The following is a 54,882-nucleotide window of genomic DNA, read 5'->3' on the forward strand; positions in this document are numbered from 1 at the left end:
GGATGATCGGGATCGCCTTCGATGTTGATGGCGCGACCCGTCTTTTCGTCGGTGGTGACGATGAGCCCGCAGCCTACCGAGCAGTAGCAGCAGACCGAGGTGGTTTCCTTGCCTTTGCGCAGACTCATGAGCTGAGCGTGGGCCTTGGTCGGCGCCAGGTCAAACCCCAGGCCTCCGAAGGCCGTGACCGCGGTGGCCGCGGCAGTGAGTTTGACGAATTCTCTTCTTCCCAGTTTCATGCAGTTCCTCCTGACAATGTTTCTGGTTTTACCTGCCACGAATTTCACGGCCAAGGCTTATCAAAAGCCGACGGCCAGACGGGAACGGCGTATCGAGGCGGGGGGCGACGGCGGGCTTCTTCAAGGAGCCCACGGTCCTTACCACCGTCACGGCGGTCAGGACCGCCTGGAGATCGAAGCCCAGGCCCGAGAAGGGCAGCATGTCCCTGGTGGGGAACTGCCCGTAATTTCTCGCTCCGGATGGGCAAACTTTCGATACGGTTTCCGATTTTTCCATGATTGAGCCTATGAAGGAAAAACCGAATAAGTTGCAAGAAGATGCTTAATCCTCAAAGTCCGGCACCATGGCGCAGAGGTACTCGGCCAGGATGGGGAAAATGTCCTCGCTCTTGTGGTTGTAGCGGAATTCCAGCTCCTTGATGTACAGGGGGAAGTTGCGGGGCGAGATGCCCTTGAGGCGGCGGAACCACTCCTTGGAGAAGGACCAGAAGCCCTTGGACGAGTCGATGTGGAGGCCCTTGTCGGCATGGCGGATGTTGTAGATGGAGGACAGCTGGCTGCCGCCCGTGAGCAGGGCCGCGTATTGCTTGAAGCGGTCGGTGTAGATGATCTTGCCCAAACTCGCGGTCTTGAGGTGGAAATTCATCTTGAAGTGGACGATGCTGTCGCCGTCGAGTTCCGGGATGAGGTCGGCAAAGACGTGGGGGCCGCGTTCGACGATGCCGAACACGGGCATCCGGCCGCCCCTGGTGCTCATGTCCAGATGGAACTTGCCCGACTTGGAGAAGCCCAGTCCCTCGATGGAGCGGATGATGAGGCGCGCGTCCAGGGAGTGGGCCAGGATGGCCATGCGCAGGGTGGTCACGGCCTTGTAGGCGGTGTTGTAGGTGACGCCCAGCTGTTCGGCCATGCGCCCCGTTGGCACCTCCAGCTCGAAGAGTTTGATCAGCCTGAGCCACTGCCTGGGGGAGAGGTTTCCGTTGTTCAGGAATCGCTGGCTGAAGTCGTGGAAGGTGTAGGCGCAGCGCGCGCAGCGACGCCTGCCGCCCTGCAGGGTGTACAGTTTCCGGCTGCGGCATTTGGGGCAGATGCGCTGATGGTTTTTCCAGCAAAATTGCAACAGGTATTTTTTTGCTGAATTTTCATTTTTTATTAAATTTTCAAATGTTTGAAAATCCATTTTATAAAAATCCTGTGCAAGAGTTTGGGTAATATGGTGTTTCTGCTCTTCCGCCCGGATCTCGTTTAGTCTTGGTTTGACTGGATTTTATTATGTCCGAAAAGGCATAATCCGAGCCTTCCTTTGGGTATGAATTCATGCTTTGGCACAGATTAGTGCTTTTGGGCCCCCAGCGCAACCGTCCTTCACGCAGTGGCGCATGTCATACTTTTCGGGTAGTCGGTTTCAGGCACGAATCGTTTTTCACCAGGAGGCTCTCGTGCGACATCGGCTTCACATCGCATTGCTCGTCCTGTGCGTCCTCGTCCTCGCGTCATGCCAGGAGGCCGAGGTGCAGATCCCGCTGGCGCAGGTGGCGTCGGGCGTGACCGACACGGAGGTGTCCTTCGGCTCCTCCCTGCCGCTGCAGGGCCATGCGGCCTACCTCGGCCAGGAGACCCTGCGCGGCGCCATGAGCTACATCAAGCACGTCAACGAACAGGGCGGCGTGCACGGACGGAACATCCGCGTCATCACCCGCGATGACTCCTACGATCCCCCCAAATGCCTGGACAACACCCAGCGCTTCCTCATCGAGGACAAGGTCTTCGGCCTGTTTTGCTACGTCGGCACTCCGACGACGGTCAAAACCCTGCCCCTGGTGGAGGAGGCCCAGGTGCCGCTTTTGGGCATGTTCACCGGTGCCAACGCTCTGCGCGAGCCCTTCATGCCCTACCTCATCAACGTGCGGGCTTCGTACTACCAGGAGACCAGCGCGGCGGTGGAGCACATGGTGCAGGACCTCAAGCTCACGCGCATCGCCGTCTTCTACCAGTATGACGCCTTCGGCTTCGACGGCCTGACCGGCACGGAGCTGGCCCTGAAGCGTTTCGGACTCGAACCCGTGGCCAGGGGCAGCTACGTGCGCGGCACCCACGACATCCGCGAGGGCCTGGAGCGCATCCGCGAATCCGGGGCCGAGGCCGTGGTCATGATCGGCACGTCGGACCCGTGTGCGAATTTCATCCGCAAGTCCCTGGAGAGCGAGTTTTCCCCCATTTTCTACATGGTGTCCTTTGTCGGCGCCAAGGAGCTGTCCAGGAACCTGCTGCAGACCGAAACCAACGGCGTCAACGTGGTCATGTCGCAGGTCGTGCCGCCGCCCATCCGCCGCGACGGCACCGTGGCCGAGAGCGCCGTCGAGTTCGTGCGGCTGCTGGATGAGCACTACCCAGGCGAGGAGCCGAACTTCGTGGGCTTCGAGGGCTACATCAACGCCAAGGTGCTGGTGGAAGGGCTCAGGAGGGCGGGCCGCGACCTGACGAGGGAGTCGTTCCAGGCCGCCATCGCCTCCATGACGGACTTCTCCCTGGGCGGGGACGTGACGCTGTCCTTCGGGCCCGTTGACCATCAGGGCATGGACAAGGTCTACTTCACCCGCCTGCACGACGGCCGCTTCCTCCTGCTCGACAACTGGGCAGAGCTCCGCGGGGAGGGCCGGCCATGAAGCCCTATGCGCGCATCTCCCTGAAGAACAAGATCTTCGTCTCCATCCTGGCCGTCATCCTCATCATCAGCGTGACCATCGCCCTGCTGGCCCGCTGGATCCTCATCTCCGGGCTGACCAAGGAACTGGAGCAGCGCGGCGTGGCCGTGGCCCACTCCATCGCCGAGCGCGGCGGCGGGCTGGTCCTGGACAAGAACTACCCCGAACTGCTGAACCTCATTTTCGACGAGGCGCGTCTGCGGGAACGCCAGCACCTCATCAACTACATCTTCGTCCTGGACCGGGGCGGGCAGGTTTTGTCCCACACCTTCACCGTGCCGTTCCCGGAGCCCCTGAGCACCGCCAACCCCATCGCCGAGGGCAGCGTGCACAGCGTGCGCCTCGTGGCCGTCGGGGCCCTGACGTCCTACGACATCGCCGTGCCCATGAACGAGGGCCTGTACCGCATCGGCACCGTGCACGTGGGGCTGAGCAAGGAGCACATCGACAAGCTGGTGGCCAAGCTCCGCTTCATGTTCCTGGGCTTCATCTCGGCGGTCATCGTCATCATCTTCTACGTTAGCCACCGCATCTCGCGCTACATCACGAGCCCCATCTCGCGGCTGACCAACATCTCCGACGAACTGAGCCGCGGCAATTTCGACGTGCATCTGGATCTGGGCGAGGGCCTGGACTGGGCCGTGACCAACTGTCCGGCCTACAAGGACACGAACATGCCGTGCTGGCATTTCGACGAGCAGGGCCGCAAGTCGCGCAAGGCCGAGGGCAAGACGGGCCAGGTCTGCGCCACGTGCCTCTTCTACCGCAAGCGCGAGGGCGACGAGGTCATCCAGCTGGCCGACTCCTTCATGAGCATGGTCTGGTCCATCCGACTCTACCGCAAGCGCCTGCAGGAGTCGGAGATGAAGTACCGCTCCCTCTTCGACTCCGGCCCCGACCCCATCTTCGTCGTGGATTGCGACACGGAACTCATCCTCGACGCCAACCCGCGCACCGAGGAGCTGTACGAGTACGCCAAGGACGAGCTCCTGGGCCTGTCCTTCACCAGGCTCGGGCACGAGCAGGTCAAGGAGTGCCTGTCCTATCTGGAGGACGGCCAGTCCAACAGCGGCTGTGTCTATTACCCGAAGGTCCTGCACTACAAGAAGGGGGACCGGCCCTTCTACGTCAATATGCACGCCTGCCCCATCGGCTACGGCGGCAAGCGGGCCATGATCGTGGCCGTGACGGACATCACCGAGATGATGGAGAAGGACGCCCAACTCGTGCAGGCGGCCAAGATGAAGACCCTGGGCGAGATGAGCGCCGGCATCGCCCACGAGATCAACCAGCCCCTCAATGCCATCAAGATGGGCAGCGAGTACCTGAACCTGCTCATCGAGCAGAACCGCGAGGTCAGCGTGACCCAGATCCGGGACATGGCCACGGAGATCAGCCAGCAGGTGGACCGGGCCACGGACATCATCAACAACCTCCGCGCCTTCGGCAAGAAATCGGGCCTGGTCATGGAGCGGGTGGACATGAACGAGCCCATCCGTGGAGTGCTGTCCATCATCGGCCGCCAGTTCTCCATCCAGCGCATCACCATCCGCCTGGAACTCGGCGACGACCTGCCCGTCATCAAGGGACACAACAATCGCCTGCAGCAGGTCTTCTTCAACCTGCTCAACAACGCGCGCGACGCCATCCAGGAGAAGATGGAGTCCGAACCCGGCATGTGGGGCGACATCCTCGTGCGGACCTACGCCCGCGACGGCAGGGTCTACGCGTCCTTCTCGGACAACGGGCCGGGCATCGAGGACACGGTGCGCAACAAGATCTTCGAGCCCTTCTTCACCACCAAGCAGACCGGCAAGGGCATGGGGCTCGGGCTGGCCATCACCTACGGCATCGTCCGCGACTACGGCGGCACCATCACCATTGACAGCCGGCCGGGAGAGGGTACGACGTTCGTGCTCAGCTTCCCGTGCGCCGAGGGACTTCAGGCACCCGAATCCAACGCAGGCCGGCCGCAGCAGCTCCCGGCCCAAACCAGCAGGATACCCGAATGACCCAAGAAAAAATCCTGGTTATCGACGACGAGAAGGCGACCCTCAAAATGTTCCGGCTCTTCCTGGACGTCTACGGTTTCGACATCCTGACGGCGGAATCGGGCGAGGAGGGTCTCGATGTCTTCGAACGGGAGCGGCCGGACATTGTCCTGACGGACATCAAGATGCCGGGCATGGACGGCATCCAGGTCCTGCAGGAGATCAAGCGAAGGTCGCCGGCCACGGAGGTCATCGTCATCACGGGCCACGGCGACATGGATCTGGCCATCCAGGCCCTGAACCTCGACGCTGCGGACTTCATCAACAAGCCCATCCAGCGCCAGAGCCTGGAGCAGGGCCTGACCCGCGCCCGCGAGCGCCTCAAGCTGGCCAAGAGCCGGCAGAACGAGGTCCGTACCAGACCGCAGGGCCGGGCTCTGGTGGTCGAGATCCAGGGCAGCGTAAGTTCCCACAGCGAACCCTACCTGCGCGAGGCCTACGCCAAGGCCAGGGAGGCGGGGACCGGCCGCATGGTGCTGCATTTCGACCCCAACACCTCGGTCAACGGCGCTGGGATCGCCATCCTGACCCAGTTGGTCCTGGAGAGCGAGAAGGACGGCATGGAGATCGTCATGGCCGGGCTTTCCGAGAATTTCCGCAAGGTCTTCGGCATCGTCGGCCTGAGCCGCATGGTGCAGATCTTCGACACCCTGGACCAGGCCTGCGCCTAGCGCGCCCGGCCCCGTCAACCGAAAGGAGGGAACATGACCGTCTTCATCCGCCTGATCTTCTGCCTGCTGCTGTCCCTGACGCCTGCCGCCGCACTGGCCGCCCCGCCGGAAGCCGGTCAGACCATGCCCGCCCTGACCCTGCCCGTGCCCCAGGACCAGGCCGGCCAGGAGATGCTCGGGGTGCAGGGCAAGACCTCCTTCTCCTTGGCCGACCTGCAGGCCGACCTCGTGTTCATCGAGGTCATCGGCGTCTATTGCCCCCAGTGCGTCAAGCAGTCGCCGGGCTTCAAGTCCCTTTTCAGCCGGCTGAACAAGGGCAAGACCAAGGACCGCGTGGCCATGTTCGCCCTGGCCGCCGGCGGGACCGACGCCGAGGTCCGGCAGCTGGCAGCCACGGGCCAGTACCTGTTCCCCATCGTCAGCGACCCGGACTACGCGGCGCACAAGGTGCTGGGCGAGCCCCTGACGCCCTTCACCATCGTCTGCCGGCCCGGCGGCGAGATTCTCTACACCCATCTGGGCATCGTCGAGGACGTCGACGCCCTCTACCAGCAGATCAAGGCCCTGCTCGACAAGGGGTAGGGCATGACAGGCGCTTCCCGGCCGGAAGGCGACATTGACCGCGCCAGGTACCAGTTCAGGATCCTCTCCGACACGGCCGCGGAGCTGAGCGGGGTCAGGTATCCGCACAAGATTCTGGAAACCTTCGCGCTCTCGGCCCAGGGCGGGGTCGGGGCGCGAGGCTCCTTCGCGGCCATCCTCGGAGCGGGCGGGTTCGAGCTTCTGGCCCACTCCAGCCTTTCCAAAAATCTCACCCCCGAATACGCGGCGGTGCTGCGCAGCCATCTCGACGCCCTGGAAGGTGAGCGCAACGCGCCGTATTTCGTGCCTTCGCTGCAGGGCGAGCTCTGCCCCGGGCGCTGCGAACTGCTGCTGGTCTGCCCCCTGGACGAAGGCAAGGACGGCGTCCTGGGCCTGGAGGCAAACCTGGCCGGGCGGACATACGACGAGAACGACCGCCAGCTCGTGGCCAGCCTGGGCACCCTATTCCAGACCAGCCTGCGCTTCTCCCTCTTCGCCGCCCGCGTCGAACTGCTCAACGCCGAACTGACCAAGCGCAACGACACCCTCGACCGCCAGATCTTCCACCTGAGCGCCCTGCGCGAACTCTCCCGGGAGATCATCCGCGTGGACATGGCCGAGGTCATGGATTCCCTGCTGCTGACCATCCTCGGCCACTTCGTCCGGCCCCGGGGGGTTCTGATCCTCCATGACCGGGGGACGGGCGCCACCCTGACGAGCGCCAAAGGCGGGGGAGAGCCGCCCAGCCTGACCGGGGCGGAGGTCGATCGTCTCTTCTTCCTCTGCCTGGCCGGGGCCCGCGAGAAGCACCTCGAACCCCTTCGGGCCGAGCCCGTGGAACGGCTCGAAGCAGTGTCGGAACTGCCCCTCGGCTTTGCGCCGGACCGCGCCTTCATCTTCATGCTGCGCGAAAACCTCTACGGCCTCCTGCTGCTGGGGCGAAGCCTCGACCCGGCGACGGAAGCAGAGGACGAGCTGCTGCAGGCCTTCGTGTCCCAGGGCGTCATGCATCTCAAGAACGCCGATTCCTTCGCCACCATCAGCGCCCTGAACGAGGACCTGGCCCGCCAGAACGAGGAACTGCGCGCCACCATCGCCGAACTGACCCGCGCCCGGGACCGCATCAGCGTGCTCGAGGCCGCCGGCCGGCGCATCGCCGCGGTGGTTCACAGCAAGGCCCAAAGTCTCGAACGCGTCCGGGCCGTCGATTTTCTGCTCATCCTGCTGCTGAGCCTCGGCCTGTCCCTGGCCTTCAACACGCAGAACCCCCGCGGCATCCCGCTGGTCGAGCCTCCCGGAGTCGAGGTCGAATCCATCTCCAGGGACAGGGCCCTGGCCCTCGTGGCTGCCGAGGACGCCCTTCTGGTGGACGCGCGGCCGCGCGAGTTCTTCGAGCGGGAAACCGCTCCCGGTGCCGTCAACGTCCCGGCGCAGCTCTTCGATCTGGTCTACATGATGCAGATGGCGTCCGAGGACCCGGAGCGCCCCATCGTGGTCTTCGGGCGCAGCGTCAGCCGGCGTTACGACCTCATGGTCGCCCGCAGGTTCCTGGGCCGCGATCACGAACGGGTCTATATCGTCACGGACGTCCGGCCCCGCGACCTGCACGGAGGGACGCAATGAACCGGCGCATCCTGAACCTGCTGACCCACCCCGGACTGGCCCTGGTCCTGCGTCTCTACCTGGCGGGGGTCTTCATCTACGCCAGCCTGCACAAGATCAACTTTCCGGCGGAGTTCGCCGACAACATCGCCGGCTATCTCATCGTGCCGCACTGGCTGCTCAACCCGCTGGCCGTGTTCATGCCGTGGCTCGAACTCATCAGCGGGCTCTTCCTGCTGGCCGGGGTGCGGGTGCGGGCCGCGAGCCTTATCATCTCCGGCATGCTGGCCATGTTCACCGTGGCCGTGATCGTGGCCCTGCTCCAGGACACGCCCATCAACTGCGGCTGTTTCCAGAGCGTGGGCGAGGCCATTTCCTGGTGGACGGTGCTGCGTGATCTCGTCTGGCTCGGCATGTCTGCCCACGTCTACCTTTTCGACCGGCTGGTGCACATGGACCGCCTGTTCATGGTCAAACCAGAGGAGCTTGGACTGTGATGAAGAAGATTGTGTGGCTGATGCTCGCGCTGTGCCTGGCCTGTTCGAACCGGACGGAGCTCGCCGGCCGCTACGAGGCCCTGCATCACGGGCCCGGAGGCGAGATCGCCGCGGTCATGACCCTGGCCGAGGACGGGAGCGGGAAATGGGAGATCGAAGGCGAGGTGCTGCCTTTTTCCTGGTCGATGGAGCCCGGCGGCCTGCGGGTGCACACCCGCGACGGGGCCGTGGTCGTGGGGCTCATGGAGGGCGGCGACGTGCGCCTCGACGTGCCGGGTGTGGGAAAGCTCCTCTTCAGGCGGCGCTGACAGGCCGCCGTTTCGGGGCGGCCCGCTAGGGGCGGTCCGGAGAGGTTTGCAGGAGCCGCAGGTCGTCGGGATAGTTGACGTTGAAGAAGAATCGTCTTTCCTCTTCCGTATAGCTCACACAGTGGCGATGTTCGGCCGGGATGAGCCGGCCGAGCTTGTAGAGCCCCTGGCGCACCCCCGCCTCCAGGAGCGGCAGGGCCTCCGGTTCGTAGATGGCGACGAGATTCTCGAAAAAGTCCGAGTCCATGAGGCGCCAGGCCGTGACGAGAGCCCCCGCGGGGCGCGCCTCCCGGGCTTCCAGCAGGCGGGTGATGAAACTGTCCTCCATGAAGGGCAGGTCGCAGGCCAGGGCGAAGACCGGGCCGCCCAGCTTTTTGAGGGCCGTCATGATCCCGCCGGCCGGACCGATGCGTTCCGTCTCGTCGACGATGACGGGCCACGGCACCGGGACCCGCTCCGGGTGCCGGCAGGAGATGTAGACCTCCGGCATGTGCCGCCTCAGCAGTTCCGCCGAACGCACCAGCAGGGTTCTCCCTTCGTGGACCACATGGGTCTTGTCCTGTCCGAGCCGGGAGGACTGCCCCCCGGCGAGCACCAATCCGTACATGGCCTTCCTTGTGTGCCGCGCTCCCGGGCGGGATGGCGCGGTGTTGCGGTTCGCAAGAGTAAAAGCGCGTGAAGATAAGGCATGGATTCCCGCGAAGGTGGGAATCCATGCCTTTCATGCCGCTTCGTCATGCAGAAAACGAAGATGGATTGCCGCGTCGAAGACTCCTCGCAATGACGTTTGCGACAGGTCTCCATTGCGAACCATTCAACGCGCGGCACCCCGTGTTCCGCTTCTGTTCATGAACGAAGTCTTTGCAACGGGACATCTGGAGGCTCTAGAACCCCCAGGCCGAGAGGGTGGGGCGCTTGTACTTCTTGTCCCTGGCCACGACGTCCAGGGGCAGGGACTCCAGATCGTCCAGGAGGGGCAGGGCGCGGCGGTCCAGGTTCCGGAAGTCCGTCTGCTTGATGTACATCTTGCAGCTCTTGCAGGCGTTGATGCGCACCCCGGGCTCTTCCTTTGCCTCGTAGTATTCGAGCTTGGCCATGTCCTTTTCCAGACAGAACGGACACTGCAGGCGCACGGCATGGTATTCGACGTGGCAGAAGCCGCAGATGTTGTAGCGGAACCCTTCCTTTTCCCGCAGGTCGGACATGATGGGCATGCTTCCGCACACGGGACAGTGGCCGTGGGGCCATGACTTGGTCAGGTCGGTCCTGGCGGCCAGATTCAGCGCGGCGCGTTCCAGGGAGGGGGTCATGGCCGCCTGCACGAGCATGGGCAGGGCGCGCGGGGCGGAAGGCGTTTCCTTGGCCCAGCCGGAGAACCAGGCTTCGTCGCCGTTCAGGTGGGCCTGCATGGCGGCGTCGAGGTCCAGCCTGCCGTCCTCGACGGCCTTGGAGATGATCGCGGCCGCCTCGGCCAGTGCCGGGATGCTCGACGGGAGGTACCCCAGGAATTCGTGAAAGAGCGCCACTGCCTGGTCGCGGTCGAAGGGGAAGCGGCTGCGTTCCACCAGAGGGGCCCCCTGGGACTGCTGCAGGGCGTCCGCGACGTCCATGGCTTCGGCGGCAGGCACGTTGGCCTGGTCGCGGGATTCGAGCTGGCGCGTATAGATCTTTTCGACCAGGTCGAGCAGTTCCGTGGGCAGAAATCCGCGAGTCCTGCAGGCGGCGATCTTTTTGACGAGCAATTCCTGTGCTTTCCGGGCTTCGAGCATGAGCGGTCTCCGTTGATGAAGGGTGAGGAACGGGTCCGTTCGTATCGTGTCTGACGACACATCACAATGCTTGTTTTACGTCCTGCTTTGCATTAGGGAATTATCCGTTGAATTTCCGACACTTTATCCAAACGAGGCGAGAGCCGAGGGAGGGAACATGACCGATTCCGCGGCGAACGAACCCCTGACCATGCGTCTGCATCTCTGGTTCGAGCGTGACGAGAAGATTTTTCTGGGCATCGGACGGGCACTGCTGCTGGAGAAGATCGAGGAGTACGGGTCCCTGCGGCAGGCTGCCACGGAGATGAAGATGTCCTACCGGGCGGCGTGGGGCAAGCTCAAGGCCGCCGAGGAGAGCATCGGCAAGCCCCTGGTGCAGAAGGTCAAGGGCAAGGGGCAACGCTACGAGCTGACCCCTGTCGGACGCCAGCTGGCCAGGCAGTTCATGCAGCTGCAGCACGACGTCGAGACCTACGCCAGGTCCAAGGCCCGGGAACTTTTCGGGGACAACGTGCAGTACTACGCCGACGCCTACCCCGATCACACGCTTTCGTCCCTCAAGGCGGAGTAGGTCATGGATCACGGTTTCTTCCGGGTCATCACTCCGGCCCGGTTCTGCGAGCTGCTGTCCGCCTTCCCGGCCGTCGGCAGCGAGGACGTCTCCTTGGACGACTGTCTGGACAGGGTGCCGGCGGCCGACGTCCCTGCCGGTGAAAACATCCCGGCCGTGGACCGCTCCTGCATGGACGGCTACGCCGTGCGCGCCGCCGAAACCTTCGGCGCCAGCGAAGGCAACCCCGGCTACCTGGAGCTGATGCGCAGCGCGGCCATCGACGAGATCGTCAGCCATCCTCTGGGTGCGGGCGAGTGCATGGGCATCGCCACGGGCGGCACGCTGCCTCCCGGCGCCGACGCCGTGGTCATGGTCGAGCACACCCAGATGCTGGGCGAGACCACTGTCGAAATCCGCAAGACCGTGACCCCGGGCGAAAACGTCATGCTCGCGGGCGAGGACGTGGCCGTCGGCGACGTGGCCCTGCCCGCCGGGCGGCGGCTTCGCCCCCAGGACGTGGGCCTGCTGGCCGCCCTGGGCCGGACCTCCGTGCGCGTCTTTCGCCGGCCGAGCTGCGGCATCGTCTCCACGGGCGACGAGCTTGTACCCGTGGACGCCGCGCCGCGTCCCGGCCAGGTGCGCGACGTCAACTCCCATACCCTGGCCTGCCTGGCCCGCCAGGCAGGGGCCCTGGCCCGCAACCACGGCCTGGTCCCGGACGTGCGCGAGGACCTGCGGCGGGCCCTGGCCGAGAGCCTGGCCGAGAACGACGCGGTCTTCATCTCTGGCGGCAGCTCCATCGGCACGCGCGACCTGACCATCGAGGTCATCGAATCCTTCGAGGACGCCGAAATACTGGCCCACGGCGTGTCCATAAGCCCCGGCAAGCCGACCATCCTGGCCCGCGTCGGGGGCAAGCCGGTCTTGGGCCTGCCGGGTCAGGTGACTTCGGCCCAGGTTGTCATGCTCGTCTTCGGGCAGCCCCTGCTGCGTCACCTGGGCGGGGAGAAGGGGGCCTTCGACCCGTCGGGCCGGGTCATGCGCCGGGCCGTGCTCGGTGCCAACCTGTCCTCCAAGCCCGGCCGGGAGGACTATGTCCGCGTCAGGCTCGAGGACCGCGACGGCAGCCTCACGGCCATGCCGCGCCTGGGCAAGTCGGGACTGCTGCGCACCATGCTCGACGCCGACGGCCTGTTGCGTCTCGACGCGTCCCTGGAGGGCCTGACGGCCGGACGGGACGTGGACGTCTGGATTTTCTAACCACGGCGGGATTCATGAAACAGCGAAACATCTATCTGAAGACGGTGCCGGTGGCCGAAGCCGTGACCCTGGCCATGGCAGCCCTGGACCGGGAGACCCTTGTCCGCACCGAGACCGTGCCTTCGCACCAGGCCTGCGGCCGGGTCACGTCGGCACCCGTGTACGCGGTGTGCTCCTCCCCGACTTTCCACAGCGCGGCCATGGACGGCTACGCCGTGAGGGCTGAGTCCACCTTCACGGCCCGCGAAGGCCGCCCCGTGCGGCTGGCCAAGGGCAGCGACTGCGTGGCCGTGAACACGGGCCACCCGCTGCCTGAGGGCATGGACGGGGTGCTCATGATCGAGAAGGTCGTGCGCGAGGACGACGGGGCCATCGAGATAGAGACTCCGGTCTTCCCCATGCAGCACGTGCGCCGGATCGGAGAGGACATCGTGGCCACGGAACTGCTGCTGCCCCAGAACCGGACGCTCTCCCCCTACGACGTGGGGGGCCTGTTGAGCGCGGGCATCTGGGAGGTGCCGGTCTGGGAGCGGCTGCGCATGGATTTCATCCCCACGGGCGACGAGGTCCTCGACTTCACCCTGCGCCCGTCGCCGAAGTCCGGCCAGGTCATTGAGAGCAATTCCCAGGTCTTCGCCGGCCTGGCCGCAGCCCAGGGTTGCCTGTTCACCCGCGTGAACCCGGTGCCCGACAACGAGGAGGCCCTGACCGCGGCCGTCCTGGCCGCCGTGGACGGACCGGCCCACGTCGTGGTCGTCGGGGCGGGGTCCTCGGCCGGGTCCAAGGATTTTTCGCGTTCCATCATCGCCGGGCTCGGGCAAGTCCTGGTCCACGGCATCGACGTCATGCCCGGCAAGCCGTCCATCCTGGGCGTCGTCAAGGGCAAGCTCGTGGTCGGCGCGCCCGGCTACCCGGTCTCGGCCGTGGTCTGTTTCGAGGAACTGCTCATTCCGCTCTTGTCCTGGCTGTCCCGCAGGACCGTGCCGGCGCGCCCCGTCGTGGAGGCGGAACTGTCGCGCAAGGTGCCCTCCAAGCTCGGCACCGAGGAACTGGTCCGTCTGGCCATCGGCCGGGTGGGGGAGAAGTACGTGGCCACGCCCCTGGGCCGCGGCGCTGGCATGCTGACGACCCTCATCCGCGCCCAGGGCGTGACGCGCATCCCTACGGACTCCGAAGGGACCGAGGCCGGGAGCCAGATCCGGGCCGAGCTTCTCGTGCCCGAGGCCGAGCTGGACCAGACCCTCGTGGTCGTCGGCAGCCACGACAACATCGTCGACGTCCTGGGCAACGAGCTCATGGGCCTGTCCAGGCCGGTGCGCATCTCCTCCAGCCACGTCGGCTCCATGGGCGGCCTCACGGCCCTGAAGAACCGCTCGGCCCTTATGGCCGGGACGCACCTTTTCGATGAAGGGAGCGGGGATTTTAATTTCCCCTTCTTCCGCAAGTACCTGCCGGGCCTGGACGTGTCGTGCGTCAACCTGGCCATCCGCCACCAGGGCCTCATCGTGGCCAGGGGCAACCCTCTGGGCATCCGGGGAGTGCAGGACCTGGCCAGGCCGGACGTGCGCTTCATCAACCGCCAGCGCGGGGCCGGCACGCGCATCCTCCTGGATTACCACCTGAAACAGGCCGGCATCGACCCGCGCCAGGTGCAGGGCTACGACAAGGAGGAGTTCACGCACATGGCCGTTGCCGTCAACGTCCTGACCGGCACGGCGTCCTGCGGCCTGGGCATCTACGCCGCGGCCAAGGCCCTGGGCCTGGATTTCGTGCCCCTGGCCCGCGAGCGCTACGATCTGGCCTTCCTGCCGGAGCTGGCCGACTGGAAGACCGAGACGGTCCTTGAACTGATCCGCTCCGAGGCCTTCAAGGCCCGCATCTCGGCCCTGGGCGGGTACGAAACGACGCTTACGGGACGCATCATGGAGCCGGGCCTGGGTTTGGGCTAACTCCTTATTTTTGCTTGACGGTACTGCGCACCGTGCAGTAGCTGCATTGACCTCGCGGGCGGGAGTAGCTCAATGGCTAGAGCATCAGCCTTCCAAGCTGAGGGTTGCGGGTTCGAGTCCCGTTTCCCGCTCCACGAGAAAGACGGCGGCATAGCCAAGTGGTAAGGCAGAGGTCTGCAAAACCTCCATTCTCCAGTTCAAATCTGGATGCCGCCTCCATAGACCAGCGGGAGTAACTCAGTGGTAGAGTGCAACCTTGCCAAGGTTGAAGTCGCGAGTTCAAATCTCGTTTCCCGCTCCAGACGACAAAGGCCGGTTTTTCCGGCCTTTTTTTGCGCCCTCGGGAGCCTTTGGACAGAAAAAAGGCTCCCCGTGGGGAGCCTTGCGTGCGGTGGTGTCAGATGCGGCCCATGGAGTGTCGCAGCCTGAGCTCGTTCAGGATGGCGTTTTCGTAGTGGGCCGAGGGCGGGCACTCGTGTTCGGGGGTTTCGAGGTACTTGTCGAGCATCTGGCTTTCTTCCCAAAAATCGAGCAATTCGTCGTTGCCGAGGATCTTGAGCTGGTCTTCCAGGGTGAAGGGATCCTCATTGGGAAGGAATCGTGCCATCGAGTATGCTCCTTGGACAGGGTTACGGGCGCCGCAAGCCTTGTTCCTTACCCGTACCTACCTAGGCTGTCCACATCCTTTTTCAGGATGTCCAGAGGCGTGACGGAGAGCAGGACGGGTCCGCGCAATCCTGTCCCGGCGTTGGAGGAGACAGGGCGTTCGTCGCGGGATATTTCCCCGTGCGAGCTTGACCTGAGCCGTCTTTTGGGCAACGTAGTTGTGTCGCAGGTTGGGCGCTGCCCGGCCGCGAGTCGCCGAAATCCGATACGCAAGCCGCCTCCCGACGGGGGGGCGGCCTTTCCCCGTTCCTCCAACCCGTGACCGGTACCGCGTGTTCATTCCCCCAGCCCTGCAGAAGCTCGTCTCCGGCGCCGACCGCCAGCAGCGGATTTTCAAGAGCGGCCCCGCGGCCCAGATGTATCTGGCCCACGCCTTCATGGAGCGCGGCCAGAACGTCGTGCTGGTTCTGCCGCCAAGCGCGGACATGCCCCTGTACGCCTCCCTGGCGCGCCTCATGTCGCCCGGCGATCAGGAACGGAATTTCTGGGAGCGCCGCTGGCTGCGCTTTCCGCACTACAACGTCGAGGACCCGCGCCGTTCACCCTGGCCCGACCGCTGGCGCGCCCTCTTCGCCCTGGCCCACAAGGGCAAGGGCAGAGGGGTTCTCCTGCCCCTGGAGAACCTGATCCAGAAATGGCCCCATCCGGACCTGCTGCAGCGTGAGCATCTTTCCGTGGCGCAGGGTGACGAGATCGACCAGGACGACCTCCTCGAAACCCTGGTCAACTGGGGGTACACCCGGGTGTCCATGGTCACGGCAATGGGCGAGGCGTCCTTGCGCGGCGACATCATGGATATCTTCTGCCCGGGCTACGAGCACCCCGTGCGCCTGGAATTCTTCGGCGACGCCCTGGAGCGCATCCGCCTCTTCGAGCCCATGACCCAGCGTTCCCGGGCCGAGCTCAAGTCGGCCGTCATCCTGCCCGTGGCCGGGTGCATCGGGGCCGAAACCTACCGCGAGGCCGCCCGGGGCATGTTCGATGGCTGGATGCGCCTGGGCGAGATCTCCAAGGGCACGCGGGCGGATCTTGAAAAGGAGCTGCTGCAGCCCCACCCGCACCTGCCCCCGAGCATGTACTACCCCGACACCGTGGGCCTTGAGTCCTGGCTGCCCGAGGGGAGCGTCTTTCTCATGGCCGAGGCCCAGGACCTGCGCACCAAGCTGGAGGAGACGAGTTGGGCCTGGCAGAACCATTTCCGCGACGACGAGCGCCTGTGGCCCCGGCACGGCCTGATCCAGACCCCCGGCGACGTGCGCCGGATCTGGGAGCAGGGCCGGCAGATTCTCTGCGAGAGCCTGGTCATGGGCGTCAGGGAGGAGGGCACGGACCTGCCCGAGGAGGCGGTCAACGCCTTCGAGGACCTGTTCTGGACCCCCGAGAGCCGCAACCGCCCCTGGCGGGCCCTGATGCAGGAACTCGACGCCTGGCGGCGCGAGTGGCGCCAGACCCTGCTGTGCTTCCATTCCGAGCAGTCCCGCCGCAAGTTCATGCAGCTCGCGGCCCAGGACGACCAGGTCTTCAAGACGGCCTACGCGCCCGGCGAGTCGGGCATCTTCGCCCTGGTGGGCTCCCTGGGCCACGGCATGCGCCTGCCCTGGGCCGGCATGCAGCTCCTGCCCGAGTCCGTGCTCCAGCCCGGGGCGCCCAAGGCCCAGCGCGCCGCCAGCAAGGCCTTCAAGGGGCTCGACGCCTTCGACGAACTGGAGCAGGGCGACCTCCTCGTGCACCGCGACTACGGCCTGTGCCGTTTCGGCGGCCTGCAGCGCATCAAGTTCGGCGACGTGGCCAACGACTACCTCCTGCTGCAGTACGACGGCGAGGACAGGCTCTACCTGCCTGTGGACCGCCTCGGCCAGGTCCAGCGCTACAAGGGGCCCGACGGCGCGGCCCCGGCCCTGGACCGCCTGGGCGGCACGGCCTGGTCCAAGGCCCGCGAGCGCACGCGGCAGTCCATCGCCAAGATCGCCCGCGACCTGGTGGAGATGTACGCCTTCCGCAAGATCGCCAAGGGCTACCGCTACAAGCCCGTCTCGGAGCTGTACTGGGAGTTCGAGGCCAGCTTCGGCTTCGAGGAGACGCGCGACCAGGAGAAGGCCATCGCCGACGTGCTGGCCGACATGGAGAAGCCCGAGCCCATGGACCGCCTGGTCTGCGGCGACGTGGGCTTCGGCAAGACCGAGGTGGCCCTGCGCGCGGCCTTCCGCGCCGTCCTGGACGGCAAGCAGGTGGCCCTGCTGTGTCCGACCACGGTCCTGGCCGAGCAGCACTACCAGACCTTCCGCCAGCGCATGGAACCCTTTTCCATCAACGTCGGGCTCCTCAGCCGCTTCGTCCCGGCGGCGGGGCAGAAGCGGGTCCTCGAAGCCGCCAGGCGCGGCCAGGTGGACGTGCTCATCGGCACCCACCGCATGCTTTCCAAGGACGTGGAGTTCGCCAACCTGGCGCTCATGATCCTCGACGAGGAGCAGCGCTTCGGCGTCAAGCACAAGGAGCGCCTGAAGAAGATGCGCTCGACCATCGACGTGCTGACGCTGACGGCCACGCCCATCCCGCGCACCCTGCAGCTGTCCCTGTCCGGCATCCGGGGCCTGAGCGTCATCGAGACCCCGCCCCGCGACCGAAAGCCCGTCGAAACCTCCCTCATGGAGCGCGACCCCGAGCAGCTTCGGGCCATTCTGGAGCGCGAACTGGCCCGCGGCGGGCAGGTCTTCTGGGTCTACAACCGCGTGCAGGGCCTGGAGCGGGTGGCGGAGTTCGTCTCCTCCCTGGTGCCCGGGGCGCGGGTCGGCATGGGCCACGGCCAGATGAAGGCCCACGACCTCGAGGAGACCATGCACAAGTTCTGGCACGGCGAACTCGACGTCCTGGTCTGCACGGCCATCGTCGAGTCGGGGCTGGATTTCCCGCGGGCCAACACCCTCATCGTCGACCAGGCCCAGCTCTTCGGCCTGGGCCAGCTCTACCAGCTGCGCGGCCGGGTGGGGCGCTCCAGCGAGCAGGCCTACGCCTATTTCATCATTCCCGACCTGGACCGCCTGCAGGAGACGTCGCGCAAGCGCCTGAAGATCATCCTCGACATGGACTACCTCGGCGCCGGCTTCAAGGTGGCCATGGAGGACCTGCGCCTGCGCGGGGCCGGCAACATCCTTGGCGAGGCCCAATCCGGCACCATCGGCAAGGTCGGCCTGGACCTGTTCCTCGAAATGCTCGAGGAGGAGGTCACGCGGCTCAGGGGCGGCAAGGTCGAGACCGAGATCGAGCCGGAGCTCAACCTGGGCTTCCAGGCCCTCATCCCCGAGGAGTACGTGTCGGACCCCAAGGAGCGCCTGCACTACTACAAGGCCCTGTCGTCCTGCCGCGACGAGGGGGAGATCGCCGAGATCGTGGACGACATGCGCGACCGCTTCGGTTCCCTGCCCGACGCCCTGAAGACCTTCGTGGCCGTGCTCATGATCAAGATCGACGCGCGCAGACTCGGCGCCGTGCGCATGGACCTCTTCGAGGACCGGGCCCTGGTGCACTGGGACGAGACGCGCCACAACCTCGACCCGGTCCGCCTCATGGCCTGGGTGGGGGAGAACGCCGCTGCGGCCAGGATCCTTCCGCCGGCCAAGCTGGAGCTGCGCATGCCGGGGCACGTTACCGTCACGGCGGCCATGCAGGCCCTCAAGGATATGCTCCTGGGCCTGCGGGACAGGGTGCGGGCCGACGCCGCGGAGGCGGGACAAGATTGAACTGGACTCGGCCTGCGCTCAAGGTTAGTACCGTGAACGCGTTTGACGTTCGCGCGTCCTGGCCCCGCGTTCTTTTCGAGACGCCGTTTCGGCCGTTCGCGCACGTCGAAGATCCCCCTTTCAGCGACATATTCAAAGGATAAGAACTTCCGATGATCAAAAAATCGTGTTTCCGTGTTCTTCTGGTCATGTCTCTTCTGCTCGTAGCCATGGGCCAGGCGCAGGGCGCGCAGGTTCTGGACCGCATCGTCGCCGTGGTCAACGGCGAGATCATCACCTACGTCGACCTGCAGCAGCAGATCCGCCTCATCGCCGGCCAGACGCCGCCGGCCGAGGAGGCCGCCAAGATCGCCCCGCAGGTGCTCGACGGCATGATCGACGACATTATCGTGCGCCAGGAGGCGGCCAGGCTCAAGGTCGAGGTCTCCGACTCGGAGGTCGAGAACGAGATGCGGCAGTTCAAGGCCCGGCACCGCATGACCGAGGACGACTTCCAGCGTTCCCTGCGCCTGCAGGGGCTGACGGTGGAGCAATTCAAGGAGCGCAGCCGTCAGGACATCGTCAAGCACCAGATCATCAACTACATGGTCAGGCGCAAAGTGGTGGTCACGCAGGAAGAGATCGACGCCTACAAGGAGCGCAACAGCGCCGAACTGTCCACGGAACGCACCGTGGACCTGCAGATCCTGGCCGTGATGGACTCGGCCCAGGCCGAGGAGCTCTGGACCAGGATCGGTTCGGGCGAAGTCGGGTTCGCCGAGGCAGTGGACAGGTATTCCGTCGGCCCCAAGGCCGATGACGGCGTCATGGCCGGGGTGCGCTGGCGCGATCTGGCCGAGCCCTGGAGGCATGCCCTGCGGGACCTTGCCGTTGGCGACATGAGCCGTCCCGAGCTGATTCAGGAGCGTTGGGTCATCCTCAAGCTGCTTGACCGCAAGGACGAGGCGCGTCAGGAGCAGGGCGCCGTCGATGAGGAGGTGCGCGAGGCCATCCTGCGTCCCAAGCTCGAAGAGCGTTTCAAGGAATACATGGCCGGGCTGCGCGCCAAGGCCGTGATCGAAAAGCGGCTCTAGGCCCCTTTTTCCAATCCACGATGGAGTGACGCGGAATATGGATCTGATCGAAATCGGAACGTTGCTGCGCGAGACACGGGAGCGAAAAGGGCTGAGCATCGAAGCGGTCGAGGAAAGGACCAAGATCGCTCCCTCGGTCATTTCCGCCCTCGAAGAGGGCAACCGTGAAAGATTTCCCCACCCGGTCTACGCCAGGGGCTTCGTGCGGAGCTACGCCCTTCTGCTCGGCCTCGATGCGCAGGACCTCTGCGCGCATTTCAGCCGCGAGTACCCCGTGCCCACGGAAGCGGACCACCCCGAGCACCATGCGCCCAGGATCAAGGTCCGGACCCACGATGCGGACCATGTGAACACCATCGTGCGCGTGGTCGCCATTGTCGGCATCCTGGCCCTGGGGGCGCTTGGCTGGTACGTTTTCGACGTCTACCGTTCGCGCCAGGCCCAAGCTCCCGCGCCGGCCGTGCAGGAGCCCGCGCCCGCACCGGCGCCCCAGTCCCAGACCCTGCCGCCCGAGAATGTGCCTGCGCCCCTGACGCAAATGCAGGAGGTCGCCGCCGAGCCGCAACTCCCGGCTGGAGCCGAGGAAGGGCAGAACGCCACGCCCGCCGCCGAAGTCGCCGCCAACGCCTCTGCCGCGCCTGCCGTCGGACAGGAGCCGGCCCCGGCGGTTGCGAACCGGACCGACGTGTCCGTCGCCACCCCGGCGGCGACCCGGGAGCAGGCCCCGAGCGCTCCGGCGGCAGCAGGCGGCGAGCGGACGCTGCGCATCAGCGCGCATTCGGCCAGCTGGCTGCAGGCCCGGCCCGACGACAAGGTCGTGGACTATTTTCTGCGCAAGGGGGAGTCGGCGACAATCACCTTCCACGACTCCCTGAGCATCAAGTTCGGCAACGCCGGCGGTGTCGCCCTCGAACTCGACGGCAAACCCTACCCCTTCGAGGCCAAGCTCGGCGAGGTCAGGACGCTGGTCGTGCAGTAGGCCGGCGCCCGAGGCGTCGGCGAGGATCGGAGCGTGGAATTTTCCGAACAGGTTCTGGTGCTGCGGGTGGGCACGTTTCGAGAAGCGGACTGCTGGGTCCGTTTTTTTTCACCCACCCACGGCCTGCTGACGGGCTTCGCCTTCGGCGGCCATCGCAGCCGCCGGCGCTTCTGCGGCTGCCTGGACCAACTGAGCGTGGTTCATTTCCGGGTCAGCCGCGGCCGCCAGGAGTATTACTGCCTGGAGGAGGGGACCCTCATCAACGGCTTCCCGACCCTCAAGCGGGACTTGAAGAAGCTGGGGATGATCAGCAACTGCGTACGCTTCTTTGAATCCCTGTCCTTCGCCCCGGACGGGTACTCGCCGGCCTACTCCCTGTTGCTGGAGACCCTTGAGGCCCTGGACCGGGAAGAGCCGGGCTCGTGGTTCATCCCGCTGCTGTTCCGGGCCAAGATGGCCTTCGCCCAGGGGTACCAGCCGGACCTGCGGAGCTGCCGCGAGTGCGGCGGGCCCCTGAACGCCCATCACCGCTCGGTCTTCGCCGTGCAGGAGGGCGGGCTCTACTGCCTGCGCTGCCCCTCGGGGGGCGGCGCCAAGATTTCCACCTCCCGCGAGACCCTGGGCCTGCTGGACCATCTGGCCCGCACGGGACCCAAGGAATGGGCCGGCCTCATGCCGCCGGCCAGGGTGCGGGAGGAATGCGCCCACCTCGTGGACGCCTTTGTCCAATGCCATCTGGGCCTGACCTGCGAGGGCAACCGCTTCGTGCGGTGCTGACGCGGCCGGGCATATCGTTCTAAGGAGCTTCGCATGAATTTTCAGGACGTCATCAGCAACCTGCAGCGTTTCTGGGCCGAACAGGGCTGCGTGCTGCAGTTCCCATACGACATGGAGGTCGGGGCCGGGACCTTCAACCCGTCGACCTTCCTGCGGGTCCTGGGCCCCGAGCCATGGAAGGTGGCCTACCCCGAGTCCACCCGCCGCCCCACGGACGGCCGCTACGGCGAGAACCCCAACCGTCTGCAGCACTATTTCCAGTTCCAGGTCATCCTGAAGCCTTCCCCGGCCAACGTGCTGGAACTGTACCTGGACAGCCTCGGTGTGCTCGGCATCGACAAGCACGTCCACGACATCCGCTTCGTCGAGGACGACTGGGAGAGCCCGACGCTGGGCGCCTGGGGCCTTGGCTGGGAAGTGTGGCTCAACGGCATGGAGGTCACGCAGTTCACGTACTTCCAGCAGGTCGGGGGCATCAACCTGGAGCCCGTCAGCTGCGAGATCACCTACGGCGTGGAGCGGCTGTGCATGTACCTGCAGGAGAAGGAGTCGGTCTACGACCTGGCCTGGAACGACCACGTGACCTACGGGCAGGTCTACCACCAGGCCGAGGTGGAGCACTCCAAGTACAATTTCGACCACTCGGACCAGGACATGCTGCTGGGCTTCTTCAACGCCTGCGAGGCCGAATCCCGCAAGCTCTGCGAGGCCGGGCTGCCCTGGCCGGCCTACGACTTCTGCCTGAAGTGCTCCCACACCTTCAACCTGCTGGACGCCCGCGGGGCCATCTCCATCACCGAGCGGGCCAAGTACATCGCACGGGTCCGGGCTCTGGCCTCGGCCGTGGCCAGGTTGTACGTCGAACAGCGCGAGGCCATGGGGCATCCGCTTCTGAAATCCTGACCTTCCCCTTCACGGGTTCTGCATAGGGAGTTTTTTCATGAGTCATTTCGTTCTTGAGATCGGGGTGGAGGAGATGCCGGCGCGCTTCCTGCCGCTGCTGGACCGCGAACTGCGCGAACGCTTCGAGACCCTGCTCGGCGAGGCCGGGCTCGGATTCGGCGCCGTGGCCTCCTTTTCCACGCCCAGGCGTCTGGTGGTGGACATCACGGGTCTGGCCGACGTGCAGAAGACCGAGGAGATCGTCGTTTCGGGCCCGCCCGTGCGCATCGCCCTCGACGCCGAAGGCAAGCCGACCAAGGCGGGGCTGGGCTTCGCCAAGTCCCAGAACGTCGAGTTCGACCAGGTCTACGTGGAGAAGACGGACAAGGGCGAGTACCTGGCCCTGAAGAAGACCGTCGGCGGCCGCCCCGCGGCCGACATCCTGGCCGAGACCTGCGCGGCCGTTCTGCCGTCCCTGAACTTCCCCAAGAAGATGCAGTGGATCGGCAAGGACTGCACCTTCGGCCGTCCCGTGCGCTGGCTCCTGGCCATGCTCGACGGCAGGGCCGTGCCCTTCGGGTTCGCGGGCCTGACGGCCGGTTGTGAGACACGCGGCCACCGCGTCATGGGCCCCGGCCCCTTCGCCGTGCCCCATGCCGACGACTACGCCCGCGTCCTGCTTGAGCAGGGCAGGGTGGTCCTCGACACCGCCGACCGCAAGGCCGCCATCCGCGCCGACGGCGACCGCCTGGCCGCGGAAGCGGGCGGGACCGTCGAGTGGTCCGAGTCCCTGCTGGATCAGGTGGCCAACCTGGTCGAGACGCCGCGTGCCATGCTCGGCGGCTTTCACGAGAAATTCCTGGAACTCCCGGCCGAGGTCCTGCTGACGAGCATGGAGACCCACCAGAAGAGCTTCGGCCTGCGCGGCAAGGACGGAAAGCTCCTGCCGTACTTCCTGACCGCGGCCAACATCGAGTCCCGCGAGCCCGCCCTGGTCCGCAAGGGCTGGGAGAGGGTCCTGCGGGCCCGCCTGGAGGACGCCCGCTTCTTCTGGGAGGCAGACTGCGCCGCCACCTTCGAGCAGTGGCTGGACAAGCTCGACAAGGTCATCTTCATCGGCCCCCTGGGCACCATGGGCGACAAGACCCGCAGGCTCGGAAAACTGGCCTCGTCCATCGCCTCCCGCATCGCCCCGGGGCTGTCTGCGGACATGGCCCGCGCCGGACGTCTGTCCAAGGCCGACCTCGTGTCCGAGATGGTCTACGAGTTCGACGACCTGCAGGGCAAGATGGGCGGCATCTACGCCCGCATGAAGGGTGAGGGCGAAACCGTGGCCCAGGCCCTCTACGAACAGTATCTGCCTGCGGGCCAGGACTCCCCGCTGCCCGGGAGCATGGCAGGGGTCATCCTGTCCCTGGCCGACAAGCTCGACAACCTGGCGGGCTGCTTCGGCCTGGGCATGATGCCCACGGGCGCGGCCGACCCGTACGCCCTGCGGCGCAACGCCCTGGGCGTGTGCCGCATCGTCCTCGAAAAGGGCCTGACCCTGGATCTCGCGGATCTGCTGCGCGAGGCCCAGGCCGGCTACGAGGGCGTGGAGTGGAAGCTTGAGCCAGAAGAGGCCCTGGATAAGCTCATGGACTTCTTCGGCCAGCGCCTGCGCGCCTACTGGAATGCCCAGGGCGTGCAGACCCTGGTCCTGGAGGCGGCCATGGCCCCCGGCTTCGCCGACATCTTCGAGACTTGGCGGCGGGTCGAGGCCCTGGCCGACTTCAGCCGCGAGGCGGATTTCGAGGCCTCGGTCCTGACCTTCAAGCGCGCGGCCAACATCATCCGCAAGCAGGCCGGGCAGGAACTCTCGGGCCAGATCCGCGAGGACCTGCTCGAAGGCGAGGCGGAGAAGGCCTTCTGGACGGCCCTGCAGGGCGTCGAGCCCGAATGGGCCCGCCTGGCCGAGGCCGGCGACTACCCGAAGATGCTCGCGCTTCTGGGCGTCCTGCGTCCGGTGGTGGACGGCTTCTTCGACGGCGTCATGGTCATGTGCGACGATGCGGCCTTGCGCACCAATCGCCTGAACCTCCTGCAGCGTCTGGTCACGACCCTGGGGCGGGTGGCCGATTTCGGAAAATTCCAGGTCTAGCCTGTTCTGCGGGCTTGACAGTTTCCGAAGGCATCGGCTACAGCCACCGGATTGCAGAGACATCTTATTACTGACTGAAACACGCGTATATTTTTGAAAGGAGTTTTATCTTGGCCAATCACAAGTCTGCCCTCAAGAGACACCGCCAGAGCCTCAAGGCCCGCGAGCGCAATAGAATGATGAAAACCCGTGTGAAGAACGCCATGAAGGCCGTTCGCACCGCCATCGAGTCCCAGGACCAGGATGCCGTGACCGCCGCCCTGAAGGCCGCCACCACGGTTCTGGACAAAGCCGCGAGCAAGAAGGTCGTCCACTGGCGCACCGCCGCCCGGAAGATTTCCCGTCTTTCCCTGGCTGCGAACAAGATCTAGCCATACGCACCCGATTCAGTCACGAAAGCCCGTCATGATGCTGCATGACGGGCTTTTGCATTTTGGTGCCCCGGCAGTCATGGGGCTCCGGCCATAGGTCCTATACGACCTATGGGACTAATGGCTTCCCTCCTCGATTGACAGCCCATATGTCGCCGGGTTATCGATTATCGTTCGAATTGTTCCGTCCGGTTTTCCGGGTTCACCCTCACACGTTTCGGAGGTCTGCATGAAAGCGGCGAAGTGGGTCGTTGCACTTGTTGTCACCCTGCTGTCCGGCGGTCCGGCCCTGGCGGCCGACGCGATCAGGATCGGCGCCATCTTTTCCGTGACCGGCCCGGCCTCCTTTCTTGGGGAGCCCGAGAGGAACACTCTCGTCATGCTGCAGGACAAGGTCAACGCGGCCGGCGGCGTGAACGGTCAGCAGGTCGAGGTGATCGTCTACGACGACGAGTCCGACGTGAACAAGTGCGTCATGGCCGCCAAGAAGCTCCTGGACCAGGACGGCGTCAGCGTGGTCATCGGCCCGAGCATTTCCGGCAACACCCTGGCCATCTCCAAGTTCTTCTCCTCGGCCGAGGTGCCGCTGGTGTCCTGCGCGGCCGCAGAGAAGATCGTCAAGCCCGTGGACCCGTGGGTCTTCAACACGCCGCAGCTGGACCGCCACGCCGTGTCCAAGATCCTCCAGAACGCCAAGGCCAAGGGTTTCTCCAAGCTGGCCATCCTGACGGTCTCCGACGGCTACGGCCAGGCCGGACGCGCTGTCCTGAACGAACTCGTCCCGGCCGGAGGCTTCCAGCTCGTGGCCGACGAGGTCTACGGGCCCAAGGACACGGACATGACCGCCCAGCTGACCAAGATCAAGGGCGCCTCGCCCGACGCCATCATCTGCTGGGGCACCAACCCCGGCCCGGCCGTGGTGGCCCGCAACCGCGTCCAGCTGGGCCTGACAACGCCCCTGTACATGAGCCACGGCGTGGCTTCGGACAAGTTCATCGAGCTGGCAGGCGACGCGGCCGAAGGGCTCGTCCTCCCGGCCGGCCGCCTGGTGGCCGTGGACCTTGTCCCGGCCGACCATCCCCAGAAGCCGGTCCTGGACGCCTATGTGGCCGACTACGCCAAGGCCTACAACGCCCCGGTCTCGTCCTTCGGCGGGTATGCCCACGACGCCTTCGCCCTGGTCCTGGAGGCGGTGCGCAAGGGCGGTTCGGCCAAGGCGGCCGACATCCGCGACAAACTGGAGAAGATCGCGGGCTTCGCCGGCGTGTCGGGGGTGTACACCTACGGTCCCGAGAACCACAACGGGCTTGACGAGAGCGCCTTTATAATGGTCACCATCAAGAATGGGACCTGGAACGTGACCGAGTAGAACCGCAACGTCCGAACGGGCCGACGGATGGAAGCGTCCGCCGGCCTTTTTCTTGGGAGCACATGGACCCGTCGAGCCTCCTGCAGTACCTCATCACCGGCCTGACCCTGGGCAGCACCTACGGCCTGACGGCGCTGGGGTTCACCATCATTTTCAACACCACGGGCGTCATCAACTTCGCCCAGGGCGAGTTCGTCATGCTCGGCGGCATGATGAGCGTCTATTTCACCCGCGTCCTGGGCCTGGGCGAACCCGTGGCCGTGGTTCTGGCCGTGGTCGGGGCCACCGTGGCCGGGGCCCTGGTGGAACGCCTGGCCATCCGGCCCGTGCGCGACTGCCCGACCATCAACCTGATCATCATCACCATCGGCGTGTCCATCCTCATCCGCGGCCTGGCCATGCTGGCCTGGGGCAAGGACACCCACGTGCTCGAACCCTTTTCGGGCGACCGGCCCATCATGGTCCTGGGCGCGGCCGTCATGCCGCAGGCCCTGTGGGTCCTGGCCGTGAGCCTGCTGCTTCTGGCGGGCCTCAAGGCCTTCTTCTCCGGGACCATTCACGGCAAGGCCATGCTGGCCTGCTCCCACGACCCCAAGGCCGCGTCCCTGGTGGGCATCGGCGTGCAGCGCATGGTCCTGCTGTCCTTCATGATCTCGGCCCTGGTCGGGGCAGTGGGCGGGGTGATCCTCGCGCCCATCACCATGACGTCCTACGACGTGGGCATCATGCTCGGCCTCAAGGGCTTCGCGGCCTGCATCCTGGGCGGCCTGGGCAACCCCTTCGGGGCGGCGGCGGGCGGGGTCATCCTCGGCGTCCTCGAATCCCTGGGCGCGGGGTTCGTCTCCTCGGCCTACAAGGACGCCCTGGCCTTCGTCATCCTGCTGGCGCTTCTCTTCGTCAAACCATCGGGCCTGTTCGGCCTCAAAGACACCAAGCGGGTATGACGTGAGCTACCGCAAGGACATGATCTGGCTGGCCTGCTTCTTCGCGCTGCTCATGCTCGCGCCGGCGGCGCTGCCCAACAACTATTTCCTGACCATCCTCATCCTGGGCTGCCTGCACTCCCTGAACGCCGTGGGCCTGTGCCTGCTGGTGGGTCACGCCGGGCAGATCTCCCTGGGGCACGCCGGGTTCTACGGCCTGGCCGCCTATTCGAGCGCCTGGCTCAGCACAACGGCCGGCTGGCCCGTGGAGGCCTCCATGCTGGCCGGCGTGGCCCTGACCGTGGCCGTGAGCTTCCTCATCGGCATGCCGTCCCTGAAACTCAAGGGGCACTACCTGGCCATGGCCACCCTGGGATTTGGCATCATCCTGTCCATCCTCTTCACCGAGACCGTGGACATCACCGGCGGCCCCTCGGGCTTCGTCGGCATCCCGCGCCTGTCCTTCTTCGGCCATGAGGTGAAGAAGGACCTGGCTCTGTACCGCGTCGTGGCGGGCGTGCTCTGCCTGGCCGTGTGGCTGTCCTTCAACCTGCTGCACAGCCGCATCGGGCGGGCCCTGCGAGCCCTGCACACCGCCGAGAAGGCGGCCCAGGCCATGGGCGTGGACATCGCCCGCTACAAGCTCTTCGTCTTCGTCCTCTCGGCCGCGTTCTCGGCGGTGGCCGGCGTGCTCTACGCCCACTACCTGACCTTCATCGCGCCGTCGTCCTTCGGCTTCATGTTTTCGGTGGAGCTCATCGTCATGGTCGTGCTGGGCGGCATGGTCAGCGTGCCCGGAGCCATCGTCGGCGCATTCTTCGTGACCGTCCTGCCCGAGTTCCTGCGCGCCTTCGAGAACATCGAGGTCGTGCTCTTCGGGGCCATCCTCATCCTGTGCATGATGTTTTTGCCCGACGGCATGGCCGGGGGATGGAACAGGCTGTGGGCCCGGGCCAGGCGGGCCTGGGCGGCGCGCGGCGCCTCGGGGGCCGCTCATGGGTAGCGCGGTGCTGGCCACACGGGGCGTTTCCGTGCGCTTCGGCGGGGTGCACGCCCTGGCCGACGTGGACTTCGAGGCCGAGGCCGGCGCCATCACGGCCATCATCGGGCCCAACGGCGCGGGCAAGACCACGCTCCTCAATGTCATCTCCGGCATGGTGCCGCCAAGCGGCGGAAGCATCCGCTTCGACGGCCGCGACATCACCGCGGCCCCGGCCCACGAGCGGGCACGGGGAGGCATGGTCCGGACCTTCCAGAACCTGGAAATCTTCTCCAACATGACGGTCCTCGAGAACGTCGCCATGGGCTGCCATGGCCGCCTGAGCGTCCCGGCCTGGCACAGCATGCTGCGCACGCCGCGTTCGCGCAGGGTCGAGGCGGACATCCGGCGCGAGGCCATGGAAGCCCTGGAGTTCGTCGGCATGGCCGAGTACGCCCAGGCCACGGCCAAGGATCTGGCCTTCGGCCGGCAGCGCGCCCTGGAACTGGCGCGGGCCCTGGCGGCGCGGCCCCGGCTCCTGCTGCTGGACGAGCCGGCCGCCGGCCTGAACATCGCCGAGACCCAGGCCCTGGCGGCCATGATCGTGCGCATCCGCGACACCTATGGGCTTTCGGTCATCCTCGTCGAGCACGACATGGAACTGGTCATGGGCATCAGCGACGCCATCATGGTGCTCTGCTTCGGCCAGACCATCAGCCGCGGCACGCCGGCCCAGGTCCAGAAGGACCCGAAGGTCGTGGCCGCCTACCTCGGGGGGGACGAGGAATGAAGACCCTGCTGTCCCTCAAGAACGTCGACGTGTTCTACGGCCGCATCCACGCAGTGCGACGCGCCACCCTGCATGTGCGGCAGGGCGAGATCGTGGCCCTCATCGGCGGCAACGGCGCGGGCAAGACGACCATGCTCTGCACCATCTCCGGCCTGAACCGTCCCGGCCAGGGCAGCATCCTCTTCGGCGAGGAGGAGCTGACGCGCAGAAGTCCCGAGCAGATCGTGCGCGCCGGCATCTCCCACGTGCCCGAGGGGCGCCTGGTCTTCAGCCCTCTGTCTGTGGAGGACAACCTGCGCCTGGGGGCCTACACCCGGCCGCGCTTCCGCGACCGCGCCGCCATCGCCGAGGACCTGGAGACCATGTATGCCATGTTCCCGGTCCTGCGCGAGCGCCGGGCCCAGGCCGCCGGGACCCTGTCGGGCGGGGAGCAGCAGATGCTGGCCATCGGCCGCGCCCTCATGGCCCGCCCGCGGATGCTCCTGCTGGACGAGCCAGGCATGGGCCTGGCCCCGCTGGTGGTCCGCGACATTTTCCGGCATATCGTGGAACTGCGCGACCGGCTGGGCCTGACGGTCCTTCTCGTGGAGCAGAACGCGAAAAGCGCCCTGAAGATCGCCGACCGCGGCTACGTCCTGGAGAACGGCCGCGTCATCCTGCAGGGCAGCGCGGCGGAGCTGCTGGCCAACCGCGACGTCCAGCGCGCCTACCTCGGCCGCGAGCAGGACGCGTGAAAAGGCCCGATTGCCGCGTTGCTGCGGCCAAAACGGGCCCTCATGTATATATCGATACACTTCGGCCCCGTTTTGGCCTTGCGCCTTGCACTCGAACCTTTTCACGCGTCCTGCGCATGGTCGGGAATTTTGGGATATAGGGGGAGAACGATGTACTGGCAGAGCGAATATGAATGCATGGACCGCGGCGATCTGGAGCTTCTGCAACTGGAGCGGCTGCAGGCCACCCTGAACCGCGTGGCGCGCAACGTGCCCCTGTACCGGCGGCGCTTCGCGGAACTGGGCATCGACCCTTACGACGTGCAGTCCCTGGCCGACGTACAGCGCCTGCCCTTCACCACCAAGGCCGACCTGCGCGAGAACTACCCGTACGGGCTCTTCGCCGTGCCCCTGCGCGACGTGGTGCGCATGCAGGCCTCCATGGGCACCACGGGCAGACCCACGGTGGTGGGGTACACCTCGGGCGACGTGCGCCGCTGGTCCGAACTGGCCGCGCGCATCCTCACGGCCGGCGGCGTGACCAAGGACGACGCCGTGCAGATCGCCTTCAACTACGGCCTGTTCACCGGCGCCTTCGGCATCCACTCCGGTGCCGAGCTAATCGGGGCCTCCGTCATCCCCAGCTCCGGCGGCAACGCCCGGCGCCAGATCTCCATCATGCAGGACTACCGGACCACGGCCCTTATCTGCACCCCGAGCTACGCCCTGCACCTGGCCGACACCCTGGACGAGATGGGCATCAACAAGACGGCCTTGAGCCTGCGCTTCGGCCTTTTCGGCTCGGAGCCCTGGACCGAGGAAACGCGCCGCGAGATCGAGGAGCGCCTGGGCGTCCAGGCCACGGACAACTACGGCCTGAGCGAGATCACGGGCGTGGCCGGGGAGTGCCTGGAACGCGCTGGCCTGCACATCAACGAGGACCATTTCCTGGCCGAGATCGTGGACCCGGAAACCGGCGAGGTTCTGCCCGAGGGGCGGAAGGGCGAGCTGGTCCTGACCACCCTGACCAAGGAGGCCTTCCCCCTGGTCCGTTTCCGCACCGGCGACCTGACCACCCTCATCGGGGCGCCCTGCGCCTGCGGTCGGACCTTCAGGCGCATGACCCGCATCCCGGGCCGCAGCGACGACATGCTCATCATTCACGGCGTGAACATCTTTCCGGCCCAGATCGAGACGCTCATTGCCTCCACGGGTCTTGCGGACCCGCACTACCAGGTCGTCCTGGACCGCCAGGGGCACATGGACCAGGCCACGATTCTTCTTGAGGCCCCGGAGTCCTTCTGCACCGATTCCATCAAGCAGTCCCAGCGCATCCTCGAAAACGTGCGCATCCGCTTGCAGACCGAACTGGGCGTGTCCTTCGAGGTCCGCCTGGTGGAGCCTCGCACCCTGCAGCGCGAAGGCGGCGGAAGGATCGTTGATCGCCGCAAAATCTAGCGCCGAGCGACCAAAAGCAAAACGCCCGCGGCAGTGATGCCGTGGGCGTTTTGCTTTGATTGGCCGTTTCGTCCGCCGGCCCGCGTCGCGCAACCGGCCGAACCCGTTTCAGCAGGCGCACATGTCGTTCTGCAGGTTGGGGACGGGCGCGAAGCCGAGACGGCGCAGGCAGGAGCCGCCGCAGGAGTTGGCGCAGGCGCATTCGTCGCCCACGACGACCACCGGTACGGAGCTGCGCGCGCTGACCCTGTCGGACAGGGAGCCGAGAAACTTGCGCACGCCGGTCGCGCCGCCGGAACCCATGATGATCATGTCGCAGCGGTTGGCGCGGGCGGCGTCGACGATGGCGTCGGCCGGGGTGCCGTGGCCGATGACCGTCTTGAACATCACGCCGGCCTCGCGGCAGCCGTCCTCGTACAGGCGCAGGACCTTGGAGATGCGCTCCATTTCCCGCATGTTGATCTTCTTGCGGTCCTCGGGGCTGATGCGGGCGCTGACGAGGCTCAGGGCGTGAAAGAGCACGACCTTGCCGCCGCACTGCTTGGCGAGGCCTATGGCGTAACGCTTGGCGCGGCGGGAAGCTTCGCCGCCGTCGACGGGAACGAGAAAAGTTTTGAGGCCTGGCAGTTCCATATATATTTCCTCCGCAAATGTTTGAGTTGGTCAACCAACCAACTTGTGACACCGCTCACAAGGTCCGTCAAGAGGAATTTCCGCAAGGTTGAAAAAATGTCGGAGAGACGGCGCTGTGAGCACGCTGCGTTACGTTGACGCTTGCCCGTGAAGAGGCGCTGTGAGATCGTCTAGCGGTTTCACGGGCAGGTTCGTCGACTGTCAGGCATGCTCTTCAAACAAACCGGCAGGTTCCATGAAAGTTATGCGTCACGCGGTATGGTTCATTCTTCTCGCCGCCCTTGCGCCGGCGGGATTTGCGATGGCGGGACAGGGCTCGCGCGTTCTTCTGGACGGACTGTGGACCCGGGCGCAACTGGCCGGGAACCCGTCCGATCACGTGGTCACCCGACCCTACTCCAAACCCGCGGACCTCACCCTGCCCGCGCGGCTTGTACCCGTCTCGGGCCAGGCCGAAGTTCCCGCGGACCTGCGCGGCGTCATCCGCCGCGTGCATGTCCCGGCCGGGGCCAAGGTCCTGGCCCTGACCTTCGACCTGTGCGAGCGGGCCAGCAACCGTACGGGCTACCGCACCGAGATCGTCAATTTCCTGCGCGGGAAGGGCGTTGCGGCCACGTTCTTTGCCGGCGGCAAGTGGATGCGCTCCCACCCTGAGCAGACCATGCAGCTCATGGCCGACCCGCTCTTCGAGCTGGGCAACCACTCCTGGACCCATGCCAACCTGGCTCTGACGGACGAATTCGAGACCCGCGACCAGGTCCTCTGGACCCAGGCCCAGTACGAACTCCTGCGCGAAGAGCTGGCGCGCCGGGCCAGGGAACGCGGCCTGGGGGCGGAAATGGCGGCGGTGCCTGCGTCCATGTCGGTCTTCCGCCTGCCCTACGGCCGCAACTCGCCCGAAACCTTGGAGCGCCTGGCGGCCATGGGCCTGCCCGTGATCCAGTGGGACGTCCTGGGCGAGGGCGGCACGGGCACGGCGCGGGACATGGCCCTTCGCGCGGCGGGCGAGGTTCGGCCCGGGTCCATCGTGCTCATGCACGCCAACGCCGTGCCGCGCCATACGCATGAAATCGTCCCGTTCTTCGTGGACGAGCTGCTGCGCCGGGGATGGCGCTTCGTGACCGTGAGCGCTCTGCTGGCCATGGGCCGGGCCGAGACCGTGCAGGACGGCTACTTCGAGCGGCCCGGCGACAACCGGCAATTCGACACGGGCTACCCCGGCAAGGGGTCCCTGCATCCCGTACCCGGATCAGATTCAGGGAAGGTGCCGAAGTGACGTTTGCCCAAATCTGATTTCGGCGAGGAGAAGACAAAGATTTCTTTCAACGCCCGCTTGAATCTGCTAGGATATCGAAAAAACGGGAGGCAGCCATGGACCGCAAGAAAGTGCTGGTCATAGACGACGAAGAGCATGTGCGCATGCTCTATGACGCGGAGCTCCGTGCGCAGGGCTACGACGTGGCCGTGTCGGACGGCAGTGAAGACCCTCTGGAACTCGTGCGGCGCAACGCGCCGGATCTGATCATCCTGGACATCAAGCTCGGCAGCATATCCGGGCTCGACCTGCTACAGTCCATCCGCCAGAAACACCTGGACCTGCCCGTCATCCTCTGCACCGCCTACGACAGCTTCCGCTGCGACCTCAAATCCATCGCCGCCGACGCCTACGTGGTCAAATCCTACGACAGCACGGAATTGATGAACAAGGTCAAGGAACTCATCTAGAAATACGGCAAGGTACCGTTGCATTGGTGATGGCACGGATGAAGCCGACCGCCTGAATCTCTTTCTCGTGAAACGTCGAAAGCCCCGGCCAGAATGGCTGTCCGGGGCTTTCGATATTCAAGGAGGGAGGAGGAAGCGCGTTCCTTGGCGCAGGGTCAAACCATGCGTCCGCGTCCCGATCTGCCGGGTAGTCGTCAGGCCGTATTCTTCCGCGAGGTCACGGCCCGGCCCAGACTGACTGCGCCCAGCAGCATGACGAAGCCCAGGTGCGCCCAGTCCACGGCCATGACGAAGGTCGGGGAAAAGAACACGTCGGGCTGGTTCTTCATGACCCGCACGAGGCCCGTGAGCACGACTCCGGCCCAGCACAGGGCCAGGAGCAGCCTGCCGGGAGTCCATCTTCGCTTCATGGCCAGGGGCAGCCGCCAGCCCAGGAAGACCAGCAGGACGGCGGCCAGGCCGTAGTGCAGGACGTGGTTCAGGTAGTAGTCGGCCGTCCAGGCGAAGCCCGGCACGTCGGCCAGGTAGTAGCGCGCGAAGATGGGCATCTGCGCGAAGCCCGTGAAGAGCAGGGCGAAGACCGTCAGGCGGAAGATCAGGTTTAAGGTGCGCTCATTCATGGTCGTCCTCCGAAGCCGCGCCGCGGATCAGGTGCAGCGCCCCGGCGGCCAGCCCGGCCAGGGGGGCGGCGTAGACGGCCCGGGCCAGGATGTCTTCGGTGCTGAAGGGGTTGGCGACGGAGGCCAGGTGCGGACGCCCCGGCCCCGTCTCGACGGCCTGGTTCAGGACATCGAAGGGCACGGGCGAGACGTAGAAGGTATTGGTCCCGCCGTTCTCCGTGTCGCCGTAGAGGAAGCCGCCGGTTTCCTCGGCCAGCTTTCGGGCCAGGGCCAGGATTTCCTCGCGCGGCCCGATGGCCTGCACGCCCTCGGGGCAGGCCTCGATGCAGGCTGGCGTGCCGCCGGCCGCGACGCGGTCCCGGCAGCGGTCGCACTTGTACATGACGCCGTTGCCCGCGAAGCTCGGGGCGAGCTTCAGGTACAGGCCCACGCCCGTCTGGCGCTCGGGGATGTGCCACGGGCAGACGTCCTTGCACTTGGAGCCGCCCAGGCAGATCTCGTCGTTGATGGCCACGATGCCGCGTCCGTCCTTGGACGCCGCGCCCCAGGGGCAGAGGTTGGCGCAGGGCGGGTTCTGGCAGTGCAGGCAGCGCCGCGGGATGTTCAGTTCGAAGGTCCTGCCGTCGTACTCACCAGAAGCCGCCTGGATGTAGAGCCAGTTGTAGGGCGTCAGGCGGTCGTCCACGTCGCGCTTGTCGCTCCAGTCCGCGGCCTTGACCCGGGCCGGGTACATCTTCGGGAAAGGTTTGACGGGCTGGGGAAATCTTTGGGCGTTGGCCTCGCGGCAGGCCTCCACGCAGGCCCCGCAGCCGATGCATTTGGACAGGTCGAGCAGGGTGGCCAGGACTACGGCCTCTCGCGCGGCGGAGCCATCGTCGCCGGCCAGCGCCCGAGCAGGTCTGGCGACCGTCCCCGCGGCAACGGCAAGGCCGGAAGCGAGGAATGATCTGCGGTTCATTTTCATATTTTTCTCCGATGGGTTCGATTGGACATTTTGTCCTTCGTGCTAGCGGTTTTCGGCCTTGGGGACGGTTCTGGCGACACGGACGAGGTAGTCAGCGTCCTCCTCGAAGCCCATGGCGCAGGACACGATCTCGAAGGTGCAGTCGGGGCGGACCCGTTGCAGGTCATCCGGGAAATTCCTGTCGTTGGCCAGGATGTGCGCCCTTTCCCCGGGAGCGAGCCGTTTGATCAGGGCGCAGGTCTTGAGCATGCATAAGAAGTCCATGCTGTTGCGCATGTCGATCCGGTTCGCGGCATCCTTGCGTTCAAACTGGGCGTGGCACTTCATGCACCTCTCAGAGCGAAGGATATGCCAACACGGGTTGCTGAGCTGCGGTTCTGACGGAAAAATATCCATCTATCCGGGATAGTGGAGATAATTTGTCGCCCATGCAGTTGTGCGCGCTGTGTCAAGGGAGGATCCCTTGTAATTCATGTGTTTATAAAATAAACACATGAACAGGTATGTGTTCAGAAAGATAACGCTTTAGTTGACAGGTGAACAGATGGAAGACAATTTGAACCAATACTGGAAGACCGTGGTCAACACCATCCAGGACGGGGTCATGATCGTCACCCCGGACGGGCAGATCGTTTCCGTGAACCAGGCCCTGATGGAGATGACGGGCTATGCCAGGGACGAGCTCATCGGCGCTCCGTGTTCCATCCTCGGCTGTTCGGCCTGTGAGCTGGCCCGCGGCATCCCTCAATGCCACTTCTGCGTCATGTTCGAGAAGGGCGAGCTGCGCCGCCAGAAGTGCGGTCTGGTCAGGAAGGACGGCGTGCGCCTGCCTGTGGTCAAGAACGCCTCGGTCCTTCGCGACGCCGACGGCACGGTCATCGGCGCCGTGGAGACCATCACGGACATTTCCGACCTGGTGGACAAGGAGGAGCAGATCGAGATCTTCCGGCGCGAGCTGTCGGCCGAGGACAGCTATCACGGCATGGTCGGCCGGGACCCGCGCATGCAGCAGGTCTTCGACCTCATCGACGGCGTGGCCCGGACCGATACGCCCGTGGTCATCTACGGCGAGAGCGGCACGGGCAAGGAACTGGTGGCCAAGGCCATCCACGACGCCGGGCCGCGCCGGGAGCGGCCCTTCATCAAGGTCAACTGCGCGGCCCTGAACGAATCGCTGCTGGAGAGCGAGCTCTTCGGCCACGTCAAGGGCGCCTACACCGGGGCCCACAAGGACAGGGCCGGCCGTTTCGAGAGCGCGGCCGACGGGGATATCTTCCTGGACGAAATCGGCGACCTGCCCATGGCCACCCAGGTCAAGCTCCTGCGCGTTCTGGAGGAGAAGGTCATCGAGCGCGTCGGCGACCACCGCCCCATCCCGGTCCGCGCCCGCATCATCACTGCCACCAACCGCGACCTGCCGGAGCTGGTGGTCAAGGGACAGTTCCGCCAGGACCTCTACTACCGCATCAACGTCATCCCCATCCGCATCCCGCCCTTGCGCGAACGACGGGAGGACATCGCGCTTCTGGCCGCGCACTTCTTCCGTCGCAGCCAGATGAAGTCGGGCAAGCAGGTCCGCGGCATCTCCCGCGAAGCCATGGACCTGCTCCTGCGCCATCCCTGGCCCGGCAACGTGCGCGAACTCAGAAGCGCCTTCGAGTACGCATTGGTGGCCTGCAAGACGGACATGATCGAACCGCGCGACCTGCCGGCCGAGATTTTCACCCAACCCGCGGTCTGCCTCCCCGGCGAGGTCTCGGGCAGGAGCCTCGACGAGATCAAGAAGGAGCGACTGCGCAAGGCCCTGGAAGAGGCCGGGGGAAACAGATCCGAGGCGGCGAGGAAGCTGGGGATTTCACGGACGAGCGTGTGGAGCCAGATGAGAAGGTATGGGCTGAGCGACAAAGGCTGATGCGGCGAGGAGGCGAGCCATGCCGCGTTTGCCGTCCCTGTTCTGAACGTCGGTGAGTGTTGGCGTCCGATTCCTTTCGCGACAGTCATGAAAAAGGGGGAAGTCGCCTTCCCCCTTTCGTTGTTCAGTGGACGTCCTACGCCGTACTGGAATCTACCCCAACGGCGTGTTCGGGATCAGCGTCCAGATGCCGCATGGGCAGGCTCCGGCGCAGAAGCCGCAGCCGATGCACTTCTCACTGTCGCAGACCATGGCGAATTCGTTGTCCGGCAGAGCCTGGCGGCTGATGGCGCCGCGGGGGCAGATGGCCTCGCAGATGCCGCAGTCGCGGCACACGCCGCACGACGAGCACTCCTCTGCGCACTGGTCCAGGCTTTCGAAGCCGCCCAGGCGCGGGTCGAAGTAGGCCAGGTTCATGCGCGAGTAGTCGATGGTCTCGGACATGTGGTTGCCCGGGTCCATGTACTCGATGCGCGTCTTGAGCTCCTCCATCATGTCGGCCGTGACGGACAGGGGCCGGCGGCCGGCCACGATGTCGTCGATGGCCTGGGCCGCGCGGCGGCCGTCGCCGATGGCCTGGGTGAGTAAGCCCAGCTTGACCAGGTCGCCGATGGCGAAGACGTGCGGCTCCGTGGTCTGGTTGACCTCGTTGACCGTGATGAAGCCGCGCTCGCGGGCGATGTTCTCGGGGAAGGCCTCCAGGTCCGGCGTGTCGCCGATGGAGATGACCACCGTGTCGGCCGGCAGAACCCGCCCATCCGTCAGGACCACGCCCTCGGCCGTGATCTCCTTGGTGAAGCAAGGCCACATGAACTGGGCCCCGGCCTTTTCGGCCTCCTCGCGCTCCTTGCCGAAGGATGCGGGTTTCTGCACGTCGATCAGTGTCAGGCTCTTGGCCCCCAGTCGCGCGGCCTCGGTGGCCACGTCGCAGCCCACGTTGCCGGCGCCGATGACGACCACGCGCTCACCGACCTTGCCGTCGCCGTGCTTGGCGGCCTTGAGGAAATCGAGAGCCGTGACGAGCCGCTCGTTGCCGGGTACGGGCAGGGTGCGTGGGCGCTGGGCGCCGGTGGCCAGGACGATGAAGTCGTAGTCCTTCCTGATGGCCTCGAAGTCCTCGCGGGTCAGCTTCTTTTCCAAACGCACGTGGGGGATGACCTCGCGGGCGCGGTCAAGTTCCGCCGCCAGCACCTCGGGCGGGATGCGGTTCGCCGGGATGGAGGCCTGCAGCTTGCCGCCGAGCTTCTCGTCCATGTCGAAGACCGACGCCTTGTGACCTTTCAGGCGCAGCTGCCAGGCCACGGAGATGCCGGCCGGGCCGCCGCCGATGACGGCCACCTTCTTGTCCGAGGACAGGGGCAGCATGGGCGGGTGGGCGTTGATGCCCTCCTTGCCGAGCATCTTGGCGTCCACGGGCTTGAGGCTCCCCAGGCCGCGCGTGCAGCCCTCCATGCACAGGTTGGGGCAGAGGTAGCCGCAGACCGTGGCCGGGAAGGGCGTGAATTCCAGGGACAGGTCCACGGCCTCGGCCAGGCGGCCTTCGCGGATGAGCTGCCAGCGCTTCTGCACGGGGATGCCCGAGGGGCAGCTGGCCTGGCAGGGAGGCATGTACTTGCAGTTTTCCCAGACGGGCACGTTGCGGCGCAGCTCGCCCGTGGTGATGAGGCCGATGGGCGAGCGGTCCACCGAGGTCAGGTCGCCGACCAGGCCGCCGCGGCCGAGCTCCATGTCCCAGACCTTGGCGTGGAACTCGGACATGGACTTGCGCTTTCTGGTGATCTTCTCGTGCGGCGTCTTGGCCCGGGCCAGATGCCACTCCTCGCGCACGGCAAGCGTTGCGAAAAGGTCGTCCTTGCCCAGCTTGTTCAGGAACTGCTTGAGGTTTTCGGTCAGCCAGGCCCAGTCGTCGTCGGTGATGGGGGCGTGGATGGCGTCGGCGGCGCTGACCGTCTGCTCCTGGCCGCGGTAGAAGATGCGGCCGCCGACCATGCCCACGCAGGGCCGGTAGCCCAGGGTGGAGGCCCGGTCGATGGCGTCCACGCCGCAAACCACGGCCACGCCGCCGGCCATGAACTCGGCGAAGTAGTCCCCGGCCTGGCCCAGGACCCACAGTTCCGGGGCGGGAAAGCGCGGGTTCTGCTTGGTCATGGTCATGGAACGGGAGCCGACGTCGCCTCCGACAAAGACCTTGCCCTGGGCCATGGCGTTGCAGGTGCCGTTGCCGGCGTTGCCGTGCACCACGACTTCGGCGCCGGCGTTGAGCCAGCCCGTGTCGTCCGAGGCCGGGCCCTTGACCTCGATGAAGGTGCCGGGCACGCCCAGGGAGGCCATGCGCTGGCCCGGCGCGCCGGTGATGGTGACATGAATGGGCTCGTCCTTGGCCACCCACAGACGGCCGCCCAGGCCGTGCTGGCCGCAGGCCTCGATGGTCAGTTCGCGCGCTCCCTGTCGCACGGCATCCTGGATGCGTTCCTCCAGGATGCGCGATTCCAGGCGCACGCCGTTTTCCTTGCCCGCAATGAATGTGTTGTTCTGCATATCCGCTTCTCTCCCTACACCACGTACTTGATGGCCAGTCTGTCAGCCGCGTCCTTGTCTGCGATGCCTAGGGCGTCGGACATGCCGATGGGCAGCGAGGTGGAGCGGCCCAGGGGGGCGACGATCTTCTTCAGTTCCGTGTCGAAGCTGACGTAGAGGTCCACCAGCCGTTCAGCGACCTTCTCCGGATCGAGGCGGCGGTACACGCGCGGATCCTGGGAGGTGATGCCCTTGGGGCAGACGCCGATGTTGCACACGTTGCAGCGGTCGGACTCGGAGCCCACGCACCCGGCCGCGGCCTGCATGGCGTACTTGCCGATCTGCACGGCCGAGGCGCCCAGCATGATCAGGGCCGCGGCGTTGGCGGCCAGGTTGCCGTTCTTGCCGATGCCGCCGCCGGCGATGAGCGGGACCTCGTTCTGTTTGCCGATCTTGCACAGGGTCAGGTAGGCGTCGCGGATGTTGGAGGCGATGGGGCTGCCCATGTGGTTCATGGACACGTTGTAGGCCGCGCCGGTGCCGCCGTCCTCGCCGTCCACGGCCAGGCCCGCGGCGTAGGGGTTGCGGCAGAGGTTGTTGAGCACGGCGTTGGTCGTGGTCGTGGCCGAGATCTTGGGGTACACGGGCACGCGGAAGCCCCAGGCCATGGACATGGACTGGATCATCTTGGCCACGGACTCCTCGATGGAGTACTGGGTCTGGTGCGTCGGCGGGCTCGGCAGGCTCACTCCCGGAGGCACGCCGCGGATGGCCGCGATGAGCTTGTTGACCTTGTGCCACATGAGCAGGCCGCCGTCGCCGGGCTTGGCGCCCTGGCCGTACTTGATCTCGATGGCGCAGGGGTCTTCCTTCATGTGCGGGATGGCGTGGATGATCTCGTCCCAGCCGAAGTAGCCCGATGCGATCTGGAGGATGACATATTTGAGGAAACGCGACCTGAGCAGGCGCGGCGGACAGCCGCCCTCGCCCGTGCACATGCGCACGGGCATGTTCAGTTCCTCGTTCAGGTACGCCACGCCCATCTGCAGGCCTTCCCACATGTTCGGGGACAGGGCGCCGAACGACATGCTGCCGATCATGAGCGGGTAGATCTCGCGCACGGCCGGGGCCCAGCCCTGCTCCTTGAAGGTGGCCAGGCCTTCGGCCGGGGACTGGATACGCCCGATCAGGGTGCGCAGGTCGAACTCGTGGCGGCCCGAGTCCAGGGCCGGGTCCGTCAGCATGGAGATGCGGATGAACTTGATCTGGTCGAGCACCGAGCCGCTGTCGTTGCGCCGGCCGCCGCGGGTGCGGGGCTGTCCGCCGAGGTTGACGTGCATGCGCAGCTTGTCCTTCTCGTCGGAATGCATGGGCATGATGGCGTCATTGGGGCAGACCATGGTGCAGGTCGCGCAGCCGATGCAGGCCTGATGCGGGGCCGTGCGCTGGCGGATGCCGTAGTAGACGGTGTGCTCGTTCTCGGGCTTGCTCTTCAGGCCGGCCGGGACCTTGACGATGCGCTTGCGGAAGGTGCCGAGCTCCAGCGTCTGCATGGGGCACACGGCCGCGCACTGGCCGCACAGGGTGCAGCGGTCCTTGTCCCAGCGGATCTGCCAGGGCAGGTCCTTGAGGCTCAGTTGGGAAGGGGTAATGGCTGCGACTGCCGACATACTCTGACCTCCTGGCGGTCCGGGCCAACGATGGCCGAATCCAGATGCATGGGTTGGAAATCCTGGGACTTGTCACGATCGGGGATGGCCAGGTCCAGGCCGCATATCTCGGACGAGAACGCGTACAGGCCGGGACGTCCGCCGACCACGCCGGGACGCAGCTTCTTGCTGTCCTGCACCATGAACATGGACTTGTCCGGCAGGCAGCCGATGACGCAGTTGGGGCCGTCGATGATGAGGCGCCGGCAGATCTGCTTCAGTTTGGACAGGAAGGCCTGGTCGGGGTGACCCTTCATCTCGTGGTCCTTCAGGGGCGTGATGATGTGCTTGTACGCCTCGAAGGGCAGGCCCAGCCTGCGGATCGTGTAGTGCAGAATGTGCGTGAAGACCTCGGAGTCCGAGTTGTAGCCTTCGTAGCCGGGCACTCCCTGGCCCATGAGGTAGTCGCGGATGGGCACGAAGGCCGTGTTCTCGCCGTTGGTCATGGTGCTTAAGCCCTCGATGAAGAAGGGGTGGCAGGCGTAGAGGTTGATGGCGTAGTTGGTGTTCTGCCGGCCCTGGGCCAGGATGAGGCGGCTCATGATCTCGGGCCGGTCCAGGCCCAGGTACTCGCCGACCTGCAGCGGGTCGCCGATTTCCTTGATCATGACCGTGTCGGGCCAGAAGGAGAAGACGGTCATGCTCTCGTCCTGCAGGCCCATGTGCTTGAGTTCCAGACGGGTCTTGAGGTAGCCCTGCCCCTTTTCGGTGTCGTTCAGATCCTTCCAGGAGGCGGGGATGTCGTAGGCGCGGACCACGTAACGGTCACGCCGGGGCGTCCAGGTCGGCAGCGGCCCCTTGGGCGTGATGGGCATGTCGTACCTGAGCGTGAAGCCCTTGGCTTCCATGAACTCGTCGAGACGTTTCATGCCCAGGTCGGTGAAGATTCCGGACAGGACGGGGCTGTCCTTCATGGACTCGAACGGACCGGCCAGATCCGACAGGTACAGGCCGACGCCCGAGCCGTCGTGTCCCTCGCGCATGACATCCAGGGCCCGGATGGCATCCATGGGGGAGACGGGGTCGCTGCTGGTCAGCGCAAACAATCGACACATAGCGCGCTACTCCCTGATGAGTGTTCTATCCCCGGCGCCGCTGAGGGGTGGATGCCCATATGACAGAAATGTCATATTTTCCCAAGGCGACAAGGCTTTTAATGACAAAATTGAAGAAAAAACATGCTCCTCGGCCCGAAATTCGGGCCGGGGAGATGGAATAAGCAAGGAAGAGGCCAAAAAATCGATTATCGGATGGGAAAACAGGCGGTCAAGTGGGAAATATTCCCGGTGTCGTTGGGAAGATTTCCTGTTGCTGAGGATGTCCAGTACAGATGGGCGAAACCGGCGCTGATTAAGTGTGCGGGGCTATTCAATATTCGAGCCTACGCGGCCGCCTTCCTGACCGGTCCGGACGAGGCCCGTCGAAACTCCTTCGCCGGCCTCGTAACGTTTTTCCGTCGCTTCTTCGAATAGAGGCTTTCACTTCGGGCGGCGGGCGCCGGGAAAACGAACTATGCCTGGCTCAGTCAGACAGTCGATGGGCCTCGTCCGGACCGGTCAGGAAGGCTTGGTTCGGAGCACGGAGGAGAGGCTGGGAAGCGGAAGACGGGGAAAAGCTTGGATCCCCGCCTTCGCGGGGATGACGTGGTGATATTGCGGAAAACGGCGAACCATTCAGGCGATGGCAATACGCACTGTCTCGTGTCATCCCCGCGAAGGCGGGAATCCATTCTTCCGGGCGGCGTGCGAAGGGACCGGCTCAGACGATGGGCCGTTTCTTCCTCTCCGGCGTGTAGTGCCACCACGGCCTGGGCTCCCCGCCGTCCATGAATCTGGTCACGGAGACGAGGACGTCCAGCACGCAGGGGTCCTGGCGGACGCCGGTCAGTTCGCTGAGGCGGTCGTAGAGAGCCTGCGGGTCCTGGCCGGCGAGCTGCGCGGGGTGGTCGAAGCCCAGCAGGCGCAGGTCGCGGGCCATGGCCGGGCCGATGTTGGGCAGGTCGGTCAGGGTTTCGAGACGGTCGCGGCTGACTTTGGACGGGTTCATGACCTATCCCATGCGCCGGGCGATTTCATGGTGGTTGACGAGGATCTTGCTGACGTAGTCCACGGTCTCGGCGAAATTGGGGATGCGGCCGTAGGGTTCGTAGATGCCGGCCTTTGAGTAGTCCGTGTTGCCCAGGCCCGCGTTGTAGCCGGCCGTGGCCGCGAGGATGTTGCCGCTGCGGGAGCGCAGGTTTTCGGCCATCATTCGGACCATGGCGTCGACGCAGTGCTGGTAGAGGACGCGCTGGTCGAACTTCTCGAAAAAGGCCGCGTCCTGGGGGGTGAAGATGGAGCGGCCCCGGAAGTTCTCCTCCATGTACAGCCGGCAGTTGTCCCGGGCCATGGCGTAGCTGGACTGCAGGAGGTCCATGCGGTCCAGGGCCAGGGCGTAGGTCCCGGCCGAGGGGATGGCCTTGCCAGCGGTCTGGGCGTTCAGCAGGGTGCGCAGGAGCTTGGAGGGGTTGCCGAAGAGGTCGGGCTGTTCGCGGCGCAGGGCGCGCATCTGCTCGCGGCGCTCGGCCATGTTCGCGAATTCCGGTTCCAGGTCCGCTCGCCGGGCGAAGCCGGCCGGCTGGCCGTGGGCGTCGGCGCAGACCATGCCGTACCCCCGGGCCGTGGCGGAGATGAACTGGCAGGGCCCCACTGCCAGGGCCGAGGACACGGCGAACTCGCAGAAGAAGGACTCGGCCATCATCTGGCCCATGATCCAGCACGGGTCCACCGGGTGGATGGCGGCATGACGGATCACGCCGCGCACCACGTGCTCGCAGATGAGGGGGATGCGCGCGTTGAAGTCCACCTCGGCCAGAGGCTTTTTCCAGACCGGGAGGTTGCCTTTGGGGTAGCCCTCGATGATGAAGGCCAGCACCGACTGGGCCAGGGCGTGGGCGTAGCCGGGGGCGGACACGCGTTCCAGGGTCCGCGCCGGGTCCTTGGTCTGGATGACGCGTATTTCGGACACTTCGGACACGGCCGTGGCCCGGGCCTCTCCGCCCAGCAGGGGCAGGAGCAGGGGGGCGAGGGCGGCCTTGAGCAGGGTACGGCGATGTGGGTTCATGATGTGGTGTTCAGGGTGGTTCGGGCCACCACCTTTTGGAAGTACGCCTCGTTTTCCTCCTGCAGGAGGCCGCCATGGCGGATCTTGGCGCGGGCCAGGAAGAGCTGGACCTTCTGGATCTGGCGCATCTTGCGCAATTCGTCCGTCTCGCGTTCCAGGCATTCGATCAGGGAGCGGATTTCCCGCTGGGACTGGATGGCTTCGGGCACGTAGCCGGAATTCTTCAGGACCTTGTAGGCCATGCGCAGGGATTCGGGCATGAACGGGTCCGACTGGTCGGGAAGCGGCCGTCCCTGGCCTTCGAGCCCCTCGAACTCCCCGCGCTGCTGGGCTTCGATGATCGCCCTCTCGGCCAGTTCCGCCAGAATCTTCATGGTGTTCCCAGCAGTCGCGCCACCACGTGGCGGAAGCTTTCCTCGGGGATGAACCCGAGGTGGTCGAGAATCTTCTTGCCCTGGCGGTCGTAGATCAGGGTGCGGGGGATGGAGCCGATGTCCATCATGGAGCCGATGGAGCCGTCGTCGATGAAGATGGGAAAATTGACCTTGTTCTGCTTGATGAAATTCTCGACGGGCTTGGGATTGTAGTCCACGGAGATGCCGACGATGCTCAGGTCGCTTTCGGCGAATTCCCTGCGTACGTTCATGAGGCCCGGAAACTCCTTCACGCAGGGGCTGCACCAGGTGGCCCAGTAGTTGATGATCAGGACGCGCCCCTTGTTCGAATCGATCAGGTTGCGCAGGCCCTGCACGCCGATTTTCTCGACGCCCTGGGCCATGAGGATCGTGGGAGCGCAGAGGAGCAGCAGGGTGACGAACAGGGTTTTCAGGGCCTTCATGGGCGATCCTTGTTGGGTTGTTGGTGCGGAAGAATGGATGCTAGCCCGAGTTGCGTTTGGCCGTCAACGTACGGGGCAGTCGGTATTGCGCGTTGCAATTTGGCCCTTTTTGAAGGATTCGGGATGCCGTCGATGACGAGGAGGACAACCATGACGACATTCATCAAGAAGAAAACCGAGATCGAAGAGTCCGGCGCGACCATGACCTTCCGTCCCGGCCAGTTCAAGCGCGCCCCCTTCTCCCTGGCGGAGAAGAACATCTATCTGCTCGGCATGCGCGGCAGCGGCAAGACCACTGTGGGTGCGGCCCTGGCCGCCGTTCTGGGCTGCTCCTGCCTCGACACCGACGCCCTGGTCGTCGAAGCCGCGGGCAAGACCATCGAGGCCATCGTCGCCGACGCGGGCTGGGACGAGTTCCGCCGCCTGGAGACCGAGGCCCTGGCCCGGGCCGCGGAGCTGCCCGGCAAGGTCGTGGCCACGGGGGGCGGCATCGTCCTGTCCCAGGCCAACCGCGACCTCATGTACCGCACGGGCGTGAGTTTCTATCTGGCGGCCGACGCGGCGCTGCTGATAGGCAGGCTTCTGCGGGACTCCAATGCGGCCCAGCGACCTTCCCTGACGCCCCTGGACCTGCACGACGAGGTGGCCGCGGTCATGGCCGAGCGCGAGCCCTTGTACATGGCGGGCATGGACCACATGCTCCAGGCCCACCGCAGCGTGGACGAGCTTGTCGACGACATCCTCGTGGCCCTGGGCCTCAAGGAGTGGGACTTCTCCGAGAAGGAGCGGGTCCTCGACAGATACTAGATGCGGGCCACCGCCAGAAAGACGGCGTGCAGGGCGCAGACCAGGGTGATGAAGACCTGCCGCGCGCGGTCCCGCCCCAGGCCCGGAAAGGCGTAGCCCAGGTGCCCGTGGGGGCAGCGCGGCAGGCAGTCGCCGCACAGTGAGCAGGTCAGGCCGGGGCGCTTTCGTTCGAGATCGGCCCGCGTCAGGGCGTTGTAGCGGCAGGCCTTGGCGCACAGGCCGCAGCCCGTGCAGGAGCTGTCGATGGACACGCGCCAGGGCAGGATGCGGCCTACGAGGTTGTTCAGGAGGCCGATGGGGCACCAGGCCGTGCAGTGGACCATGGTGCCGCTGCGGCGCGAAATCAGGGCCATGACTGCCACCCCCGCCAGGCCGAACACCGCGGCCAGGCCGAGGCCCCAGGCCCAACCCGCCCCCAGGGCGCGCAGGACCAGGGGCGCGGCCACGGCGGCGGCCAGGAGTCCGGCCCGCAGGCGCGGCGCCCAGGCCGGCAGGGCCTTGGGTTTGCCGTCGTGGAGCCGGGCCAGCCGGTCGTCCCAGGCCCCGATGTAGCAGAGGTGGCTGCACCAGGCCGGACCGACCAGCAGCAGCGACACGGCCAGCAGGATGGGCATGAAGAAGCCTTCGCCGCGGAACAGGGGGCCCGAAACGATCAGGGCCGGGACGGGCAGGTGGAGTTTTCCGGTCATGAGAAACGGGTCCCAGCCCGCAAGGCCGAGCAGCAGCTGCCCGAAGAAGACGGCCGAGAACAGGGTCCAGATGCGCCCGCGGATCTCGGCCGAGGGCCCGTCCAGCATCCAGCCGGCCACGAGGCTGCCGTAGACGGCGAAAAGGGCGATCCAGAAAGGCCACGAGCCGGGGAAAAACCGCTCGCCCAGGAGCAGGGGAAAGGGCGTTTTGGACACTGCCAGGGCGAGGATGCCGGCCACGAGCAGGGCCACGGCCGTGGAAACGGCGTCGCGGGGCCGCACCGGCCCGAAGATGCGTCGCCCCGGGTTCCCCGCCAGCAGGAATGCCGCGGCCGCGTGGGCCAGACTGACGGCGCCCAGGATCAGGGCCAGGCGCACCCAGGGCAGCCCGAAGCTCATGCGCCAGGCCACCAGGGACTGGGTCTGGAAGGCCCACAGGGCCGTTCCGCCGACGGCGGCCAGGATGAGCAGGGGCCTGGGCAGGAATTTCGGGAACCAGACCGCGGGAACGAGGATGAGCGCGGGCAGGGCTTCCCACAGGGTGCCGAAGCGCAGAAAGTGCGCCGCCGAGGTCAGGGCGCAGAGGGTGAAGAGGACGCGGGTGAAGGTCTTCATGGCCGCACCGCCGCGTCGAAATTTTCCCGGCCCATCCTCTCGACGAGATCCCCGAGGCGCAGCCCCGGCCGGCCTTGGGACATCAGCACGCGCAGGACCCGCTCCAGGATGCCCATGGCTTCGGGCAGGCCGTAGACGCCCAGTTCGTGGGCCAGGCGCGGGTGCCGGCCGAGCTTGCCGCCCAAGAGCACGCGCCAGCCCGTTTCGGCGGTCCGCAGGGCGCCGGAGGGGCAGACCCGGACGCAGGCCCCGCAGCCCAGGCAGCGGGACGGGTCAAGACCGATGGAGTCGCCCAGGGTCAGGGCCTTTTCGGCGCAGACGTCGACGCAGAGCCCGCAGGCCGTGCATGCGCCCGGGTCGACGCCGACCCGGCCGAAGGCGATCAGGCCGAAGTCGGCGATATGCGGCTGTGAGCACCCGTTGGGACACGAGGCCACGGCGAGGCGGAACTGGTGATGGTGGCGGATGAGCTTCACGCCTGCGGCGAGGAAGGCGCCCCAGCCGGAGCGGGCCATGACGGCGCCTATTTCTTCGGAAATATCCCGGCCGATGACTGCGTGGGGGCATCCGGTCGCGCCGCGGCAGACCTTGAGACTGTGCGTGGGGAGAGTGTCGGGGGTGGTCATGCCGTCATCCTGGCGCAAAACGATTCGGGAATCCTTGACCTGGGTCAAAAATTCCCGAATTGCACGCGCTGCCGAGCCGGAAATTGACGCTGTCCGTCAGGCGATCCTGATGGTAAAGGGAATGACGTGCAGGCTGCGCGATATCTCCCGGGTGGCGCCCAAGGCCCAGGATGCGGGGATTTTGCCGATGCGCTCGCCGAGGGTCTGGGCCAGCTTGGCCACGGCCAGGACCGGGTGGCGGGTGAAAACCTGGGGCAGGCCGTAGGTCAGGTTGCAGGCCAGGCACATGCCCGGGCGCTGGTGCAGCTGGAAGGTGAAGGCGAGTTCGTCCGGTCCGTGCTTTTCGAACCGCAGCCGGATGTCGTAGGCACCGTCCTCGGCATCGCCGAAAAGGGCCTCGAAAAAGGCGTCGGTCCGCGACTGGGGGAAGACCTCGTCCAGGTAGTCGGGGGTGAAGATCTGGGCGGCGTTGGTCATGGGGCGTCTCCTGTGGGTGCCGGATTGATGGCGGTTTCCTATCGGCGCCCCCCGCTTCAGGTCAAGGGAGATGACCGCCAAACCACACCGCTGCCGGAGGAGCACATGCAGGAAAGACTGGAAGACATTGAGATCAAATACCTCTATTTACAAAAAACGGTTGATGAGCTGAGCTCGGTTGTCATAGAACAGCAGAAGGAAATCCGGGAGCTTCGGCACCTGGTGACGCTCTTGGGCAGGAAGCTGAAGGACGTCTCCGCCATGCCCCCCTTCGATCCAGATGAAAAACCGCCCCACTACTGAACAGGCCGGAGTTGCCGTGGACCCCACCCCCTCCCGTCGCGAGACCGTGCCAGGAAAGACCGCACCCAACGCTGGGGCCGACCGCTCCCTGCATGCCATTCTCCAGCGCATCGAGGCTCTGCCTTCGTTGCCCTCGGTGGCCAAGGCCATTCTCGATCAGGTCCTGACCCAGGATTTCGATCACGCGAAGCTCGCCCGCATCGTCGAGACGGACCAAGCCCTGACCATGAAGATCCTGGACCACGCCAACAGCGCGACCTACATTTCCAGGGGCATGGTCTCGCAGGTGGAGCAGGGGCTCAACCGCCTTGGGAGCCGGGTCGTCCAGACCCTCATGCTCTCGGTCCTGATCAAGGATTCGCTGGTCACGGGCGACAGAAACGGCGAAGCGGCGCACAAGACCCTGTGGCGGCACTGCCTGGCCACTGCCGTCTACGCCTCCCTCATCGCCGGCAAGAGCTACCCGTCACTGGCCTGTGAGGCCTTCGGCGCGGGCATCATGCATGATCTCGGCCTCATTTTCCTGCAATTGCATGTGCCGGACGAGTACGGCCACGTCACCGAACGCATGGAGGAAATGTACGAAGCCGTCCTGGACGCGGAGCAGGAGGTCTTCAAGACGGACCATACGGCCGTGGGTCGCTGGATAGCCCAGAAATGGAAGCTGCCGCCGTCCATGACCGACGTCATCTGGCTGCATCACCACTCGGCCCCGGCCCTTGGCGCCATGAAGGACAACGGCACCCTCGTGGCCATCGTGGCCCTGGCCAACATCCTGGCCCATTTCACCCTGATGGACGCGCCCCGGAGCATGAGCCGGGAAAAGCAGCGTCAGGCCGGCCTGCAGGACATGCTGGGGCTGGGCGAGAAGGAGATCCAGGACATCCACCGCGCCTTCGCCCCGGCCTTTGCCGAGCGCGCCGAGCCCTTCGACCTGGACGGAGACCAGGTGACCCTCTTCCTGTCCTCCCTGCAGAAGGCCAACCAGCAGCTCATGCGCATGGGGCTGGACCTGGAGCAGGCCGTGGGCCGGCTGGAGGACGCCAACCGCTTCACCAATCTGGGCTCCACGGTGGGGCTCAAGATGAGCACGGCGACGAGCGTCGACGAGATCTTCGAGGTCGCGGCCATGAGCATGCAGGAGGAGGTCGGCGTCCGCGGAGGGTTCGCCTACTGGATGGTGCCGTCGGAACGGCTCATGCAAGGGCTCATCTGGGGCGGCGGCAACCGGCGCAGCGTGAGCTACGCCCTCGACGGCGACGGCCTGCCCCTGACCTCCGAAGGACCGGCCCTGCCCGAAAGCCTCCTGGTCATCCTGCGCAGCCATCACGAACGCCACGAAGGCGCCTTTGCCATGGACCGCGAGTTGCGGCTCAAGCAGTTTTTCGTGGTCCAGGGCTACTGCATCTTTCCACTCGTCGGCAGCGACTTCACCGGCGAGCTGTGCATCCTGCGCTCCCAGGACCGCCCGCTCAAGATGACCCCCCAGGAGTACATGGGGTATTCGCAGGTCTCCTGCGTGGCCTCGGCCACCCTGGACCGCCTGCGCCTCTTCGACAGCCTGCAGATGCGCGCCGACGAGCTGTCCCGGGCCCTGTGGAAGAACCAGCAGATCAACCTGCAGCTCCTGCAGACCGAGCGCCTGGCCGCGGTGGGGCAGCTGGCAGCCGGCGCGGCCCACGAGATCAACAACCCCCTGGCCATCATCTCGGCCCGCACCCAGCTCCTGGAGAGCCGCGAGGACGACGAGAAGAAGCGCCGCGACCTGCGCCAGATCTCCGAGCAGATCGAGCGCATCTCGTCCATCCTGCTGAGTCTCATGGGATTCGCCCGGCCCAACGCCCCGCAGGTGACCAAGGTGGACCTGAACGCCCTGCTGAAGAAGATCGTCGGCTTGGTGGAATCCATCTTCCACACCCACCGCATCCCCATCGTGCAGAACCTGTCGCCGGAGATGCCCCTCATCCTGGCCGACGCCAACCAGCTCGAACAGGTTTTTCTCAATCTGGTCATCAATGCCCAGCACGCCATGGAGAACGACGGCGGGGTCCTGACCATCGCCTCGTCCTTCCTGTCCGACGGCAAACGGGTCTGCGTGACCGTGAAGGACACGGGCTGCGGCATCCCCCCGGAAAACCTGTCGCGCATCTTCGACCCGTTCTTTTCCACCAAGTCCGAGGGCAAGGGCACGGGCCTGGGGCTTTCGACGGCCTACGGCATCGTCGCCAACCACTACGGGGAGATAAAGGTTTTGAGCGAGCCCGGGCGGGGGACGGAGATGGTCGTCATCCTGCCGGTATCCACCCCGGTGACCATGCCCGAGAAGCCCGCGGTCGTGCCCGCTCCGCAGTGCGTTCCCCTGCAGGAGAACGAGGGGCGGATTCTGGTCGTGGACGACGAGGGGCACATCCGCGACATCCTGGCCGAGACCCTGCGCGACGCCGGCTACGTCGTGGAGACGGCGGCCAACGGAGAGGAGGCCGTGCGCAAGCTGCGCGTCGGGGCTTTCGATCTGATTCTGCTCGACATCCGAATGCCCGTGCATTCGGGGCTCGACGTGCTGAAACTCCTCAGGCGCAAGGGCGGGTTCCCGCCGGTCATGGTCATCACGGGGCTTGCGTCGTCCGAGGAAATGGAAGAGGCTCAGCGTCTGGGCGCAGCCAAGTGCGTGCGCAAACCCTTCCACCTGAAGACCCTGCTGGCGGACATCTCCTGCCTGCTGCAGGGGCAGAGGTCGGGACAGGCCTAGTTTTTTCGACTCATGGAGCAGACGTTGAACACAGTTCGACACAGACATACCCGCATCCTGGCAATGGCCAGCGGCAAGGGCGGCACGGGCAAGACCACCGTGGCCGTGAATCTCGCCCTGGCCCTGAACCGCGCCGGGCACACGGTCTGCCTGCTGGACGCCGATTTCGGCCTGGCCAACGCCGAAGTGCACCTCGGCCTGCCCGCCCCCACCAGGACCCTGGAGAACGTCCTCTTCGACAACCTGCCCCTGGAGGAATGCCTCGTCCCGGTGCGACCGGGCCTGGACCTCATTTCCGGCAGCAGCGGCGTGGCGCGTATGGCCGAACTGGACACGGCGGCGCGCAAGCGCCTCATCGACGAGTTCTCGGGCCTTTCGAATTACGATTTTCTCATCCTGGACAATTCCCCGGGCATTTCGGCCCAGGTCGTGTCCCTCTGCCTGGCCACGCGGGAGATCATCCTCGTGGTCAACCCCGAGGCCAGTTCCCTGGTGGACGCCTACGCCCTGATCAAGGTCCTCAAGGAGAACGGCCTGTGGTGGCCGCCGCTGGTCCTGGTCAACCGCGCCGAGTCCGGAACCCAGGCCAGGCAGGTCTTTGCGCGCTTCCAGGAGACGGTGATGCAGTTCCTGAACCTCAAACCCCTTTTTCTCGGCGCCATTCCCATGGATGACGACGCCCGGCGCATTTCGGCCGCGGGCAAGTCTTTCGTGGCACTGCGGGAGGATCTGCCAGCGAGCCAGGCCATTCTGTCCTTGGCCAAGCTTCTGGCCGAACGGCTGAACAAGGACTGGACGAGGAACGAACCGGCCGGGTTCTTCGAGAACGTGGTCGTGCGCATGAAGCAGCGCCCGGATTTCGGCCGCGTCGTGACCCACTCCGCGGCCCCGGCCGGGGATATGTCCCAGCCGGACGCGTACATGGAGCTGGTGGCCACCCTCGACAAGGCATCGGCCCTGTGCGAGCGCCTCCTCGAAAACCCGGCCTACGCCTTCGTGCGCGAGCGTTTCGGGCTGGTCCGCCTGGCCATGGAGAATTTCCTGCAGCCCATGGACCGCATGCGCAAGCCGCGCGGCGCCCTGAAGCCGCGCATCCTGGTGCTCAGCAACCACGAGCAGATGCGCACCATGCTGCGCGAGATCGTGACCGAAGTGGGCTACGAGGCCGAGGCCTGCGTCCCGGGAAACGGCGACTTCCTGAAGTTCCGGGACACCTGCAACCTGATCCTCGTGTCCTGCGACCGGCCCGAGGCCCTCATCCGCTCCTGCCTCCAGCAACTGCCCGAGACGCCGCTCATCCTCCTCACGGGGTTCGGCAGCTCCGCCCTGGAGACGGAGTTCCGCCACCGCACCGTGGCGGTGGTGCCAAGACCCTTCCATGTCAACGAGTTGCGCGGCATCCTCCAGTCCGCGCTGAAGTAGGCTCCCAGCCTATTTACAATCCCCGAGCCGTGGAATAAGCATTTTTCCTTTATTTCATGCCCCTTTCGGGGGCGGCATCATCTTCCTGCGCGGTTTCCGACCGGACCGCGCGGCAACCGGGATTTTCTATGCGCAGAGACATCGAACATGTTGGCTGGGGAAAGCTGACCTACGAGATCAGGGCCATCGTGGCCGTGGCCCAGGACCTTCGCAACCTGGGCCTTGAGATCACCTGGGAGAACATCGGCGACCCCATCGAGAAGGGCGAGCAGGTGCCGGGCTGGATCAAGGAAATCATCGCCGACCTGGTCATGAACGACAAGACCTACGGCTACTGCGCCACCCAGGGCGTCCTGGAGACGCGCGAGTTCGTGGCGCAGCTCGTCAACCAGCGCGGCAGCTACCAGGTCACTGCCGACGACATCATCTTCTTCAACGGCCTGGGCGACGCCGTGGCCAAGATCTTCGGCTTCCTGAAGCGCGAGGCCCGCGTCATCGGGCCGTCCCCGGCCTACTCGACGCACTCCTCGGCCGAGGCCGCCCATTCGGGCTACGAGCACCTGACCTACGAGCTCGACCCCGACAACGGATGGATGCCCGACCTCGTCGACCTGGAGAACAAGGTCCGCTACAACGACTCCATCGCCGGCATCCTGTTCATCAACCCCGACAACCCCACGGGCGCGGTCTACCCTTGCGAGCTCATCGAGAAGATCGTGGACATCGCCCGGCGCTACAACATCTTCATCCTGGCCGACGAGATCTACGCCAACATCGTCTACAGCGGCCACCCGACCTGCAGCCTGTCCGAGGTCATCGGCGAGGTGCCGGGCATGGCCCTGCGCGGCATCTCCAAGGAATACCCCTGGCCCGGGGCGCGCTGCGGCTGGATCGAGGTCTACAACAAGGACAAGAATCCGGATTTCAAGGCCTACATCAAGAGCCTCTTGAACGCCAAGATGCTCGAGGTCTGCTCCACGAGCCTGCCCCAGCTGTCCATCCCCCCGGTCATGGGCGACCCGCGCTACGCCGCACATCTCGACGCCCGGCGCAGGATGTTCGAGCACCGCGCCCAGGAGGCCTGGGAAGCCTTTCAGGGCGTGAAGGGCGTCAAGGTCATCAAGCCCCAGGGTGCGTTCTACATGTCCGTCATGTTCGAGGACGGGGCCCTGAATCCGGACCAGACCCTGGAGATCGAGAACCCCAGGGTGCGCGAGTACATCGAGGAGATCGTCAAGGGCGTGCAGGTGGACAAGCGCTTCGTCTACTATCTCTTGGGCGCCACGGGCATCTGCGTGGTCCCGCTGACGGGCTTCTGCTGCAACCGCAAGGGCTTCCGCGTCACGCTCCTGGAGACCGACGACGCCAAGCGGCAGCGCACCTGGCGCACCATAGTCGACGCCATAACCCGGTACCTGGCCTCGGCCTGAGCCATGGCCGACGACCCCACACCGCGCTGGCTGGAATGGGCCCGGGAGATCCAGGCCCTTTCCCAGACTGGCCAGGCCTTCACCACGAGCCATTACGACCGGCTGAGCTTCGAACGTCTGGAAATGATCGCGGCCGAGATCGTGGCCGAACATTCCGGACTCGGGGCAGCCGAGGCGGCCCGCGCCTTTTCCCTGGAACCGGGCTACGCCACGCCGAAGGTTGACGTCCGGGCCGCGGTGGTTCAGGACGGGCGCATCCTTCTGGTGCGGGAGACGGCCGACGGGAAGTGGGCAATGCCCGGCGGCTGGGCCGACGTGGGCGACCGCCCGTCCGAGACGGCCGAGCGCGAGACCAGGGAGGAGAGCGGCTTCGAGGTCCGCGCGAGGAAGCTCGTCGGGGCTTTCGACGCCAACCGCGGGGCCAAGGCCAGCATGTTCTTTCATGCCGTGAAGCTGGTGTTTCTGTGCGATCTCCTCGGCGGAGACGCGCGGCCCAGCACGGAAACCCTGGAGGTCGGCTTCTTCGATTTCGACGACCTGCCGCCCCTGTCGGAACAACGCACCAACAGGCGGCACCTCGATGAAATCCGCGCACACCTGCGCGACCCTTTGCGGCCGGCCGCCTTCGATTGACATTCAAATAAAGTTCACCAGCATGTATGCTTCAGATTGCACCCTGCCCATCGGGGTTTTCGATTCCG

At 65.7% G+C, this 54,882-nt stretch carries 54 protein-coding genes and 3 tRNA genes (2 of these 57 cut by a window edge); 37 read left to right on the forward strand and 20 right to left on the reverse strand.

Annotation, left to right across the window (positions count from 1 at the left end):
• The 3 genes in view from fdnG to ACZ5AC_RS04960 are tightly spaced (at most 45 nt apart) and all read right to left on the reverse strand, a layout consistent with a single transcriptional unit that may run on beyond the window.
• A protein-coding gene (gene fdnG, locus ACZ5AC_RS04950; protein ID WP_464249848.1) for a formate dehydrogenase-N subunit alpha crosses the window boundary here: on the reverse strand, positions 1-239 show its 5' portion. 2,797 nt of this gene lie to the left of the window's left edge; only the first 239 of its 3,036 coding nucleotides appear in the window; its start codon is at positions 237-239; its stop codon lies off the left edge, out of view.
• A gap of 28 nt (positions 240-267) precedes the next feature.
• Entirely contained in the window at positions 268-516 is a 249-nt protein-coding gene (locus tag ACZ5AC_RS04955; RefSeq protein WP_464249849.1) for a hypothetical protein, read from the reverse strand.
• Positions 517-561: 45 nt separating this feature from the next.
• A complete protein-coding gene (locus ACZ5AC_RS04960; RefSeq protein WP_464249850.1) occupies positions 562-1,419 on the reverse strand; it encodes a transposase in 858 nt (285 codons plus the stop codon).
• A gap of 259 nt (positions 1,420-1,678) precedes the next feature.
• On the opposite strand from ACZ5AC_RS04960, the gene ACZ5AC_RS04965 reads away from it, so the two are divergent.
• The 7 genes from ACZ5AC_RS04965 to ACZ5AC_RS04995 are packed head-to-tail and all read left to right on the forward strand — an operon-like array spanning position 1,679 to position 8,655.
• Positions 1,679-2,905: an ABC transporter substrate-binding protein gene (locus tag ACZ5AC_RS04965; RefSeq protein WP_464249851.1), complete on the forward strand. Its 1,227-nt coding sequence runs from the start codon at positions 1,679-1,681 to the stop codon at positions 2,903-2,905.
• The gene (locus ACZ5AC_RS04970; RefSeq protein WP_464249852.1) at positions 2,902-4,956 is read left to right on the forward strand and encodes an ATP-binding protein; all 2,055 of its coding nucleotides are present in this window, start codon (positions 2,902-2,904) and stop codon (positions 4,954-4,956) included. The genes ACZ5AC_RS04965 and ACZ5AC_RS04970 overlap by 4 nt, the downstream gene beginning before the upstream one ends.
• Positions 4,953-5,666 carry an STAS domain-containing protein gene (locus ACZ5AC_RS04975; RefSeq protein ID WP_464249853.1) on the forward strand — a complete coding sequence of 238 codons (714 nt, stop codon included), beginning with the start codon at positions 4,953-4,955 and terminating at the stop codon, positions 5,664-5,666. Before ACZ5AC_RS04970 ends, ACZ5AC_RS04975 begins: the two co-directional genes overlap by 4 nt.
• Before the next feature lie 33 nt (positions 5,667-5,699).
• A complete protein-coding gene (locus tag ACZ5AC_RS04980) occupies positions 5,700-6,248 on the forward strand; it encodes a peroxiredoxin family protein (protein ID WP_464249854.1) in 549 nt (182 codons plus the stop codon).
• A 3-nt stretch (positions 6,249-6,251) separates the two neighbouring features.
• Positions 6,252-7,871 carry a rhodanese-like domain-containing protein gene (locus tag ACZ5AC_RS04985; protein ID WP_464249855.1) on the forward strand — a complete coding sequence of 540 codons (1,620 nt, stop codon included), beginning with the start codon at positions 6,252-6,254 and terminating at the stop codon, positions 7,869-7,871.
• Complete coding sequence (locus ACZ5AC_RS04990; RefSeq protein WP_464249856.1) at positions 7,868-8,347, forward strand: MauE/DoxX family redox-associated membrane protein; 480 nt, start codon at positions 7,868-7,870, stop codon at positions 8,345-8,347. The genes ACZ5AC_RS04985 and ACZ5AC_RS04990 overlap by 4 nt, the downstream gene beginning before the upstream one ends.
• The gene (locus ACZ5AC_RS04995; protein ID WP_464249857.1) at positions 8,347-8,655 is read left to right on the forward strand and encodes a hypothetical protein; all 309 of its coding nucleotides are present in this window, start codon (positions 8,347-8,349) and stop codon (positions 8,653-8,655) included. The genes ACZ5AC_RS04990 and ACZ5AC_RS04995 overlap by 1 nt, the downstream gene beginning before the upstream one ends.
• 25 nt (positions 8,656-8,680) lie before the next feature.
• Here ACZ5AC_RS04995 and ACZ5AC_RS05000 read toward each other — a convergent pair whose 3' ends face one another.
• Both ACZ5AC_RS05000 and ACZ5AC_RS05005 read right to left on the reverse strand, forming a co-directional pair.
• Positions 8,681-9,262 (reverse strand): molybdenum cofactor guanylyltransferase, encoded by a 582-nt coding sequence (locus ACZ5AC_RS05000; RefSeq protein WP_464249858.1) that lies wholly within the window; start codon positions 9,260-9,262, stop codon positions 8,681-8,683.
• Between the two features lie 277 nt (positions 9,263-9,539).
• Complete coding sequence (locus ACZ5AC_RS05005; protein WP_464249859.1) at positions 9,540-10,424, reverse strand: formate dehydrogenase accessory protein FdhE; 885 nt, start codon at positions 10,422-10,424, stop codon at positions 9,540-9,542.
• Positions 10,425-10,581: 157 nt separating this feature from the next.
• Here ACZ5AC_RS05005 and ACZ5AC_RS05010 point away from each other — a divergent pair, with 157 nt between their 5' ends.
• From ACZ5AC_RS05010 to ACZ5AC_RS05035, 6 genes are all read left to right on the forward strand, one after another.
• Positions 10,582-10,995: a winged helix-turn-helix domain-containing protein gene (locus ACZ5AC_RS05010; RefSeq protein ID WP_464249860.1), complete on the forward strand. Its 414-nt coding sequence runs from the start codon at positions 10,582-10,584 to the stop codon at positions 10,993-10,995.
• A 3-nt stretch (positions 10,996-10,998) separates the two neighbouring features.
• Positions 10,999-12,237 (forward strand): molybdopterin molybdotransferase MoeA, encoded by a 1,239-nt coding sequence (locus ACZ5AC_RS05015; protein ID WP_464249861.1) that lies wholly within the window; start codon positions 10,999-11,001, stop codon positions 12,235-12,237.
• A 14-nt stretch (positions 12,238-12,251) separates the two neighbouring features.
• Entirely contained in the window at positions 12,252-14,186 is a 1,935-nt protein-coding gene (locus ACZ5AC_RS05020; protein WP_464249862.1) for a molybdopterin biosynthesis protein, read from the forward strand.
• A 58-nt stretch (positions 14,187-14,244) separates the two neighbouring features.
• Positions 14,245-14,320, forward strand: a tRNA-Gly gene (locus ACZ5AC_RS05025).
• A gap of 10 nt (positions 14,321-14,330) precedes the next feature.
• Positions 14,331-14,405 (forward strand) — tRNA-Cys (locus ACZ5AC_RS05030).
• A 7-nt stretch (positions 14,406-14,412) separates the two neighbouring features.
• Positions 14,413-14,487 (forward strand) — tRNA-Gly (locus ACZ5AC_RS05035).
• A 96-nt stretch (positions 14,488-14,583) separates the two neighbouring features.
• Here the strand turns inward: ACZ5AC_RS05035 and ACZ5AC_RS05040 are convergent.
• Positions 14,584-14,793 (reverse strand): hypothetical protein, encoded by a 210-nt coding sequence (locus tag ACZ5AC_RS05040; RefSeq protein ID WP_028578577.1) that lies wholly within the window; start codon positions 14,791-14,793, stop codon positions 14,584-14,586.
• A 331-nt stretch (positions 14,794-15,124) separates the two neighbouring features.
• On the opposite strand from ACZ5AC_RS05040, the gene mfd reads away from it, so the two are divergent.
• From mfd to ACZ5AC_RS05105, 13 genes are all read left to right on the forward strand, one after another.
• Positions 15,125-18,589, forward strand: a complete 3,465-nt coding sequence (gene mfd / locus ACZ5AC_RS05045; RefSeq protein WP_464249863.1) for a transcription-repair coupling factor — start codon at positions 15,125-15,127, stop codon at positions 18,587-18,589.
• A 152-nt stretch (positions 18,590-18,741) separates the two neighbouring features.
• The gene (locus ACZ5AC_RS05050) at positions 18,742-19,662 is read left to right on the forward strand and encodes a SurA N-terminal domain-containing protein (RefSeq protein ID WP_464249864.1); all 921 of its coding nucleotides are present in this window, start codon (positions 18,742-18,744) and stop codon (positions 19,660-19,662) included.
• Between the two features lie 37 nt (positions 19,663-19,699).
• Positions 19,700-20,641: a helix-turn-helix domain-containing protein gene (locus ACZ5AC_RS05055; protein ID WP_464249865.1), complete on the forward strand. Its 942-nt coding sequence runs from the start codon at positions 19,700-19,702 to the stop codon at positions 20,639-20,641.
• 33 nt (positions 20,642-20,674) lie between these two features.
• The gene (gene recO, locus ACZ5AC_RS05060) at positions 20,675-21,418 is read left to right on the forward strand and encodes a DNA repair protein RecO (protein WP_464249866.1); all 744 of its coding nucleotides are present in this window, start codon (positions 20,675-20,677) and stop codon (positions 21,416-21,418) included.
• Positions 21,419-21,451: 33 nt separating this feature from the next.
• On the forward strand, positions 21,452-22,321 hold the full coding sequence (glyQ, locus tag ACZ5AC_RS05065) for a glycine--tRNA ligase subunit alpha (RefSeq protein WP_464249867.1): 870 nt from the start codon (positions 21,452-21,454) through the stop codon (positions 22,319-22,321).
• 37 nt (positions 22,322-22,358) lie between these two features.
• Complete coding sequence (glyS, locus tag ACZ5AC_RS05070) at positions 22,359-24,440, forward strand: glycine--tRNA ligase subunit beta (protein WP_464249868.1); 2,082 nt, start codon at positions 22,359-22,361, stop codon at positions 24,438-24,440.
• A 110-nt stretch (positions 24,441-24,550) separates the two neighbouring features.
• On the forward strand, positions 24,551-24,811 hold the full coding sequence (gene rpsT / locus ACZ5AC_RS05075; RefSeq protein WP_464249869.1) for a 30S ribosomal protein S20: 261 nt from the start codon (positions 24,551-24,553) through the stop codon (positions 24,809-24,811).
• Between the two features lie 229 nt (positions 24,812-25,040).
• Positions 25,041-26,180 (forward strand): ABC transporter substrate-binding protein, encoded by a 1,140-nt coding sequence (locus tag ACZ5AC_RS05080; RefSeq protein ID WP_464249870.1) that lies wholly within the window; start codon positions 25,041-25,043, stop codon positions 26,178-26,180.
• 62 nt (positions 26,181-26,242) lie between these two features.
• On the forward strand, positions 26,243-27,124 hold the full coding sequence (locus tag ACZ5AC_RS05085) for a branched-chain amino acid ABC transporter permease (RefSeq protein ID WP_464249871.1): 882 nt from the start codon (positions 26,243-26,245) through the stop codon (positions 27,122-27,124).
• A gap of 1 nt (position 27,125) precedes the next feature.
• Positions 27,126-28,106 (forward strand): branched-chain amino acid ABC transporter permease, encoded by a 981-nt coding sequence (locus tag ACZ5AC_RS05090; RefSeq protein WP_464249872.1) that lies wholly within the window; start codon positions 27,126-27,128, stop codon positions 28,104-28,106.
• A complete protein-coding gene (locus ACZ5AC_RS05095) occupies positions 28,099-28,872 on the forward strand; it encodes an ABC transporter ATP-binding protein (RefSeq protein WP_464249873.1) in 774 nt (257 codons plus the stop codon). Before ACZ5AC_RS05090 ends, ACZ5AC_RS05095 begins: the two co-directional genes overlap by 8 nt.
• A gap of 5 nt (positions 28,873-28,877) precedes the next feature.
• Positions 28,878-29,606, forward strand: coding sequence for an ABC transporter ATP-binding protein (locus ACZ5AC_RS05100; protein ID WP_464250596.1), 729 nt, complete (start codon positions 28,878-28,880; stop codon positions 29,604-29,606).
• A 150-nt stretch (positions 29,607-29,756) separates the two neighbouring features.
• A complete protein-coding gene (locus ACZ5AC_RS05105) occupies positions 29,757-31,043 on the forward strand; it encodes a phenylacetate--CoA ligase family protein (protein WP_464249874.1) in 1,287 nt (428 codons plus the stop codon).
• Between the two features lie 108 nt (positions 31,044-31,151).
• On the opposite strand, the gene ACZ5AC_RS05110 is transcribed toward ACZ5AC_RS05105, so the two are convergent.
• A complete protein-coding gene (locus ACZ5AC_RS05110) occupies positions 31,152-31,676 on the reverse strand; it encodes a universal stress protein (protein WP_464249875.1) in 525 nt (174 codons plus the stop codon).
• A gap of 301 nt (positions 31,677-31,977) precedes the next feature.
• On the opposite strand from ACZ5AC_RS05110, the gene ACZ5AC_RS05115 reads away from it, so the two are divergent.
• Complete coding sequence (locus ACZ5AC_RS05115) at positions 31,978-32,952, forward strand: polysaccharide deacetylase family protein (RefSeq protein ID WP_464249876.1); 975 nt, start codon at positions 31,978-31,980, stop codon at positions 32,950-32,952.
• 95 nt (positions 32,953-33,047) lie between these two features.
• A complete protein-coding gene (locus tag ACZ5AC_RS05120) occupies positions 33,048-33,401 on the forward strand; it encodes a response regulator (RefSeq protein WP_464249877.1) in 354 nt (117 codons plus the stop codon).
• A gap of 194 nt (positions 33,402-33,595) precedes the next feature.
• Here the strand turns inward: ACZ5AC_RS05120 and ACZ5AC_RS05125 are convergent, their stop codons facing one another.
• The 3 genes from ACZ5AC_RS05125 to ACZ5AC_RS05135 are packed head-to-tail and all read right to left on the reverse strand — an operon-like array spanning position 33,596 to position 35,312.
• On the reverse strand, positions 33,596-34,021 hold the full coding sequence (locus tag ACZ5AC_RS05125) for a hypothetical protein (protein WP_464249878.1): 426 nt from the start codon (positions 34,019-34,021) through the stop codon (positions 33,596-33,598).
• Positions 34,014-34,979, reverse strand: coding sequence for a 4Fe-4S dicluster domain-containing protein (locus tag ACZ5AC_RS05130; RefSeq protein ID WP_464250597.1), 966 nt, complete (start codon positions 34,977-34,979; stop codon positions 34,014-34,016). The genes ACZ5AC_RS05125 and ACZ5AC_RS05130 overlap by 8 nt, the downstream gene beginning before the upstream one ends.
• A 48-nt stretch (positions 34,980-35,027) precedes the next feature.
• The gene (locus tag ACZ5AC_RS05135) at positions 35,028-35,312 is read right to left on the reverse strand and encodes a hypothetical protein (RefSeq protein ID WP_464249879.1); all 285 of its coding nucleotides are present in this window, start codon (positions 35,310-35,312) and stop codon (positions 35,028-35,030) included.
• A gap of 217 nt (positions 35,313-35,529) precedes the next feature.
• Between ACZ5AC_RS05135 and ACZ5AC_RS05140 the strand changes: the two genes are divergently transcribed.
• Positions 35,530-36,897: a sigma-54 interaction domain-containing protein gene (locus tag ACZ5AC_RS05140; protein WP_464249880.1), complete on the forward strand. Its 1,368-nt coding sequence runs from the start codon at positions 35,530-35,532 to the stop codon at positions 36,895-36,897.
• Positions 36,898-37,050: 153 nt separating this feature from the next.
• Here ACZ5AC_RS05140 and ACZ5AC_RS05145 read toward each other — a convergent pair whose 3' ends face one another.
• The 3 genes from ACZ5AC_RS05145 to ACZ5AC_RS05155 are packed head-to-tail and all read right to left on the reverse strand — an operon-like array spanning position 37,051 to position 42,178.
• Positions 37,051-39,435, reverse strand: a complete 2,385-nt coding sequence (locus ACZ5AC_RS05145; protein WP_464249881.1) for an FAD-dependent oxidoreductase — start codon at positions 39,433-39,435, stop codon at positions 37,051-37,053.
• Positions 39,436-39,449: 14 nt separating this feature from the next.
• Positions 39,450-41,084 (reverse strand): glutamate synthase-related protein, encoded by a 1,635-nt coding sequence (locus ACZ5AC_RS05150; RefSeq protein WP_028578599.1) that lies wholly within the window; start codon positions 41,082-41,084, stop codon positions 39,450-39,452.
• Entirely contained in the window at positions 41,048-42,178 is a 1,131-nt protein-coding gene (locus tag ACZ5AC_RS05155) for a class II glutamine amidotransferase domain-containing protein (RefSeq protein ID WP_464249882.1), read from the reverse strand. The genes ACZ5AC_RS05150 and ACZ5AC_RS05155 overlap by 37 nt, the downstream gene beginning before the upstream one ends.
• Before the next feature lie 123 nt (positions 42,179-42,301).
• On the opposite strand from ACZ5AC_RS05155, the gene ACZ5AC_RS05160 reads away from it, so the two are divergent.
• Positions 42,302-42,595, forward strand: coding sequence for a hypothetical protein (locus ACZ5AC_RS05160; protein WP_464249883.1), 294 nt, complete (start codon positions 42,302-42,304; stop codon positions 42,593-42,595).
• Positions 42,596-42,881: 286 nt separating this feature from the next.
• Here the strand turns inward: ACZ5AC_RS05160 and ACZ5AC_RS05165 are convergent, their stop codons facing one another.
• From ACZ5AC_RS05165 to ACZ5AC_RS05180, 4 genes are read right to left on the reverse strand one after another with little or no spacing between them, the layout of a single operon-like run.
• Complete coding sequence (locus tag ACZ5AC_RS05165; RefSeq protein WP_464249884.1) at positions 42,882-43,169, reverse strand: helix-hairpin-helix domain-containing protein; 288 nt, start codon at positions 43,167-43,169, stop codon at positions 42,882-42,884.
• A 3-nt stretch (positions 43,170-43,172) separates the two neighbouring features.
• Positions 43,173-44,225: a lytic transglycosylase domain-containing protein gene (locus tag ACZ5AC_RS05170; RefSeq protein WP_464249885.1), complete on the reverse strand. Its 1,053-nt coding sequence runs from the start codon at positions 44,223-44,225 to the stop codon at positions 43,173-43,175.
• Complete coding sequence (locus tag ACZ5AC_RS05175) at positions 44,222-44,599, reverse strand: DnaJ family domain-containing protein (protein WP_464249886.1); 378 nt, start codon at positions 44,597-44,599, stop codon at positions 44,222-44,224. The genes ACZ5AC_RS05170 and ACZ5AC_RS05175 overlap by 4 nt, the downstream gene beginning before the upstream one ends.
• Positions 44,596-45,063 (reverse strand): TlpA family protein disulfide reductase, encoded by a 468-nt coding sequence (locus ACZ5AC_RS05180; RefSeq protein WP_464249887.1) that lies wholly within the window; start codon positions 45,061-45,063, stop codon positions 44,596-44,598. The genes ACZ5AC_RS05175 and ACZ5AC_RS05180 overlap by 4 nt, the downstream gene beginning before the upstream one ends.
• Positions 45,064-45,213: 150 nt before the next feature.
• On the opposite strand from ACZ5AC_RS05180, the gene aroL reads away from it, so the two are divergent.
• Positions 45,214-45,870: a shikimate kinase AroL gene (gene aroL, locus ACZ5AC_RS05185; RefSeq protein ID WP_464249888.1), complete on the forward strand. Its 657-nt coding sequence runs from the start codon at positions 45,214-45,216 to the stop codon at positions 45,868-45,870.
• Here aroL and ACZ5AC_RS05190 read toward each other — a convergent pair.
• The 3 genes from ACZ5AC_RS05190 to ACZ5AC_RS05200 all read right to left on the reverse strand — a co-directional run bounded on the left by ACZ5AC_RS05190 (position 45,867) and on the right by ACZ5AC_RS05200 (position 48,277).
• Positions 45,867-47,174 carry a 4Fe-4S binding protein gene (locus ACZ5AC_RS05190; RefSeq protein ID WP_464249889.1) on the reverse strand — a complete coding sequence of 436 codons (1,308 nt, stop codon included), beginning with the start codon at positions 47,172-47,174 and terminating at the stop codon, positions 45,867-45,869. The two genes, aroL and ACZ5AC_RS05190, sit on opposite strands and share 4 nt — an antisense overlap.
• Positions 47,171-47,800, reverse strand: coding sequence for a 4Fe-4S binding protein (locus tag ACZ5AC_RS05195; RefSeq protein ID WP_464249890.1), 630 nt, complete (start codon positions 47,798-47,800; stop codon positions 47,171-47,173). Before ACZ5AC_RS05195 ends, ACZ5AC_RS05190 begins: the two co-directional genes overlap by 4 nt.
• Before the next feature lie 96 nt (positions 47,801-47,896).
• Positions 47,897-48,277, reverse strand: coding sequence for a pancreas/duodenum homeobox protein 1 (locus ACZ5AC_RS05200; protein ID WP_464249891.1), 381 nt, complete (start codon positions 48,275-48,277; stop codon positions 47,897-47,899).
• Between the two features lie 105 nt (positions 48,278-48,382).
• Between ACZ5AC_RS05200 and ACZ5AC_RS05205 the strand changes: the two genes are divergently transcribed.
• The 6 genes from ACZ5AC_RS05205 to murI form a co-directional block, all read left to right on the forward strand.
• Positions 48,383-48,580: a SlyX family protein gene (locus tag ACZ5AC_RS05205; RefSeq protein WP_464249892.1), complete on the forward strand. Its 198-nt coding sequence runs from the start codon at positions 48,383-48,385 to the stop codon at positions 48,578-48,580.
• A gap of 16 nt (positions 48,581-48,596) precedes the next feature.
• Positions 48,597-51,329: an HDOD domain-containing protein gene (locus ACZ5AC_RS05210; RefSeq protein ID WP_464249893.1), complete on the forward strand. Its 2,733-nt coding sequence runs from the start codon at positions 48,597-48,599 to the stop codon at positions 51,327-51,329.
• A gap of 24 nt (positions 51,330-51,353) precedes the next feature.
• A complete protein-coding gene (locus ACZ5AC_RS05215; protein WP_464249894.1) occupies positions 51,354-52,751 on the forward strand; it encodes a P-loop NTPase in 1,398 nt (465 codons plus the stop codon).
• 128 nt (positions 52,752-52,879) lie between these two features.
• The gene (locus ACZ5AC_RS05220; protein ID WP_464249895.1) at positions 52,880-54,181 is read left to right on the forward strand and encodes a pyridoxal phosphate-dependent aminotransferase; all 1,302 of its coding nucleotides are present in this window, start codon (positions 52,880-52,882) and stop codon (positions 54,179-54,181) included.
• Positions 54,182-54,184: 3 nt separating this feature from the next.
• Positions 54,185-54,814: an NUDIX hydrolase gene (locus ACZ5AC_RS05225; RefSeq protein WP_464249896.1), complete on the forward strand. Its 630-nt coding sequence runs from the start codon at positions 54,185-54,187 to the stop codon at positions 54,812-54,814.
• Between the two features lie 22 nt (positions 54,815-54,836).
• Positions 54,837-54,882: the 5' portion of a glutamate racemase gene (gene murI / locus ACZ5AC_RS05230; protein WP_464249897.1), read on the forward strand. The gene runs 773 nt beyond the window's last position; the window shows 46 of its 819 coding nt (coding positions 1-46); its start codon is at positions 54,837-54,839; the stop codon falls past the right edge of the window.

Source organism: Desulfomicrobium aestuarii, from assembly GCF_055385525.1.

Excerpts from the sequence above, each read along its gene's own strand:
- ACZ5AC_RS05140 (WP_464249880.1), top strand. The coding sequence starts at position 35,530 with ATGGAAGACAATTTGAACCAATACTGGAAGACCGTGGTCAACACCATC.
- ACZ5AC_RS04985 (WP_464249855.1), top strand. The coding sequence starts at position 6,252 with ATGACAGGCGCTTCCCGGCCGGAAGGCGACATTGACCGCGCCAGGTAC.
- ACZ5AC_RS05080 (WP_464249870.1), top strand. The coding sequence starts at position 25,041 with ATGAAAGCGGCGAAGTGGGTCGTTGCACTTGTTGTCACCCTGCTGTCC.
- ACZ5AC_RS04955 (WP_464249849.1), bottom strand. The coding sequence starts at position 516 with ATGGAAAAATCGGAAACCGTATCGAAAGTTTGCCCATCCGGAGCGAGA.
- ACZ5AC_RS05115 (WP_464249876.1), top strand. The coding sequence starts at position 31,978 with ATGGCGGGACAGGGCTCGCGCGTTCTTCTGGACGGACTGTGGACCCGG.
- aroL (WP_464249888.1), top strand. The coding sequence starts at position 45,214 with ATGACGACATTCATCAAGAAGAAAACCGAGATCGAAGAGTCCGGCGCG.
- ACZ5AC_RS05020 (WP_464249862.1), top strand. The coding sequence starts at position 12,252 with ATGAAACAGCGAAACATCTATCTGAAGACGGTGCCGGTGGCCGAAGCC.
- ACZ5AC_RS05085 (WP_464249871.1), top strand. The coding sequence starts at position 26,243 with ATGGACCCGTCGAGCCTCCTGCAGTACCTCATCACCGGCCTGACCCTG.
- ACZ5AC_RS05220 (WP_464249895.1), top strand. The coding sequence starts at position 52,880 with ATGCGCAGAGACATCGAACATGTTGGCTGGGGAAAGCTGACCTACGAG.
- ACZ5AC_RS05120 (WP_464249877.1), top strand. The coding sequence starts at position 33,048 with ATGGACCGCAAGAAAGTGCTGGTCATAGACGACGAAGAGCATGTGCGC.
- ACZ5AC_RS05175 (WP_464249886.1), bottom strand. The coding sequence starts at position 44,599 with ATGAAGATTCTGGCGGAACTGGCCGAGAGGGCGATCATCGAAGCCCAG.
- ACZ5AC_RS05050 (WP_464249864.1), top strand. The coding sequence starts at position 18,742 with ATGATCAAAAAATCGTGTTTCCGTGTTCTTCTGGTCATGTCTCTTCTG.
- ACZ5AC_RS05180 (WP_464249887.1), bottom strand. The coding sequence starts at position 45,063 with ATGAAGGCCCTGAAAACCCTGTTCGTCACCCTGCTGCTCCTCTGCGCT.
- glyQ (WP_464249867.1), top strand. The coding sequence starts at position 21,452 with ATGAATTTTCAGGACGTCATCAGCAACCTGCAGCGTTTCTGGGCCGAA.
- ACZ5AC_RS05145 (WP_464249881.1), bottom strand. The coding sequence starts at position 39,435 with ATGCAGAACAACACATTCATTGCGGGCAAGGAAAACGGCGTGCGCCTG.
- ACZ5AC_RS05010 (WP_464249860.1), top strand. The coding sequence starts at position 10,582 with ATGACCGATTCCGCGGCGAACGAACCCCTGACCATGCGTCTGCATCTC.
- ACZ5AC_RS05055 (WP_464249865.1), top strand. The coding sequence starts at position 19,700 with ATGGATCTGATCGAAATCGGAACGTTGCTGCGCGAGACACGGGAGCGA.
- ACZ5AC_RS04990 (WP_464249856.1), top strand. The coding sequence starts at position 7,868 with ATGAACCGGCGCATCCTGAACCTGCTGACCCACCCCGGACTGGCCCTG.
- ACZ5AC_RS05095 (WP_464249873.1), top strand. The coding sequence starts at position 28,099 with ATGGGTAGCGCGGTGCTGGCCACACGGGGCGTTTCCGTGCGCTTCGGC.
- ACZ5AC_RS05195 (WP_464249890.1), bottom strand. The coding sequence starts at position 47,800 with ATGACCACCCCCGACACTCTCCCCACGCACAGTCTCAAGGTCTGCCGC.
- ACZ5AC_RS05000 (WP_464249858.1), bottom strand. The coding sequence starts at position 9,262 with ATGTACGGATTGGTGCTCGCCGGGGGGCAGTCCTCCCGGCTCGGACAG.
- ACZ5AC_RS04970 (WP_464249852.1), top strand. The coding sequence starts at position 2,902 with ATGAAGCCCTATGCGCGCATCTCCCTGAAGAACAAGATCTTCGTCTCC.
- ACZ5AC_RS05110 (WP_464249875.1), bottom strand. The coding sequence starts at position 31,676 with ATGGAACTGCCAGGCCTCAAAACTTTTCTCGTTCCCGTCGACGGCGGC.
- ACZ5AC_RS05200 (WP_464249891.1), bottom strand. The coding sequence starts at position 48,277 with ATGACCAACGCCGCCCAGATCTTCACCCCCGACTACCTGGACGAGGTC.
- ACZ5AC_RS05150 (WP_028578599.1), bottom strand. The coding sequence starts at position 41,084 with ATGTCGGCAGTCGCAGCCATTACCCCTTCCCAACTGAGCCTCAAGGAC.
- ACZ5AC_RS05160 (WP_464249883.1), top strand. The coding sequence starts at position 42,302 with ATGCTCCTCGGCCCGAAATTCGGGCCGGGGAGATGGAATAAGCAAGGA.
- ACZ5AC_RS05155 (WP_464249882.1), bottom strand. The coding sequence starts at position 42,178 with ATGTGTCGATTGTTTGCGCTGACCAGCAGCGACCCCGTCTCCCCCATG.
- ACZ5AC_RS05170 (WP_464249885.1), bottom strand. The coding sequence starts at position 44,225 with ATGAACCCACATCGCCGTACCCTGCTCAAGGCCGCCCTCGCCCCCCTG.
- ACZ5AC_RS05130 (WP_464250597.1), bottom strand. The coding sequence starts at position 34,979 with ATGAACCGCAGATCATTCCTCGCTTCCGGCCTTGCCGTTGCCGCGGGG.
- ACZ5AC_RS05205 (WP_464249892.1), top strand. The coding sequence starts at position 48,383 with ATGCAGGAAAGACTGGAAGACATTGAGATCAAATACCTCTATTTACAA.
- ACZ5AC_RS05015 (WP_464249861.1), top strand. The coding sequence starts at position 10,999 with ATGGATCACGGTTTCTTCCGGGTCATCACTCCGGCCCGGTTCTGCGAG.
- ACZ5AC_RS04975 (WP_464249853.1), top strand. The coding sequence starts at position 4,953 with ATGACCCAAGAAAAAATCCTGGTTATCGACGACGAGAAGGCGACCCTC.
- glyS (WP_464249868.1), top strand. The coding sequence starts at position 22,359 with ATGAGTCATTTCGTTCTTGAGATCGGGGTGGAGGAGATGCCGGCGCGC.
- ACZ5AC_RS05165 (WP_464249884.1), bottom strand. The coding sequence starts at position 43,169 with ATGAACCCGTCCAAAGTCAGCCGCGACCGTCTCGAAACCCTGACCGAC.
- ACZ5AC_RS05105 (WP_464249874.1), top strand. The coding sequence starts at position 29,757 with ATGTACTGGCAGAGCGAATATGAATGCATGGACCGCGGCGATCTGGAG.
- ACZ5AC_RS05005 (WP_464249859.1), bottom strand. The coding sequence starts at position 10,424 with ATGCTCGAAGCCCGGAAAGCACAGGAATTGCTCGTCAAAAAGATCGCC.
- ACZ5AC_RS04960 (WP_464249850.1), bottom strand. The coding sequence starts at position 1,419 with ATGGATTTTCAAACATTTGAAAATTTAATAAAAAATGAAAATTCAGCA.
- ACZ5AC_RS05190 (WP_464249889.1), bottom strand. The coding sequence starts at position 47,174 with ATGAAGACCTTCACCCGCGTCCTCTTCACCCTCTGCGCCCTGACCTCG.
- ACZ5AC_RS05225 (WP_464249896.1), top strand. The coding sequence starts at position 54,185 with ATGGCCGACGACCCCACACCGCGCTGGCTGGAATGGGCCCGGGAGATC.
- ACZ5AC_RS05125 (WP_464249878.1), bottom strand. The coding sequence starts at position 34,021 with ATGAATGAGCGCACCTTAAACCTGATCTTCCGCCTGACGGTCTTCGCC.
- ACZ5AC_RS04980 (WP_464249854.1), top strand. The coding sequence starts at position 5,700 with ATGACCGTCTTCATCCGCCTGATCTTCTGCCTGCTGCTGTCCCTGACG.
- ACZ5AC_RS04995 (WP_464249857.1), top strand. The coding sequence starts at position 8,347 with ATGAAGAAGATTGTGTGGCTGATGCTCGCGCTGTGCCTGGCCTGTTCG.
- ACZ5AC_RS05135 (WP_464249879.1), bottom strand. The coding sequence starts at position 35,312 with ATGAAGTGCCACGCCCAGTTTGAACGCAAGGATGCCGCGAACCGGATC.
- ACZ5AC_RS05040 (WP_028578577.1), bottom strand. The coding sequence starts at position 14,793 with ATGGCACGATTCCTTCCCAATGAGGATCCCTTCACCCTGGAAGACCAG.